The following is a 56357-nucleotide window of genomic DNA, read 5'->3' as shown; positions in this document are numbered from 1 at the left end:
GCCTCGACGTGCTTCCGCCCGAGATCACGGCCGAGCTCGAAGGGCTGCAAGACGAGGTTCCACCCGTACCATTCGCGGCCATCCGCGCTCTAGCCGAGGCCGAGCTCGGCGTTTCGCTGCCCCGCGCATTCGCCTTCGTCGACGAGACACCTGTCGCCGCGGCATCCCTCGGCCAGGCGCATCGTGCTCGGCTCGGCCCGCTCGACGCGGCCGACACCGGTCTCGACGGCGTGGTACTGAAGGTACAACGACCCGGTATCGACGAGATCATCGACGTCGACCTGGCCGCACTTCGCCGGGTGGGTGGATGGCTCAGCCATGTTCGCCTCGTCTCCGACCGTGTCGACATGCCCGCGCTCGTCGAAGAATTCGCCCTGACCAGCCTTGAAGAGATCGACTACCTGCACGAGGCGGCCAGCTCCGAGCGCTTTGCGGCCGATTTCGCCGGTGACGCTCGCGTTGGCGTGCCCGCTGTGGTGTGGGAACGCACCACTCGACGCGTGCTCACCCTGCAAGACGTCACCGCCATCAAGATCTCCGACACCGATGCACTCATCGCGGCGGGCATCGACCCAGCCGAGGTTGCGCCGGTGTTCGCGTCGGTCATGTTCGACCAGCTCTTCACGCACGGCTTCTTTCACGCCGATCCGCATCCCGGCAACATCTTCGTCACACCACTCAGCGTCGAGTCGGGCGGCGCCGACATCGCTGAGAGCGGTACAGAGAGCGGTACCAGCCCCGGCAACACCAAGCGCCCCTGGAAGCTCACGTTCATCGACTTTGGAATGATGGGCGAGGTTCCCGCCAACACGCGCAGCGGCCTCAGAAAACTTCTCATCGCCGCCGCCTCCCGCGACGGTAAAGGGTTGGTCAACGCCATCCGCGACGTGGGTGTGCTGCTGCCCAGCGCCGAGACGAGCGAGCTCGAGCGTGCGATGACACAGCTCTTCGCCCGGTTCGGCGGCATGGGCTTCGCCGAGTTGCGCGAGGTCGACCCGCGCGAGTTCCGCGATTTCGCCGCGCAGTTCGGTGACGTCGTTCGGTCGCTGCCGTTTCAGCTGCCCGAGAACTTTCTGCTGATCATCCGGGCCATGTCGCTCACCTCGGGCGTGTGCAGCGCTCTCGACCCAGCCTTCAACCTGTGGGATTCTGTCGAACCCTACGCACAGCAGCTCATTCGTGACGAGCGCGGCAATGTGGTGCAAGACATCGCGAAGCAGGCGCTTCAGACGGCTGGCATCGTTGTGCGTCTCCCCACGCGACTGGATGCCCTGCTCACGCGCTTCGACGACGGCACGGTCGCGGTCACGAGCCCGTCGCTCGAACGGCGAGTCGCCCGGCTCGAGCGCACCGCCGGGCGGGTGATCTCGGCGATACTGTTCGGCGTGCTGCTCATCGCCGGGGCTGTACTCCACTCTGACGATGTGGTGCTCGGTACCGTACTGATGATCGCCTCGGTCATCCCGCTGCTGCACACGCTGCTGGCTGGGCGGCGGCGCTGAGACTCAGCCCTAGCGTGTCAACCGAATTCGAGCCATTCGATCGCACTCGCGAGTTCTTTTGCTTCTGGCGAGACAGCCGATGCGGCGGCCACAGCCCGGGCAGCTGACGGCACGATGGTCTGATAGTCGAGCTCATAGTCGAATTCGCTCGACGAAATGTGGCGACGAATGAGGCTGTAAGCCATACTCTTGGCGCGCAATGCCGCGTCGATATCGCCGTCCACGGCCGCGAGAATGGCACCCTTCATCAGCACGCGCCATGACAGAGCGAACCCGACAGGGTCTCTCAGTTGCAGCTCGATCGCAAAGGCACCGATCATTTCACGAACGTGGTCGATGTAGTCGAGGCTCTCGGTACTGAGCGTGCCCTGCCTCGCCATCTCGATGGCCAACGTGATGATGACGCACGTCTGGTAGTCGTCACGATGAAACCAGTCGTTGAGCACGTCATAGATCGACAGCAACCGCTCTTCGGCGGTACTCGCTGCGGGCCAACTGCTGGCTGGCACGAGACCGTACGACCACTCGAGTTCGCGCTGGCGAAGCAGGGTGATTGCTTCGTTGTCGGTGAAGGCGTCGCCGTTGTTTCGTCGGGCGAACTTGGGGTAATCCGCAACGACTTTGCGCATGCTCATCACTGTGCCGTCGAAGTCGCGCAGAAGATTCATGCAGTCAACCTACGCTGAAAAAGTTGCAAAATCATGAATTCATAAATTTGTCATATCAAGAAATCCGAAGCTGTGAGTTGGCCGCTCTATGAAAACATCAGCAATCGTCATGCCTCTCGGGCCACCTGGCCATCCTGCGACGAAACAACGTCGTCATCGCCGCCCGCAAAGGCAGCAAGGTCACCTACGTCTTGGCATACCCCGAGGTAGCCAATCTGCTGGCTACCGCACGCCGGCTGCTGGTCTAGATTCTGCAGCGCAACCAGCCAGACAGCGTCGCCGCCGCCGCTCAGGGTGCTTCGCTCTTCAGCTGGCTTCGCTGAGATGCACCATGGCGTCGTACAGCTGCTCCTCTGTCATCGGCGGCTCAGGAATCGGATGCGCCCGCTCGGCTCGGTAGGCATCGAGCATCAGGTAGAGGTGACGCCGCCACGCGTTCGGCGCTGTGGTGTTCGTGGCATCGATCATCCGACCGTTCGACCAGATGAGATTGACGATGTCGGCCAAGGTGATGTCGGGCCGTGCTGCGCCGGCATCCTGAGCCCGGGTGAGCACATCGTCGATCTGCTGGCACATCAGGTCGTGGATGCGCTCGGTCTCAGCATTGCCGGGAAAGCGTCGGGAGAGAAAGTCGTTGAAACCCCGGTCTCCCGCCTGAACGCGAAACAGGTTCTCGAGGTAGTAGACGAAGCCGTTCCACGGATCGTCGATCTCCATCGCGCTCGTGGCGCCTTCGAGAAACTGCCCGAGTTGAGGCCGAAGCGCGGCCATCAGCAGGTCGAGGCGGGTCGGGAAGTGGCGATACAGGGTGCCGATGGAGACCTCGGCGTCGCGTGCGATTCTCTCCAATGAGGCATTCACGCCTCGGGCGGTGAACTCACGTTGCGCCGCCGAAATGAGCCTGTCGTGGCTCTCCCTGGCGTCGCGGCGCCGAGGCACCCGAGACGGCTCACGGTCACTGATACTCATTCCGTCAATGTACCTCGAAAACCGAGGGGTCCCTCCGGAATAAACTGAGGTACCCCTCCGGTTGAGGGAACAGACTGCACGATCACCTCGACAATGCACCAGGAAAGAACACTCGTCATGACCACCATCAGCATCATCGGCTCAGGCAACATGGCCACCGCCATCGGCAACCGCGCTGTACAGCACGGCCACACCGTCGAGCTTCTGAGCCGCAATACCGCGACAGCCAAAGCCCTCGCCGATCAGCTCGGCAATGGAACCACCGTCGGCACTTTCGGGGCACGGCCGGCGGGCGACATCGTCATCGTCGCCGTTCTCTACGCCGGCGCAGTCGACGCTGTCACCCAGTTCGGCGACGCTCTCGATGGCAAGACGCTCGTCGACATCACCAACCCGTTCAACGCCGACGCCAGCGGCGTCGTGACCACCCCGGGCAACTCGATCTCCCAGCAGATCGCCGCCGCAGCCCCCGGGAGCGCACACGTCATAAAGGCGTTCAACTCGATCTTCGGTGGCGTGATCGCCGAAAACAAGCCCGTCGACCTGTTGTTCGCCGGCGACAACGCCGAGGCGAAAGCACGTTTCGCGGAGTTCGTCGAAAGCCTCAACATGCGGGCCCTCGACGCCGGCGGAATCGGAATGGCCCACGCCCTCGAATGGGCCGGCATTCTGCTGGTGGGCCTGGCCCAGAACGGCGCCGGATTCGACGTCGCCCTGGGCGCCAAGACCACGGCGATCTGACCAGTGAGCCGGCCGATGACGTCGGCCGGCTCAGGCCGAGCGCAGCATCGCCTGCAGGTGGTCTACCACCATCTCAGGGCGGGACAGAAACGGGTGATGCCCCGTGGGCAGTTCAGCCGAGCGGGTGGCCCGTGCCGCGTGCAGGCGCTGAAGAGACACCGACGTGCTGCGATCGTCGCCGCACACGAGGTACGTCGAATCGACGTTCTGCCACCCGGCCCGGCTCGTCGGCGTCATGAAGGCCTCGACAGCCTGCGTCGTCACCCGCTGCCACGCCTCGTGCCTCACCTGCGCGTCTGCATCGTGCAGAAACCGGGCCGCGAACGACGCCTCGTCGTACCCCGCAACCCCGAGCGTGCCGTCGTCGTTCATGCCGATCGACACCGGGTCTGCCTCGTCGCTCATGATCATGCCCTGCGACTGGCCAACCTCCGGCAGGTACGACGACACGTAGAGCAGATGTTTCACAGCAGGATGCTGGCCCGCCTCCGCGATCACTGTTCCGCCGTATGAGTGACCGACGACGATGGCGCCCTCGTCCGCATCGACGCTGTCGAGTTCGGCTCGCAGCGCCGCCGCGTCAGCAGCCAGGCCGCCCGCCGTCTGCTCTGGCGTGATCTCGCCGCACGAGGGCAGCAGCAGAGCCCGGCTCCGGATGCCCGTGCGGTTCTCCAGCACGTCGGCACTCCGCTGCCACCACCACTGCCCGTCGCGCACCAGAGCGCCGTGTACAAATATGAGTTCCACACCGTCATTATCGCCGCTGTAGCGCAGGTCGCGAATGAACAGGGCCCACGTCGGCAGAGCGGCAGAGGGCGCGTCGACGAACCCGCCCGGGCGGAGCCTATGTTGCGGTTGCGCGAGCCGTATTGTTCGTCAGAGGGCAGCTCCCACCGGGGCGGCCTGGGGATCGTCGGCCTCGGGGGCAGCCGGTTCAGCCGGTTCAGCCGGCGAGTCGAGGGCTGCCCGAGCAGCCCGGTCGGCGAGCATCCGGTGCACCTTCTCGCCTTCGATGTCGACGTTGGGCAGAATGCGGTCGAGCCAGCGCGGCAGGTACCAGGCTTTGTCGCCGAGCAGCATCAATACCGCCGGCACGAGGGTCATGCGCACGAGGAAGGCGTCGAAGAAGACACCCACCGCGAGCGCGAGGGCGATGGGCTGCAGCGCCGGGCCCTGGCCGGGAACGAATGAGGCAAAGACACAGAACATAATCAGCGCTGCAGCCGTGACCACGCGGGCGGCACCCACGAACCCAGTTTGCACAGACGCGCGCGCGTCACCCGTATTGGTGAACTCTTCGCGAATGCGCGAAACCAGAAAGACCTGGTAGTCCATGGCGAGGCCGAACAGAACGGCCATCACGAGAATCGGCAGGAAGCTGATGACCGGCCCCACCTTCTCCACGCCCAGGATGCTCGCGAACACGCCATTCTGAAACACCAGTACGACGACGCCCAGTGATGCGGCGAGCGACAGCAGGAATCCCAGGGCTGCGGTGAGCGGAACCGCGAGCGAGCGGAACACGAGGAGCAGGAGCAGGAGGCAGAGACCCACGACGACGAGGCCGAACGGCAGCAGTGCGGCTGCCAGCTTCTGCGAGACGTCGATGTTGACGGCTGTCGTACCGGTCACCTCATAGGTGTAGCCATTCGCCGCCTGGAATGCCGCGGCGCGATCACGAACCGATGTCACGAGCGTGGTCGTGGCATCCGAATCGGGGGCACTGCTCGGAATGATGACGAGGTACGCCGTATTGCCCGCAGGGTTCACGCTCGGTGCACTGGCATATGAGATGTCGGAGATGCCGGCGAAGGCGGTTGTGAACGCCGCCGCCATGCCCGCGGGGTCGGTGCTCTTGGCACCGCTGAGATCTGCCGTCACGAGCAGGGGGCCGTTGTTTCCCGGCCCAAAGCCTGCGGTGAGCATGTCGTACGCCTGGCGACTGGTCGACGCCGCAGGGTTCGAACCGGCGTCGGGCATCGTGAACTTGAGCCCGCCCGTCAGCGCGGGCGCCGCGACGAGACCGAGGCCGACGATGACGGCGCCCACCGCGATCCACGGGCGCCGGGTGACCAGCGTGACCCACCGCGACCCGAGGGTCGGCTTGCTGCCCGCCACTGCAACGAGTGCACCCCGCAGTGCCGCGCGTGAGTTGGCCCGGGGAATGAGGGTCTTGCCGCAGAGCCCGAGAACCGCGGGCAGCAGCGTGAGCGACAGAGCCATGGCCACGATCACAGCGATCGCGGCGCCGAGACCCATCGCCGAGAGGAACGGAATGTTCACTACGTACAGGCCGAGCAGGGCGATGATCACCGTCAGGGCCGCGAAGACCACTGCGCTTCCGGCCGTAGCCGTGGCGAGAGCGATCGAGTCGATTACTTTCATGCCCGTCGCCAGCTGCGTGCGATGCCGTGAGGCGATGAAGAGTGCGTAGTCGATGCCCACGGCGAGGCCGAGCATCGAGGCGAGAACCGGAGCCGTCGACGAGAGCGGAAGCACCGAGGCGAGCAGAGTGATGAGCGAGCCCGAGATCGAGACGCCGATGACAGCGGTCAGAAGGGGCATACCGGCGGCAAGGAGTGAACCGAAGGTGATCGTCAGAATCACGAAGGCGAGCAGAAAGCCGATGCCTTCCGGGGCCGAGATGCCACCGGTGGCCGCGGGCAGCGGGTACCCCGAGTACGCCACGGTCAGATTGTGGCTCTGCAGAGTGTCAGCGATCGCAGCCACGGCGGAGGCATCGGCATCCGTCAGCGCGGTGCTCGCCTTGTCGTAGGTGAGACCGATGTAGGCGGTGCGCTGGTCTTGTGAAACCTGAACCGCGTACAAGACCTTCGAGCTGAACGGGTCAGAGACGCTCACCCCGGGTATTTTGGCGAGCTGCGCGGAGACGGCCGTGACGGCTGCTGCATCGTCTGCGATCGTCGTGCCTGCGGGAGCGACGAACACCACCTTGGTGCTCGCATCGTTCAGCGCCGGGAAACGCGCCGCCAGCATGTCATTTGCGTTCTGCGATTGCGTGCCGGGAATCGACACCGAAGCCTCAAAGTGGTCGCCGACCGCTTTGGAAGCGACAGCGCCGCCGGCGAGCAGCACGATCCAGACCACGATGACGAGGTAATGTCGGCGTGCCGAGAATCGTCCGATTGCATACAACAGAGTGGCCAATGTGTCCCCCAGCTCGCCTCCAGGAAACCTCCCGGATAGTAGGCAACCTATCGGCTTTTGGTATCGGCGCGCGCCTCATCGGGAATGACGTCGGGGGCGAGCAGCGCCCGGAGGCGCGTGAGGCCTTCGCGAATACGCCAATTGGCGGTGCTGAGTGGCACGTTGAGCGCGCGAGCGACTTCGACGCGGCTGTAGTCGTCGAAATAACACAGTTCGATCGCCCGTCGCTGCAGCACCGGAATGTCGCGCAGAGCGAGCAACACTCCCTCTACTCGCAGGCGAGTTTCAACAGAGAGCGCCACATCGTCGATGTGCTCCTGCCAGTCGCGAATGCCGATTCGGAGATCGCGGGTGCGACTCGCCTGCGAGGCACGTACGCGGTCGATTGCTCGGCGGCGTGCGATGACGCCCAGCCAGGTCGACACCTGAGCCTGCCCGGCATCGAACTTCGCACCGTTCTGCCAGGCCTCGAGCATCACCTCCTGGGCAACCTCCTCCGACTGGGCAGGGTCACGCAACACGCTCCGCACCGATTCGAAGACCCGGCCGAAGCACCGCTCATACAGGGCCGCGAATGCGTCATTGTCTCCTCCGCAGCTGCGGGCGAGGAGCACATCCGAGGTCTCGACTTCGCTTGTCATGATGTGACGGTAGGCCGGTGAGCCACGCCAGCGGCCCACGAAACCCTTACAGAATGCGAACGGTTGCGGTTGATGCCTAGGTCGACGACGACCGTACACCTACTGTGATGGAGTGAGCACACTGCAGGAGGAGACGCACAATCACGCCTTGCTCGACCGGCGCGTACTCGTCGTCGAAGACGATCCCACCGTCTCAGAGGTGGCGGCAACGTACCTGCGGGCCGCCGGTTTCATCGTTGATGCGGTGGCTGACGGTTTCACAGCACTCCAGCGGGTGATGCAGACACCGCCCGATCTCGTTGTTCTCGACAGGATGCTGCCTGGCATCGATGGCGTTGAGGTGTGCAGGCGTATTCGAGCGAACTCGGCGGTGCCGGTCATCCTGCTCACCGCGCTCGGAACAGAAGAAGACAGAATTCTCGGGCTCCAGGCCGGCGCCGACGACTACCTCACGAAGCCCTTCTCACCACGGGAGCTCGTGTTGCGCGTGCAGTCGATTCTGCGCCGTTCGATCGTCGAATTCGCTGTCGAGTCACCGGTCGTGTTCGGCGCCTTCACCCTCGACCCGTCGGCACGAACCGCTGCGCGGGCGGGCGAGGCACTCGCGTTGACCGCCCGCGAGTTCGATCTCCTCGCTTTCTTTCTCAAACGACCGAACCAGGTGTTCGGCCGCGAAGAGCTGCTGCGAGCGGTGTGGGGTTGGACGCACGGCGACCTGTCGACGGTCACCGTGCACGTGCGCAGACTTCGAGAGAAGATCGAGGTCGATCCCACCCATCCCCTCGTTCTCGCGACGGTGTGGGGTGTCGGTTACCGGCTCGAAGGCGCGGTGCGAACCAATGCTGCTGTCTGACATCGCCGATGTCGCCCTGATCGCCTTCGTCACCACGATCGTCATCGGCGGTTGTGCCTCGGTTCTCCTTCTCGCACTGCGCCGCGCATCCCTGTTCGCGCAATTGTGCGTCGTGGTTCTGGCCGTCACGCTGTCAGCTGTTGCGAGCATGATCACCGTCGCGAATGCAATGTATCTCTCCGCTCACGACTTGACCGTCGCTGTGGCTGTGGCCTCCATTGCGGGCGTGGTCTCGCTGGCTCTCGCCGCACTTCTCGGCTGGATGATCGTGCGCAACTCTCGCGCCCTGTCAGCCGCCACACGCAAGCTCGGCGCCGGCGAGCGTGTTGACGAGGTGGGCCGCCACTACTCCGCCGAACTCGCTGCACTCGGCGCCGAGCTCGTCTCGGCGAGTGCCCGTCTGGCCGACGCACACGCGCAGACAGCGCAGCTCGAGGCCTCCCGTCGTGAACTCGTGGCCTGGATCTCGCACGACCTCCGCACGCCGCTCGCGGGGCTCCGCGCGATGTCGGAGTCGCTCGAAGACGGCCTCGCAGACGACACCCAGCGCTACTACCGGCAGATGCGTTCGCAGGTCGAGCAGCTCTCCCGCATGGTCGACGATCTCTTCGAACTGTCGAAGATCGACTCGGGTACGCTTCAGCTCACCCTCGACGACGTTTCGTTGTTCGACATCGTCAGCGATGCGGTCGCTGACGTTCAGTCGTTCGCTGCCGGGCGCGAGATACGAGTCGCATCAGCGTTCCGCCGCGATGTGGTGGTGCGAGCGGATGCCCGCGAACTCTCCCGCGCCATCACAAACCTGCTCGTGAACGCGCTGCAGCACAGCCCCCACGCGTCGCCGATCACTGTGTCTGCCGATGTCTTCGACGGTCACGCGTCGCTCTCGGTGATCGACGGTGGATCGGGCATACCCGACGCAGACCTGGCCCGGGTGTTCGAGCCGGGCTGGCGCGGCGCATCCGCCAGAACCCCTGCCGTCGGTCTCTCGGCGGGAACGGCGGCCACGCCGGGTTCGGCACTCACCGAGCCACACTCAAGTGGCGCAGGGCTCGGGCTGGCCATCGTGCGGGGAATCGCCGAGGCCCACAACGGTTCGGTGAGCGTTCGGAACGTGCCCGGCGGGTGCCGTTTCGACCTCTCGCTTCCGACGGCGGCCTGACGGGGGGCTGGGGTGGGGTGGGCACACAAAAACCCCCTACATCCTTGTGACAAATGGGCGTAGGGGGTTTGATCGTGGCGGTACCGGTGGGATTTGAACCCAAATCAAGGCCGCGAAGGCGAGCCTCGCCTTCTGGCTTCCGCATATTTACGGGCTTTTTCACTCACACAATGAGGCGTTGACTCCCGTTCTTCCTGACCAAGTGTTGCCAGAATGTTGCCACGCCGCTGACCTAGGCGTCAGTAATAAGTCTCTCCGCGGCGCGCGCAGCGCGCTCGTCCTCGACAGGCTTGAAGTATTCGGGACACTCGTAGTTCATGCACTTCAGCCCGGTGAGCGAAGACGCGTACGCGTGGTTGCAAGCCTTACAGTTGTAAGGATTGTTCATGGCGATTCAACTTTCAGCAGCGCGCCGAGCTAGTTCTCGACGACGGTCTCAGCCTAACAGGCGGCTCACAGGAAACGCTCAGACAACGGCCAGCCGGCTCGTCACGAATTTTTCGAAGTCGACTCGTGTAACACGTCGCTTAGAGCGACCGCGGCCGAGTTCGATCACCCGAAGCTCCCCGCTTTTCATGACATCGTAAACGTAGTCGAGCGACGTTCCCAGCAGCTCGGCAACTTGGCGAACGGAAAGTAGTGCTGTCGGGTCATGGAACGGCGCTGCTGCTGAGGGACATTGCCCGAGTCCGTCGCGCTGGAAGTTGCGGCCGGTCACGGCAACCAATTCTTCTCGAATAATTTGTCGCAATATGTCCTCAAAAGTGCTTATCTAGCTGTCCGTCGTGTGCAGCGCGCCCACACTGTCACCCGTCGCCGATACTCTCTTCCCAGAAGCTGAACCGCAAAGACATCCGGGGGTCAAGATGGTTGAACCGCTGGACGTGGGCAATGCCAAAGAAGCCGTTGGCAGGGCCATCGACGGTGTCGGTAAAGCCGCTCGAACCGCTTCAACGCAGATCGTCGGGCACGTCGGCAACGTCAAAGGAGCCGCTAAAGGCACAGTCGAGAAGCTGACCGCGAAAAAGACGGACCCTTACGAAGGGGCCATCGCGGAGTACAACGACTCCTTCACCGCGATGAGCGATAAGGGCCTGTCGCTTCTGCGTCAGCGCGAACGCTCGACCGACCTGATCGAACTGATCGCGTTGTTAGTGAACAGCATCGCCAACACTCCCAAGACGTTCGACACCGACTTCGACGAGATCCAAGCGGCCCGGAAACGGTTCCTGCACGCGGAAGAGATCGCTCGCAAGGAACTCGCCGCGGCACGTTTATCGGCAATCAGCAGCGGTGGCGGCTTTGCTGCGGGTGCCGCGGTAGCGAGCATTGCGCCGACGGTGGCGATCTGGGTCGCCACGACATTCGGCACAGCATCCACCGGTACCGCGATCTCGACACTGTCTGGGGCAGCAGCCAGTCAGGCTGCACTGGCCTGGTTGGGAGGCGGGGCTCTGGCTGCCGGTGGCGGCGGAACCGCTGCAGGCACAGCACTGCTCGCATTGGCTGGCCCGATCGGCTGGACAATCGCCGGCGCAACACTGCTCGTCTCGATTCTTCTCTTCGCGAAAGTGAAGTTCGACAACCGAGAGACAAAGCAACACGCCCTCTCGGCGGTCAAGCGTAATACCGCCCTCGTTAGAGGCATGGATGCCAAAATCGATGATCTCCTTCAACGCACCGCCACTCTCCGCGGGCTGCTGATGAAGAGTTACGGTGACGCGTTACGTCATTTCGCTGCCGACTTCCTCGTACTATCTGCGCCCGAGAGATCTCAGCTCGCCGCGCTGGTCAACAACACGAAGGCTGCCGCGGCCCTTCTGATCAAGCACGTCGAGCAGGGTGCCGACGATGACTGATCCAGCGAGTCTCACAAAACGTAGCCAGGAGAAGGCGGTCGCTGCGTGGGTGAATTACCTCAACCAGCTCCGGCTGGACAACCTGCTTACCGCCCTCCGTCGGCAGGACCTGAACCTTCAGGATGCGCTCACCAGCGTTGACGAGGCGCTCCGGAAGATCGATCTTGAAGTGGTCGTCACCAACCGCGGCGGCGTGACGGGTATGCACGGCTTCATCGCCGAGGTCGCAGAAGTGGGCGTCGGCAACGCTCGGAGGCAAGTGCTCGGGGCGGATACCGCCTATCGGTGGGTGAACGACAACGGCCCAGTGGACCTGATGCGCGGCGGCGTGGAGATTCAGCAGAAGTTTGTTGCGGCTGGCGGCCGGTTCGGACTTGGCGCGATCGCGGAGCACCTCCAGAAGTATCCCGACTTCGTAAAGAACGGCGGGAAGTACCAGATTCCCGGCGACCACTTCGAGGTCATCCAGAGCCTGCACACTCTGTCGCGCGAGGATGCGAGCACGTTGCTGACGCGTAGCGGCGACGGCCCGTCGTTCGCGAGCTGGCAGCGGGTGCACGCCTTCTTCGAGACCGGCGATGTCGGCATCGAGTCACTTGAACCATCGACCCTGAAATACCACGAAGCGCAAAAAGGCGCCTACGGCTCGACGCTGACCGCGGAAAAGGACTCCCTTCGCTCCACCGACCAGTCTCGGCGTGACGACGCCTACCAACAGAGTCGGCCGTCGGCTAAGCAGGGTGCGAAGGTCACGCTTGGCGCCGCCGCCATCGAAGGCGCGACCAGCCTCGTGCTGGCCGTGGCCGAGAAGCGGCGGGATGGCACGAAGCTCAAGGATTTCACGGCCGATGAGTGGATCGGCATCGCGAAGGAGACCGGCTTCGGCTTCGTTAGGGGCGGCGTCCGGGGCGTGAGTATTTATTCACTCACTAACTTCACCGCAACGTCTGCAGCTGCCGCCAATTCGATCGTGACTGCTGCTTTCGGTATCGCGGGACAGGCCAACAAGCTCCGCCGCGGCGAGATCGAAGAACTGGAATTCATTCAGAACGCCGAGCTCGTCTCGTTAGAAGCTGCCGTCGGCACTCTGTCGTCCTTCGTTGGACAGGCGCTCATTCCCGTACCCATCCTGGGCGCCGTGATCGGCAACACAGTCGGCATCGTCATGTACAAAGCGGTCTCGTCCTCTCTCTCGAAGCGAGAAGCAGCACTGATCGCACGTTACCTTGGCGAGCAGCGACTGCTCGACGACCAGATCTCCGCCGAATACCAGGAACTCATCGAGAAGCTCGACGCGGGCATGTCCGACTACCTCGGCGTGCTCGAACGAGGCTTCTCACCCGATGTCGACGACGCCTTCCTCGGATCGGTCGAGCTTGCGCGGCAGCTCGGAGTGGCCTCGGATGGAGTCCTGGATAACGACGAGAAAATTCTGTCCTATTTCCTCGAGTAGCGCCTACCCGCACGAAGGCTAGCGGAAATTCTTAGCGGAATCCGTCTCGTTCGGGTGTCCGGTCGCGGCTCTCGTGATGATCACCCGGCCGGGCTTCTTCGGCTTGGCGGTGGGCTCGTCGACGACGTACCAAATGCGGGCGCCGTCAGTGACCTTGTACTGCCACTGCGGTAGCTCCACGCCGTCGACGATTACGACGGCCAAGTCCCCTTTGAGTCGGTAGCACCGGGAAGAGTCGAACAGGGCCGGATGAACTCGTAAGTAGTCGTGAGCATCCGCGAGAGCATTCTTCGCTACCGCCTTCAGATCACCCCAGCCCCGCTCAGCAGAGGCGCTGCCAAAGAAGATCTCATACTCGGTGCCTTTGAGTGGCCGGGGAACCGGGATGTCTCTCTTCCCGGCCATCTACGGACGTTCGACTCGCACCTGAACAGTTGGCAATTCGATGGGCTCAACCTGGCTCATGCCCATCGCATACGCCAACGCCGTCTCCTGCCATTCCTGTTGCGCCTGCAACAAACGATCGTACGAACCCAGCTCGCTTGACGAATAAACCAACTGCTCAATCTCAGCCGCATACAAAGCAAGCTCATCAGGTGAAAATTCGGCAGTCCACGCAAACAAGTCGGTCAGCGCCGCAACGACATTATTCTGGTTCCGGCCGATCGCCCGAATCAACCGACTCGACAGAGCCGTGCCGTTCTGGAGTACGTCGAGATCATGGCCGCGCAAAATCACCAGATCGTCACCATCACGACGCGTGATACGAACCTGGCCTTCATCGATATGGGCCAGAACCTCCCTGGGCTTGCGAAGAAGGTCAGTGAAAGTCGCGGTACTCATCGCTCAAGACTACAGCAGATAAACATCTGATTGCGTGGATCGCAATCCTTGCGAGAATGGAAAGCAGGTGCTCGACAGCAGACCGACTCCGCCCCATGGTTCTCTTCCGGGGCCCATCACGTGGCCTGCGCTAATCAGGCACTCGTGGTTAAATTGTGGGCAAATCATGCCCTGACTGAGGGGAAAAGCGCCTCTGACTAGGGGTTTTATGGCGGTACCGGTGGGATTTGAACTCTAATCTGGACCCTTGCAGCGATTGGGATCCGTGCAAGATCCGCGGAAATACAGGCTTCTCGACTCACTCCAGAGCTGTTTGAATGATCGGAGTCACACTCAGTTGTGGGCAAGATGTGGGCAAGCCAAATGGGCTTCGAGTCGAAGATGAGCGATTATCCGTTCCCACAATGATCTGTCATTGTTCCGAGTGATCGGTGACTTGCCAATCCAGCGCGGCGGCGATCTGATCTGCGGTCGGCAAGACCGCCTGCTCGTCGGCGGGTAACGACTCGTAGGTATACGTGGATACCGCCATCGGCGATCCGGTTTGCCCCAGCGCATAACGAACCGTGCGGGCGTTATGGCTACCGCAGATCAGGATACCGCCGGTCGGTCGGTGAAATCCCGGCGCATCTTGTCGTCGACAACCGCGATATAGAAACCGAGCTGGCCCGTATAGCCCGGCTCGAACTTACCCATCTTCAGCTCGATGACCACATAACGGAGCTGCTCAGTGTGAAAAAAGAGCAGGTCCACGAAAAAGTCATCGCCGCCAACATCGAAGTGCACCTGTCGTCCGACGAACGCGAAGCCAGCACCGAACTCGCGAAGAGTCTCAACGATCCGGTCCATCAACGCCTGCTCAAGGTCGCGTTCGGCGACCTCGTCTGTGAGATCGAGGAAGTCGAAGACGTAGGGATCTTTCGAAAGCTGGGTCGCGAGGTCCGAGTCCGCCGGCGCGAGTTGGCCTGCGAAGTTCGACGGCGCAGCGCCCGTGCGCTGCAGCGTCCTATTCATGATCTGGTTCATCAAAGCGTTCCGCGACCAGGCATGCTCGGCAGCCTTCGCTACGTACCAGTCGCGTTCGCTTTGAGTCTCGAGCTTGTCAAGGATCACCATGATATGGCCCCACAGCAATAGTCCAGCAGCTTGCTGGACTAATTGGTCAAGGTCCGGCCATGCCCCCGCGAACGAACGCATGTAGAACACATTTGATCTCGAGAACCCTTTCATGGCGGGGAACTCCGCGCGAAGGTCTTCAGCGAGACGCGTGACGACTTGAGAACCCCACCCCTCGTCGATCTGGCGTTGCAAGACGGTATTGCCTATTGACCAGTACAACATGATCAGTTCCGCGTTTACACGACGATGCGCCGTCAAACGGGCCGCGCGCACTCGACTCTTGAGGTCTTCAAGGACTAGCGGATAGTCCGAAGGTACCGATCCAATCTCAGAAACCATGCGCTCACGCTACCCGCGCCGAGTTAGTCCAGCAGGCCGCTGGACTAAGCGAATGATTCGGCCTGGGTTTAGTTCCGACCGGTTTGTCCGTTACTGGGTCAGTACCGGAGGTGCTTTGATGTCAGCGTAGTACGCGTTCTCGACTTCGATGGGTGTGCGCATGTCGAGTTCGCCGTGGAGGCGCTGGTTGTTCCACCACCACACGTATTCGAGGGTCGCAAGCTCGACTTGCTCGACGGTGCGCCACGGGCCACGCTGCCTGACGAGTTCGGTCTTGTACAGCCCGTTCACCGCCTCATCCAGGGCATTGGCGTATGAATCACCGACGGTTCCTGTTGATGGTTTCGCACCGAGCTCGACGATCCGGTCGGTGTAGACCATCGCCATGTAGTTCGACCCGTGATCGGAGTGGCGCGTGAGCCCGTCGAGATTACCGCCCGCCGCCCACGCCGCCATATCGAGTGCTTGCAGCGGCAGAATGTCCGCCCGTAACGTCGACGCGACGTTCCAGCCGACGATACGTCTGGAGTAAACATCCGTGACGAACGCGACATAAGCGAACCCAGACCATGTCGCGACGTAGGTCACGTCACAGACCCGGAGTCGACGCGGACCGTCAGCGGTGAAGCGTCGCTGAACGAGATCAGTGGGCCTGGCGGCGGTGGGGTCGGATTTCGTCGTGAACACTCTCTTCGACCGTCTGACACCGCGGACTCCCGCGAGTCGCATCAGCCGTTCGGTCTGGTCCCGGCCGATATCCCAGCCCTGCCGGCGCAGCAGCGCATGCATCTTCCGTCGCCCGTACACGCCCTAGTTCTCCGCGTGCAACCGTGTCACCTCGGGAATCAGCAGATCGTCTTCAATGAAACAGATCATCTCGTCGTGGGGCGGCCTGGTTCCTTGGCGAAAAACACGCTCGCCGCTTTCAAGATCTCATTCGCGCGCCGCAGCTCAGCATTCTCACGCTTGAGCTTCCGGTTCTCTTCCGTCATATCCGTCGTGACACCGGGCCGCACCCCGGCATCGATCTCGTACCGGCGGTGCCACACCCGCAATGTGTCAGGCGACACCCCAAGCAGCCCACCCACGTGCTGACAGGCCGCATGCAAACTCGGATACCCCGCTCGTGCCTCAACAAGCATCCGCAACGCACGCTGCCGAAGCTCAGGATCATATTTACTAGCCATCGTGTTCCCATCCTTATCTAAAGATCGGAACTAAACCCAGGCCGAATCAACCCATCAGTAGTGCCATTGGTCCCACCGCGTGAACTTGCCCAGCTGACCGGTAGCGTTCCACGGGTTGTGACCAAAGACCCTATTTGAGGGTCTTTGATCGGTGCGAATCTGACACCATGACATTCCCCACGGCACCCGAAACGCATGACCGAACGGGCCACCCGATCGGTGAAGAAGAACCCGACGGACGAGTATCTCGGTTCGGCGTCGACGGCACCGGCGTCACGACCGACGAATACAACACCGCCCTCGCCTTCGACGAACAGGCCAACCTCGTCCGGACCACCCGCATCGTTGTCGGACTTGACGGCTCCCCCTCGTCCCTAGCGGCACTCCGGAAAGCGGTGACCCTCGCGGCCGGGTCGAATTCGGCCGTGCAGGGGGTTGTCGCCTGGCAGATCCCCAACGGATACGGAGGCTACAACTTCACCGACTGGTCACCCGAGACCGACGCGTTACAGATCATGAACAAAATAGTGAAAGACGCGTTCGAGGGCACCGCGCCAGAGTGGTTCACCCCCGTTGTCAGGCAGGGTAACGCTGCCGCAGTGCTCGTCGAACTGAGCAAGGGCGCCGAGATGCTTGTGGTCGGTAGTCGCGGCCACGGCGGTTTCGCCGGCCTCCTGCTCGGCTCTGTCAGCACTGCGTGCGCAGAACACGCGCACTGCCCCGTCCTCGTCATGCACGACGACGACGCCTGACTCCGCCGCGTTGTTGTGAAGCTCTCCTCCGCGGTGATGTTCGTGAAAACCCTAAGCCGGTCCGTCGACTTCTACACCCAGTTGCTGCAAGCCACCGTCACTGCCCGCGACACCTCAGCAGCTCTCCTCGTCAGCCCCGGTGACTACCAGCTCTACCTCCGAGAACTGGGGTCCTGGGCCGAACACCCCCTCGGCGCGATCGGGATCCAATACCTGATCTGGAGCGCCGACACCCTCGAAGACCTCCGTCGCTGCGAAACGCTTCTCCGGGAACTCTCACCCCACGTCACCGCGCAGACGGTCGACGGCTTCGACATCGTCGAACGGCCAGGCCCTGACGGTGTACCCATCGTCATCGAGCACCCAGGGCCCGACCAGATCCCCCGCGACCAGATCATCCCCCGCATCTACGCCTGGTGACGCCCACCATCACCCCCGAAACACCCCAACCGGAATCGAGAAGGACCATGACACGCACAGACCCCGACGTTGTCGTCGACAACGAGATGGACGACATCTTCGCCTCCACCCCCATGACCACCCGGGCCCCCAAGACCCGCTTCCCGGAACATGAACAGGAACCTCGCGACGTCTACCAGCTCGTGAAAGACGAACTGATGCTCGACGGCGTCGCCCGCATGAACCTCGCCACGTTCTGCACCACCTGGGTCGAACCGGAAGTCCGCCAACTGATGGATGACTCGCTGGACAAGAACATCATCGACAAAGACGAATACCCCCAAACCGCAGAACTCGAAACGCGCTGCATCCACATGCTCGCCGACCTCTTCCACTCCCCCGAAGCCGCCACCACCATTGGCACCTCCACCACCGGGTCAAGTGAAGCCGCAATGCTCGGCGGGCTCGCCGCGAAATGGCGGTGGAAGGCCCGCCGCCAGGCAGCCGGCAAAGACACCGCCCAGCCGAACCTGGTCTGCGGTCCGGTGCAGGTGTGCTGGGAGAAATTCGCCCGCTACTTCGACATCGAACTCCGCCAGGCACCCATGAACGCCGGCAACATCATGACCCCAGCCGAAGCCCTCGCGCTCTGCGACGAGAACACCATCGCCGTCGTCGTCACGTTCGGCCAGACCTTCACCGGCAAGTTCGAAGACGTCGACGCCATCAGCGCCGCCCTGGATGACCTGCAGCTGCGAACCGGGCTGGACATCGACATCCACGTCGACGCCGCCAGCGGCGGGTTCGTCGCCCCGTTCTGCGCCCCCGACATCCAGTGGGACTTCCGGCTGCCGCGCGTGAAATCGGTGAACGTCTCCGGCCACAAAACCGGACTCGCACCCCTTGGCAGCGGCTGGGTCATCTGGCGTCAGGCCGCCGACCTCCCGGAGGAGCTGATCTTCAACGTCAACTACCTCGGCGGGTCGATGCCGACCTTCAACCTAAACTTCTCCCGCCCCGGCGGACAGGTCGTCGCCTCGTATTACAACTTCTTCCGCCTCGGCAAAGAGGGCTATCGGAAGGTACAGTCCGCGACGTACGCCGTCGCGAAGCACCTCAGCACGGGCATCCGGAACACCGGCCGGTTCGACATCGTCTTCGACGGCAACCCGCAGGAGGGCATCCCCGCCGTCACCTGGAAACTCACCGGAGAAACGTCCTCATTCAACCTCTTCGACCTCGCTGAAGAACTCCGCACGAGGGGCTGGCTCGTGCCCGCCTACACCCTCCCACCGAACCAGGAGGCTGTCACTGTGCAGCGCATCATCGTTCGGCACGGCCTCAGCATAGACATGGCCGACCTGCTCCTCGCCGACCTCGGCAACGCGATCACCAAACTCGACAACCGGCCGCCCTCGCGTCCCCTCACCGCGGCCGAAGCCCCTAGCTTCAGCCACACCGGAACCGCCGCGGTACCCAGTGAGCTGGTGCACTCATGAGCAGCCCCAAGCGAACCTCATTCGCATCGAAGAAGAAAAAGAACAACCTTGCCATGACCGTACCGACGGTCGCATTCCTCACCGCGGCCGCCGTCGTCACGAGCCTTCGCGGGCTCCCCGTGATGGCCAAAGAAGAACTCACCATGTTCGTCTACATCGGCTTCGCCACCCTCCTTTTCCTTGTCCCCGCCGCCCTGATCTCTGCGGAGCTCGGCAGCGCGTTCTCCAACCGCAAAGGCGGCGTGTACACGTGGATCGGTGAAGCGTTCGGGCAGCGCTGGGGGTTCGTCGGCATCTGGCTGCAATGGATCCAGAACGTTGTCTGGTACCCCACCGGACTCGCCTTCGCCGCAGCAGCAGCCGCCTACGCCCTGAACCAGGCAGGGCTCGCGCAGGCACACGTCTACGTCGGCGTGTTCTGCATCGTCAGCTACTGGCTCGCGACCCTCGTCGCTCTCCGCGGCAACGCACTGCTCGCGAAGATCGCTAAATACGGCTTCCTCGTCGGTACCGTCGTCCCCGGCGCCGCGCTGCTCGGCCTGTTCATCTACTGGGCAGCGACCGGGCATGCGATGGGCTGGACCACCGCCACAGACCCCGCCGTCGCGACCGTCGTGAACGGTGACAGCACTCCGCGCCTGCTACCCCTGCTCACCGGCCTCGGCTCCCTCGCGTTCCTCGGCAACATCATGCTCCTCTTCGCCGGCGTCGAAGTACAAGCCGTGCACGTCGGAGAAATGAAGAACCCCAGGCGCGGCTTCCCCGCCGCGATGCTGCTCGCCTCCGGCATCTCTGTCGCCGTGTTCCTCCTCGGCTCCATCGCCGTCGCCGGCCTCGTGCCCTACAACGACATCGTCCTCCAAACCGGAGTGTTCGACGCGATGGGCACCGTGCTCGTGGGGCTGTGGAACATGAACTGGCTCGTACAGATCCTCGCCGTCCTCGTCTGCTACGGGGCACTCAGTGGCGCACTAGCGTGGATCTCCGCTCCCAGCCGTGCGCTCCTCACGACAGCGCACGACGGGGTACTGCCGCCGATCCTGCAGAAGACGAACAAGGCCGGTGTCCAACGGAACATCCTCATCCTTCAGGCCATCATCGTCACCGCGGTGTCATCGATCTACCTGTTCACCGCCGACGTCAGCGGAGCATTCTTCCTCATCTCCACCGTCACCATCAGCCTCTACATCGTGATGTACATGTTCATGTACGCCGCCGCCATTCGGCTGCGCTACACCCAACCCCACCTCCCCCGCGCCTTCAAGATCCCCGGCGGCAAGCCCGGCATGTGGATCGTCGCCGGCATCGGATTCCTCGCCGTCGCGTTCGCTCTACTCGTCTCGTTCTTCCCGCCAACTCAGCTCCCGATCGGTGACCCCACCACCTACGTCGCCCTCGTCGCTGGCGGGCTCGTAGTCTTCGTCAGCGCCGCACTTCTGATCTACCACTTCAAGAAGCCGTCCTGGCGAAACGGCTCCCCCGACCAGAAACCACACGAAGCCAGCTTCAACCCGGTGGCACCCTCACCAGCACTGCCGGACACTCCGGCGCCCCGCGAACCCCAGAAGGCAGGAGCCCCCTCATGAAACATCCCTCCTCGACCGATGTGTCCGGAACCGACCGCATCGAAACCGCCGAAGACATCCTCGAAGAAGACATCGTCAATGCCTCCCTCGCAGAACAGGGGCTCCTGCCCATCCCCGACGCCGCCCCCTCCGACGGGCCCGCGCCCGCCGCCTGACCGAACCCTTCACCCAACCCGCCGCACCACCGAACCCGCCGCTCCACTCAACAGAAAGCGAGTACGTCAGGACTGCGCAACCTCTCACACGCCCCACCACCTCCGGCCAGGAACACCACCTCCATGCCGACGCGGCCACCCCGGCCGCGTCCTCAACGACGGGACGACGCGTCCTCGCGGCACTCCGACTCGCTACGGGCTTCATCTTCTTCTGGGCCTTCATCGGCAAACGCTTCGGACTCGGCTACTCCACACCCGCCGCAAAAGCGTGGATCAACGGCGGAACCCCCAGCCAGGGATTCCTGAACAGCCCCTCCGTCGTCGGGCCGCTGAAGCCGTTCTACGCCCGGATCGCCAGCCCCCTCGTGGACTTACTACCGCATCATCTACGCCCTCGCCCTGATCACCGTCGCCGCCCTCTCCGCCGGTGACACGTGGGGCCTCGGTCGAGCGTGGAAGAAGCTTCCCCTCGTACAGCGATATCGCTGGCTCATCTAGCGTCACGCAACCCCCGAACGAGCAGACCCATAAAGTAAGGCAAGAGATCCCCAACTCGCCCCACGCCGCCGACGAACTACCCCACTGGGTACCAACCGCCGAATATCTCTACGTACGCATCATTCCGACCGACATCCAAGGACGCCAATTCGAACGTCAACTTCGCCTCATCATTCCCGAAAGATGAGGCGAACCGATCGGTTCACCCAGAAACACAACCCACGTCCTTCCAAGCGTCCGCCCTTTAAACCGTCAACAGCCGACCACTTACCTCGAACCGCTGACGGTGCCTCCAAAACCAAAGGTTTGTGAGGCACCCCGCTCCCCCCGGAACAGTTCGGCGAAAGTTCCGATTTGTCCGGGTGCTGTCTGTCTCGGAAACTCGTCTCGTAGTCGTTCGTGCCTCATGCCTGTTTTTAGGGCTTCCTGGGGCAGGGAGAGCATCGAGAAGCTTTAGGTATGCGCCCGATGTACCGCTGCTAGGGATTTCCGCGACGACCTGGTGATTCATTTTATATACATATAGACTTATATGTATGCAGGATAATGCAAATGGGAATGCAACGAAGACCATGAAGCTCGATGCACTCCCTCCGGAGACGTTTACCTTTACTGAAGCCCGTAACGCTGGGTTGCAGGTCAGAGACCTGCAGAAGCTGCTCGACCTTCGTGAGATCGAACGTGTCGGCCGCGGACGTTATCGTCGCACCGATGCCCCATTCGCCGACTTGAGTCTCATCGAAATCTCAACACGGGCCTCTCTCGCCACAATCTGCCTGACCAGCGCATTAGCTCGATACGACCTGATGGACGCGATACCCGAAAGGATCGACATCGCGCTCCCCCGCAACACCAGTCACCCGAAGACAACCGCGTCAGTACACTGGCACTCCTTCGATACTTCGACGTTCAACATCGAACGTCGCGAGACACCGATCGAGGGCAGCAGCGTCACTATCGGCATGTACAGCCCAGAGCGCTCGATCATCGACGCGTTCCGACTTCGCGGCTACGTCGGCTACGAAATCGCCACGGAGGCGCTGCGCAACTGGCTCCGGCTTCGCGGATCCCGTCCCGCGAAGCTCATCGAAATCGCCCGTCAGATCCCCCGGTCCGAAGGGCCGCTCCGCACCGCACTGGAGTACCTCACGTGACAAGCGCAGCCACCACCAGCGCCAAACTAACCACCCTAGCCCGCGAACAAGGACTCAACTCACACGAGACACACGTGCTCTATGTGCTCGAACGGTTTCTCGACCGTCTCGGCCGAACAAAGTACTCGGAGGACTTTGTCGCTGGAACCCTGAAACACAAACCTGGACTGAATGATTTCGCCCTTGGCCAAGAGCGTTTCAGACACGCGCTTTCCGAGCCGACGACGACGCGCATACCTGCAGCACATGGGCGAATTGTGGGCAAATCGCACACCAAGTAAGAGAAAAAGCGCTTCTGATCAGGGGTTTTATGGCGGTACCGGTGGGATTTGAACCCACGGTGCTCTTTCAAGCACACATGTTTTCGAGACATGTACCTTCGGCCGCTCGGACACGGTACCGGGGAATACCTTACGGCACCCGGCAGCGCCGCGCCAATCGGCGAGCAGCGAGCGGAGAGCGGCGACTGCGACCCGCGTCGGTGCCGATGGTGTTGAAGCGGGCACAGGTCGGCCCCTTTCTCCAAGCGATGGAGCGGGTGACATGACAAGATCGATCTGTGACCTATTCAGCAGCGGAGAACCGCTATGACCTCCTTCCCTACCGACGCACCGGGCGCAGTGGCCTGAAACTGCCTGCCGTGTCGCTCGGCCTCTGGCAGAACTTCGGCGACACGACGTCTACCGAGACGCAGCGCGCCATTCTCCGCCGCGCGTTCGACAGCGGCGTCACCCACATCGACCTGGCGAACAACTACGGGCCGCCCTACGGCAGCGCAGAGACGAACTTCGGGCGCATCTTCGCCGAAGACTTCGCCCCGTACCGCGACGAGATGGTCATTTCGAGCAAGGCGGGCTACGACATGTGGCCGGGGCCGTACGGAGACCTCGGTTCACGCAAGTATCTGCTCGCGTCGCTCGACCAGAGCCTCTCCCGCATGGGGCTCGACTACGTCGACATCTTCTACTCCCACCGAGCCGACCCCGACACCCCGCTTGAAGAGACGATGGGTGCCCTGCACACGGCGGTCACCTCGGGTCGCGCCCTGTACGCAGGCATCTCGAGCTATTCGCCCGAGCGCACCGTCGCGGCGGCACGCATCCTGGCCGACCTCGGTACTCCCCTGCTCATTCACCAGCCGTCGTACTCCATGTTCAACCGGTGGATCGAGAGCGGCCTTCTCGACACCCTCGGCGACCTCGGCGTCGGCTGCATCGCGTTCTCGCCACTCGCGCAGGGTCTGCTGACCGACCGCTACCTCGGCGGAATTCCTTCCGATTCGCGGGCAGCCCTGAACGGCTCGATGCAGCAGAGCTTCGTCAACGACGACACTCTGACGCACCTGCGCGCGCTGAACGACATCGCGTCGGGCCGCGGACAGACACTGGCGCAACTCGCCCTGTCGTGGGCGCTGCGTGACGAGCGGGTGACGTCAGTACTCATCGGTGCGTCGAGCGTCAAGCAGCTCGATGACAACCTTGCGGCCACCCAGAACCTGTCATTCGAGCAGAGCGAGCTCGATGCCATCGACGAGCACGCCGTTGAGGCGGGCATCAACCTCTGGGCGACGTCGAGCGCGGTGCAGTAGAACAGCCGGGCACTGGTTCAGATCTCGACCGTAGGGTTCACAGATGGTATTCCCCGAGCTGACAGAGGGCGGCGGCGGTTCTTCCGAACCGACCGTGCTGCTGCTGCACGCGCACCCCGATGACGAGACCATCGCCACGGGTGGCCTGATGGCCCATCTCGTGAGCGGTGGTGTGCGGGTGGTGCTGCTCACGGGTACTCGGGGCGAGCGCGGCGAGGTGGTCGCCGGCCCGCTCGAGCACCTCGAGGGCACGGCCGAGCTGGCCGCGGTGCGCGTGCACGAGCTCTCCCAAGCGCTCGCTGAGCTGGGTGTCACTGAGCATCGATTCCTCGGCACCTCACGGTTATATTCCGATTCAGGAATGCGGTGGGGCGACGATGGCTTTGCCAAGGCGGCGTCTGATGCTCCCGCCGATGCGCTGAGCCTGGCTCCGTTCGAGCAGGTCGTCGCCGAGATCGGTGCGGTCATTGCTGAGGTCACACCCTCGCTGGTGGTGACGTACGACGAGCGGGGTGGGTACGGGCATCCGGATCACGTGCGAATCCACGAGGCCGGCATCGACGCGGCGTCTGCAGCCGGTGTCCCCGTGTACGTCATCGTCGCAGAAGCCGCCGAAGCCGAAGCCGAAGCCGGTGACATCGCCGTGCCGCTCGGGCCTTTTCGGGCGGCCAAGATGCGGGCGCTCGGCGCGCATCGCACGCAACTCAGTGTCGACGGCGACGACATCGTGCACTCGGGCGGGCAGCGGCAGAACATTCCTGAAGTCGAGGTCTTTCGGCGATGGAAGAGCTCCTGAGTTCGCTAGTACCCAAGTGTTAAGCTCGCCTTACTAGGTCATGTAAAAACGCGCTTGATCTCTTACTGGAAGGCACATTTACCCAAATGAGCTACATCACATCCCCCGCCTTCGAAAAGAAGGGCTACGTCGTACTCGACGCGTACGACCAAGCCGCCGACCCGCAAGAGTGGCTCAACCTCCAATACGTCGACTGGAAGTCGTCGGGCGACACCCGCTGGGCCCCGCTCGCGAGCGCCTTCGGCGAGATGGAGTGCAACGGGTTCTGGAACCACACCCCTCCGCGCACCGACAAAGACGGGGTCTGGGTGCAGGCAAACGTCGACAAGGCCCCCATTCTGAAGGCCCGCGCCGAAGAGCCCGGCGCGAACGTCGGGCGTTGCCGCGTCATCGAACTGCAGCCGAACGACTATGCAGGCGCCATCTACAACCTGCACCAAGACGACAACAACCGCCTCAACCCCGACGGCACCGGGTGGATCGTGCGCAGCTTCTTCAACCTCAGCGACGATCCCGACTCGGTGCTCATTCTGCGCGAAGACCGGTTCGACCCCGAGACCGAGGTGCGCATCCCACTCCCGGCTGGCTCGCAGGTCGTCGTCGACACCCAGCGGTTCTGGCACGCGGTGTGGCACACCGGCCCTCTGCCCCGGTACTCTCTCATTTCATCGTGGACCTCGGGCCCCGAACTCGACGCCTACATTCAGAAGTATCACGGCGCTTCCCAGCCGAACAACCCGCCGCTCGACCAGGCGATCATCGACGACGCCCAGTTTCAGATGAAGCGCCGCCTCGCCGAGCGTGCTGCCACGCTCGCCGCGCAGGGCAAAAAAGACCACGCGCCGAAAGACCCCGAGGCGTAGCAGGCCGCTCCACTCGCTCACACGGCTCCGGATGCCCGAGCTCTCCACAGTGGGGGGCGCGGGTTCCGGCACTGTCGGTGGGCCCGCCTATCGTTGAGTCATGCCAACCAAGCCCCTCAGCAACTTCAAGTGCACCGAATGCGGCTGGACCACCCTGCGGTGGGCCGGCCGCTGTGGTGAGTGCCAGTCGTGGGGCACGGTCGTCTCTGCGGCCGAGACCACTGGGCTGCACGGCCAGGTGCGCGCGGTCAACCTCGAAGAGGGCCGCATCGCCCGCCCCATCACCGAGATCGAGACCGACGCGGCCACCCACTGGGCCACCGGTATCACCGAGTTCGACCGTGTGCTGGGTGGCGGCCTGGTGCCCGGCGTCGCCATTCTGCTGTCGGGTGAGCCGGGCGTCGGCAAATCGACGCTGCTACTCGAGGTTGCGGCGCGAGCGGCCCAGGAGCACCTCCGCGTGCTCTACGTCAGCGCCGAAGAGTCGGTCGGTCAGATCAAGATGCGGGCCGAACGAACCGGTTCTCTCTCCCCCACCCTCATGCTCGCCGCCGAGACCGACCTGGCCACGATTCTCGGCCAGATCGACGCGGTCATGCCGCACCTCGTCATCGTTGATTCGGTTCAGACTGTCAGCAGCTCCACCATCGAGGGCTCGGCTGGCGGCCCCACGCAGGTGCGGGCCGTCGCGTCGGCTCTCATTCGGGTGGCGAAAGAGCGCTCGCTGCCGGTGCTGCTCGTCGGGCACGTCACCAAAGACGGGTCTATTGCCGGCCCCCGTGTGCTCGAGCACCTCGTCGACGTCGTGTGCCAGTTCGAAGGCGACCGGCAGACGTCGTTGCGTTTTGTTCGTACGCTGAAGAACAGGTTCGGTCCCACCGACGAGGTGGGCTGCTTCGAGATGACGGGCGAAGGTATTCGCGAAGTACCCGACCCGAGCGGTCTGTTTCTCAGCCGGGGCAGCGAGGCCGTGAGCGGTACCTGTGTCACGGTCGCTCTCGAAGGGCGCCGCGCGCTGCCCGTCGAGGTTCAGGCTCTCGTCGTCGGCACCACCGCGCCGAACCCGCGCCGGGTCACGAACGGGGTCGACTCCTCGCGCGTGTCGATGCTCCTCGCGGTTCTCGAGCGTCGCATGAAGGTCAGACTGAGCGACAAAGACGTGTACGTGTCGACCGTCGGCGGGGTGAAGCTCACCGAACCGGCGGCCGACCTGGCCATCGCGCTCGCCATTGCCTCCGCCGCGAGCGACCTCGCGCTGCCGCACAATTTCGTCGCGTTCGGCGAGATCAGCCTCGCGGGCGAGGTGCGGCCCGTCACCTCGAGCGCCCTCCGCGCCACCGAGGCCAAGCGGCTCGGCTTCACCAACCTGGTCGGTCCGGGCGAGACAGCCATTCGCGCGGCATTCGCCCGGGCGTTCAATGGTGCTCGCTCGGGCGGGCCGGCGGGTGTGGAGTCTGGGGGCGGCCGCGACAGGAAGTGAAGCAACAGCAGCCGCGACAACGACAACGACAGCCGACAGCGACAGCGACAGCGACAGCGACAGCTGAAGGTGTCACACGTGCGGAACGAACGCCAGCCAGGCGAGACGACGAGAACGGCGTGGGTCTGACTCGATACGGTCATCGCTGTCGATGATGAGGGTGCGGCGGCGCGCTTCGTCATAGCGGGGCCACACGAGAGCGCGGGACTGGTCGAGAGCGCGGGACTGGTGGGGAGCGCGGGACTGGTCGAGAACGCGGGACTGATCGAGAGCGCGGGTGGTACGACGCGTTCGGGGCACCGAGGCGCGAACATGCGGCAGGTTGGACGCGGGTGACAGGTCGGCTGCGAGGGTCGGCACGGGAGCGGATGCCGGTTCTCGTGCGGAGTCGGGGAGGCGGGCATCCGGAACCCCGGTGTAGGCGAACGACGACCAGTAGCGCCGCATGCGGGCGCCGGCGCGAAGGAACGGGCGGCGGCCTCCGAGAAGGGTCATCGTGTGCCCGAAGGGAGAGCCGAGACGGTCGAACACCGCGAAGAGTTCGAGGCCGTGCGTGGCGTCGAACCCGGCGAGCCGCACGAGCCGTGGGGCGAGGTCGAAGCGATAGAAGTACACGGGGGCGAAGCGCGAATGCCGTTCGGCTACCTTCACCGTGGGGTACCAGAACGCGTAGTCTCCGCCGAAATCGGCGGCAGGGCGCTTGGCCGGCAGGCCCGGGTACTCGGCCTTGATCGCCTTGCGCGCCTTCTTTTTCGTCTTCGCGAAGATGGCGCGGATGCGCTGGGGTGTCGTCGCAAGGATGTCGAGGCGCCCGGTGAAGAGAGCTCCTTCGCGATCGTTTGTGCCGATGATGAGCGGAATCGGATGCGCACGCCCGGCTTTGAACGCATCGAGGGGGCGCTCGGGCAGAAAGTCCCCGTCGATGACGGGGCAGAGGGCGATGGTTCCGGGGTCGGAGTCAGGGGCCCTCGTGGTGAGAGCATCTGTCGCCCGCACGAGGTCTCGCCAGTCGGCCGTGACCAGCATTTCGCCCGCGTCTTCGGCCGTGGTGTTCTCGACGCTGTCGTTGGCGATGCGCGAGCTCAGCAGTTCGACGAACTGTGCGCCCCACTCGCGGGTGAGGTCGGGTGGGTAGACCGCATTCGTGGGTGAGCTCTGGGCGATGGCGCGGGCGAAGAGTCCGGATGCCCGCGGCACGGTCATGAGCGTCGTCACCGCGTTCGCCCCGGCCGACTCCCCGAACAGCGTTACGCGCAGAGGGTCGCCCCCGAACTCGCGGATGTTCGCCTGGATCCACTCGAGCGCCGCTACGCAGTCCTTCAGACCGAGGTTGTTCTCGATCGGGCGCTCGGGCGTCGAGTACCCGGTGAAGTCGAGAAAGCCGAGGGCTCCGAGGCGGTAGTTGATGCTGACGTAGACCACGTTTCCGTCGCGAGCGAGGGTGTCGCCGTTGCGCGGCACCTCCGACGAGGAGCCAACGCTGTACGCCCCGCCGTGAATGAACACCATGACGGGCAGCAGCGGTGCGGCATCCGGCGCCGCGTTCGGGCGCATCGAAACCGTGTCGGCAGCTGGCCGGGCCGGGCGCACGATGTTGAGGGTCAGGCAGTCTTCGCCCATCGGCGCGTTCTTCGCGGCGCCGATGAAGTTGCCCTCCCGCGACTGGGCCGACACCGCCCCGAATCGGCTGGCATCCCGGATGCCCGTGAAAGGTTCGGGCTGCCTGGGGCCGCGAAACCGCAGGGCTCCGACGGGTGGGGCTGCGAACGGAATTCCGCGCCACGCTTCGATGCCGCGCTCACGCACCCCACGTACGACGCCTTCGCGCGTGCGAACCTCGAGACCGGGCGACGTTCGGGCGCGGGTCAGCATAAGCCGATCCTAACCCGCCAACATTACGCGCGGGCTGCCGCGTCAGGCTTCCCCGGCGTCGACTTTCCCCAGAACGTCGACAAAGGCCAGCCGAGGCGACGAAGTGGGGAAACTCGATGCCCCGAGAGGGTCAGTAGAGGAGGAACTGGGCTGAGGCCGCGGAGGCGATGCCGTCGACCGAGACGGTGAGGTGGTACGACGCGCCACCCGCGGGAACGGAGGCCGGCGCCGAGGCGCCGCATGTGCTGGGCGAGGAGCGGGCGCGGTTCCAGGCGAACGGGGTTGAGCTCACCGTTTGGCCGGGTGCGAGCATGGCGGCGGTGTCGGATGCGTCGGTCTGGCAGTCGGTCGACTTCCAGTAGACCTCGGTTCCGCTGGTGATGGTGTAGATCTGCTTCGAGGTTCCGGCGTTGATGGTGCAGGGGTCGGCGCCGGTGTTGACGATGGTGAACGACAGTTTGGGCTGCGATCCGGCGGAGTAGCTGTTCGAGTCGGTGACGGCGGTCACGGTGATGTTGCCGGCGGCGCAGGCAGCCGATCCATCGGCAGTCGACGTGGCGGCGGGAGCAGCGGGGGTCGCGGCCGGGTCTGGCGCGGCAGCGGTGGCGGGCGGGTCAGCGGGTGCAGGGGTGGCCGACGTGGATGCTGCGGGGCCCTGCTGCGGGGCATCCGACGCACCCGCAGCCGCCGTGCTGCCGGGGGCGGCCGTCGGGCTCGTCGCGCCACTGGCGACCGCGCGGATGATCAGCACCACCGCCACGATCACGATGATGACGCCCACCAGTGCAACCAGGCGGCGCCGGCGATACACCTTCGCCGAAGGGCGGCGGCGGGCGGGCGGATGCCCCGGCATAGACATTCTGCAAGGTTACCGATCGCTGCAGAGGTGCGCGGGCGGGGCTCGCCGCCGGCGCTCGGCGTGGCCCGCCACGGTGGGCAGATTCCCAGCCTGGAGCAAGCGACGCACGCAATGCAAGCAGCACGAGCAGCGCACGCAACGGCGCGTGCGGGCGCGCGGGCGGGCGAGAGGGCGCGCGGGCGGGCGAGAGGGCGCGCGGGCGGGCGAGAGGGCGCGCGGGCGCGCCTCAGCCGATCGCGTTCGCCGCCGAAAGCCCGGTCACGGCCGCGCGGGCACGCGAAGCCGAGGTGGCCGCCACCGCGACGCGGGCGAGTTCGCGCGCCTCGGCGAGGGTGTGGCGGGCGAGTTCGGCCCGAACATCCGCGATGGCCGCCGGGGTCATCGAGAGTGTTGTCACACCGAGCCCCACCAGCACGACGGCCAGCAGCGGGTCGGCCGCGGCCTCGCCGCACACCCCGACGGGCTTGCCGGCCACACGCCCGGCCTCGCCGAGCATGCCCACGAGTCGCAGAACCGCGGGGTGCCACGGGTCTTGCAGGTTCGCCACGGAGCCGAGCAGCCGGTCGGCCGCGAGCGTGTACTGGGTGAGGTCGTTCGTACCGATGCTCACAAAGTCGGCCACGTCGAAGATCTGGTCGGCCACGAGCGCCGACGAGGGAACCTCGGCCATGACTCCGGCGACCTGAATGCCGAGTTCGCGCGCGAATGACACGAAGTATTCGGCGTCGTCGGCGTCGGCCACCATGGGTGCCATGACCCACAGTTCGACCTTCTCGCCGGGCTCGAGGTCGTCGCGATGCCCATTGACGCGCGCCTCGGCCGTCGCGAGCGCGAGGAGCTGGTCGCGCAGAATGTCTTCGGCTGCGCGGAGGGCACGAATGCCGCGGAGGCCGAGGGCCGGGTTCTCCTCTTTCGCGTCATTCAGAAAGCTCAGCGGTTTGTCGGCACCGGCATCGAGCACACGAACGACAACCTTCTTGCCGACGAACGCGCGCAACATGGCTTCGTATTGGGTGACCTGCGACTCGACCGAGGGCGCCTCAGTGGAATCGAGAAACAGAAACTCGGTGCGAAAGAGCCCAACGCCTTCGGCCCCGAGCGCGAGTGCCTCAGCGGCGCCCTCGGCAGACCCGAGGTTGGCGAGGAGCGGCACGAGGGTTCCGTCGGCCAGAGCCCCGGGCCGTAGCGGCGCGGCAGCCTCGGCCGCGCGCTGGGCGATGCGCTCGGTGGCGCGCTCGACGTCGGAGTCGGCCGGCTCGGTGAGAACGGTTCCGGCACCCGCGTCGAGCACGACGAGCGTTCCGTCGGCCAGGTTCTCGGCCCCCTTCACACCCACGATGGCGGGGATCGACTTCGACCGCGCCAGAATCGCGGTGTGCGAGGTAGGCCCACCTTCGCGCGTGATCAGCCCGACGACCTTCGCGAGGTCGAGCAGCGCCGTGTCGGCCGGTGCGAGGTCGTGGGCGACGAGGATGAACGGGGTCGCCGACTCGGGCACCCCCGGCGCCGGCACGCCCCGGAGGTGTGCGATGATGCGCTGCGAAACGTCGTCGAGGTCGGCGGCCCGCTCGGCCATGTACCCACCCATCTGAACGAGCAGGTCGCGAAAACCAGCGAACGCCTCGAACACGGCGCGATCAGCGGTTTTACCGCTGCCAAGGCGCGTCTGGATGTCTTCGACAATGGTGGGGTCTTCTGCCATCAACGACTGGGCGTTCAACACGTCTTGGGCTTCTCCGCCGGCAGCAGCACCGCGTGCCAGAAGGTCGGCAGCGACGGCGGCGAGCGAGACCTCGATGCGCGCGAGCTCTGCTTCAGGTTCAGCCGTGCTCGGCTCGTCTGTGGGCTCGGCGAGAGGTTCGGGCATCCGGAGCGTTGAAGCGACCGCAAGACCGCGACCGACGCCCACACCGTGTAACAGCATTGATTTGCTCCTTAGAAGTGGCAACTCCATCAACACTAACGCGGCGCCGAGGTCAGGCCTGCGGCAGATTCGTCTCGGCCACCGTCGCGTTGTCTGCCTGAAACGAGAAGCGTGCGCGAACCGTCTCGCCGGCAAGCACCCGCGGCAGCCAGAACCTCGCATCGTGCCACATCGCCTCGAAGGGAATCTCGTCGAGGGCGAACCAACGGGGCGCAAGTTCGACACTCGCCCGGGGTTCGCCCTGCCACACCTCGGCCACGAAAACGGTCGAATTCTGACTCCACGACGGCTTGTACGGAAACTCGTACACCAGATACCCGGCCTGCCGAAGGTCTGCTGGGGCTATGCGGATGCCCGTTTCCTCTGCCACCTCGCGCACGATGGCGTCTAGGGCGCTTTCGCCCGCCTCGAGCTTGCCGCCGGGCCCCACGACCTTGCCGATGCCGAGCCCGGTGAGCTTCTCGCCGAGCAGAACCTCGCGCCGGCCATCCGCTCGCTGCCGGATGAGGTAGCAGACGCACACCTCGTAGCCGCTCATCGGCGGGCAGTGGGGCCGGTGACCCCCGTGAGACCGGCGACGCAAAAAAGTGGGGTGGGCGTGAGCAGCCCGATGCAACTCCGGCTCACAGGTGCTTCAGCATGCGCGTGTTGCCGAGGGTGTTCGGCTTCACGCGCGCGAGGTCGAGAAACTCGGCCACGCCCTCGTCGGGTGAGCGAACGAGTTCGGCATAGACATCCGGAGCCACCAACGCCAGGGGCGAGGCCACGAAGTCGTGGCGTTCGAAGAAGGCGACCTCGAAGGTGAGGCAGAACAGCCGCGACAGCCCGAGCTCGCGAGCGTCGCGTTCGATCGACTCGAGGAGGGCATGGCCGACGCCCTTGCCGAGGTACGCCGGGTCGACGGCGAGCGTGCGCACCTCACCCAGGTCTTCCCAAAAGACATGGAGCGCGCCGCAGCCGATGGGGGTGCCCTCAGAGTCGACCCCGATACGAAACTCCTGCACGGCCTCGTAGTAGACCACGGCGTCTTTGCCGAGCAGCACGCGGGTCTGCACGAGTGGTTCGGCGAGGCGTTGGATGTACGGCACATCTGACGTACGCGCGCGTCGCACCGTGATCGGCCCGAGTGCGGGGCGAACGGCGGACACGTCTGAGTTGGTCATGCTCCATCCTTGCAGCCCCCGCCCGTTTTCACGAAAACCACTGCGCGTGGCTGCTTCGGGTGACGTGGCGCCGCGGTGAACGGCGAAAGGGCCGGCAACGGTGAGGGGGCCGGCCCTTTCGGGTGAATCGGGGTGGTGCTGGTGAAGCGGGGTGGTGCAGTTGGCGCTGGCGCCTAGTCGATCGCCGGCGCAACCGCGCCCTCGGCCGTGATGGCGGCAAGCGGCTCGGGCGACGTTGTGAGGAAGGTGAACTCCCCCTCGACGAAGTCGACGTAGATGTGATCGCCAGCGTTCAGCTCACCAAGCAGGATGCGCTCAGAGAGTCGGTCTTCGACCTCGTTCTGCATTGCGCGGCGAAGCGGTCGAGCACCGAGTGACGGGTCGAACCCGACCTCGATGAGACGCTCTTTGCTCGACAGCGACAGCTCGATGGTCAGGTCGCGATCCATCAGGCGGTCGCGAAGGCGGCCGATGAACAGGTCGACGATCTGCAGCAGCTCTTCTTTCGACAGCTGCGGGAACACGATGGTGTCATCGACGCGGTTCAGGAACTCGGGCTTGAAGTGCTTCTTCAGCTCTTCGTTCACCTTGCCCTTCATGCGGTCGTACGACGTCGACACGTTCGTCTGCGACTGGAAGCCGATGGGCGAACCGGTGATGTCTTTCGTACCGAGGTTGGTGGTCATGATAATCACCGTGTTCTTGAAGTCGACAACACGACCCTGGCCATCGGTCAGCCGGCCCTCTTCAAGAATCTGAAGCAGCGAGTTGAAGATGTCGGGGTGAGCCTTCTCGATCTCGTCGAACAGCACCACGCTGAAGGGCTTGCGGCGCACCTTCTCGGTGAGCTGACCGCCCTCTTCGAAGCCGACGAATCCGGGAGGAGCACCGAACAGACGAGAAACGGTGTGCTTCTCGCCGTACTCGCTCATGTCGAGCGAGATGAGGGCGTTCTCGTCGTCGAAGAGGAACTCGGCGAGCGCCTTCGCGAGCTCGGTCTTGCCGACACCCGTGGGGCCGGCGAAGATGAACGAACCCGAGGGGCGCTTGGGGTCTTTGAGGCCCGACCGCGTGCGGCGAATCGTGCGAGACAGAGCCGCGATGGCCTCTTCTTGCCCGATGACACGCTCGTGCAGCGCCTTCTCCATGAACATGAGTCGCGACGACTCTTCTTCGGTGAGCTTGAACACCGGGATGCCCGTGGCCTGCGCCAGAACCTCGGCAATCAGCCCCTCGTCGACGATGCCCGACGCCTTCACGTCGCCCGACTTCCACTTCTTCTCGAGCCGCAGACGCTCACCGAGCAGGTTCTTCTCCTCGTCGCGGAGAGACGCGGCCTTCTCGAAGTCTTGTTCCTCGATCGCAGCCTCTTTGCGGCCACGAACGAGTGCGATGCGCTCGTCGAACTCGCGAAGCTCCGGCGGCGCCGACAGAATCGACAGGCGAAGGCGTGCGCCGGCCTCATCGATCAGGTCGATGGCCTTGTCTGGCAGGAAGCGGTCGGCCACGTACCGGTCAGCGAGGTTCGCTGCGGCGACAATGGCACCGTCGGTGATCGACACCTTGTGGAACGCCTCGTACTTGTCGCGAAGCCCCTTCAGAATGTTGATCGTGTGGGGCAGCGTGGGCTCGGCGACCTGAATGGGCTGGAAGCGGCGCTCGAGCGCAGCGTCTTTCTCGAAGTGCTTGCGGTACTCGTCGAGCGTGGTCGCGCCGATGGTCTGCAGTTCACCGCGGGCCAACAGCGGCTTCAGGATGCTCGCGGCGTCTATTGCGCCCTCAGCAGCCCCGGCACCGACGAGCGTGTGGATCTCGTCGATGAAGGTGATGATGTCGCCGCGGGTGCGGATCTCCTTCGTGACCTTCTTCAGGCGCTCTTCGAAGTCGCCCCGGTAGCGTGAACCCGCGATGAGCGACCCGAGGTCGAGCGTGTAGAGCTGCTTGTCTTTCAGCGTCTCGGGAACGTCGCCCCGAACGATGGCCTGGGCGAGGCCCTCGACGACGGCGGTCTTGCCGACACCGGGCTCACCGATGAGAACAGGATTGTTCTTCGACCGGCGCGACAAGATCTGCATTACGCGCTCGATCTCTTTCTCGCGCCCGATGACCGGGTCGAGTTTGTTGTCGCGCGCGGCCTGCGTGAGGTTGCGGCCGAACTGGTCGAGAATCTGCGAGCCCTTGTCGGGCGCCTGGTCGTTGCCACCCACGGCGACGGCCTCTTTGCCCTGGTACCCGCTCAGCAGCTGAATGACCTGCTGGCGAACACGGTTGAGGTCAGCACCGAGCTTGACCAGAACCTGGGCGGCGACGCCTTCACCCTCGCGAATGAGGCCGAGCAGGATGTGCTCGGTGCCGATGTAGTTGTGACCGAGCTGCAGGGCCTCGCGAAGCGACAGCTCGAGCACCTTCTTGGCACGCGGCGTGAACGGAATGTGACCGGTGGGCTGCTGCTGGCCCTGGCCGATGATGTCCTGCACCTGCTCGCGCACGGCGTCGAGCGAGATGCCGAGTGACTCGAGCGCCTTGGCAGCGACACCTTCGCCCTCGTGAATGAGCCCGAGCAGGATGTGCTCGGTGCCGATGTAGTTGTGGTTGAGCATCTTGGCTTCTTCTTGGGCCAAAACGACGACGCGACGGGCACGGTCGGTAAATCTCTCAAACATGCTGACTCCTTGGGTACCGGGGCAGTGACGGTAACCGGTACATAAATGCTAACCACCGAGGTTCGGCATTGCTGCTGTGTTCGCCGTGGGCAGATATATCTGCCGCCCTCCTACGATTGACTCGTGAGCAACCTCGAACGTCACCCCACCGAAGTGGTCGAGTGCTCGACCGAGCCGACCCACCTCATCAGCATCATGCAGCCGCGAGAGGTTCCGCTCGGCGGCCCCCGCGCGCTCACGGTGAGACGCACCCTGCCGAGTAAGGGCCGCACCATGATCGGTGCCTGGTGTTTTCTCGACCACTACGGGCCCGATCCGGTGGCCGCGACGGGCAGCATGCGGGTTCCGCCGCATCCGCACACCGGCCTGCAGACCGTGTCGTGGCTGTTCGAGGGCGAGATCGAGCACCGCGACAGCGTCGGCAGCCACGCCATCGTGCGGCCGGGCGAACTCAACCTGATGACCGCGGGGCGCGGCATCAGCCACTCCGAGGTATCGACGCCCGGCACCACCGTGCTGCACGGAGCACAGCTCTGGGTGGCACTGCCCGAAACAGAGCGGCACCGGATGCCCTCGTTCGAGAGCCACGTGTCGAAGAAGGTGCGCGTGGGTGACGCGGCGCTTCAGGTGTTCGTCGGAGAGCTCGCGGGCGAGCGTGCCGACGCGAGTACCTTCAGCGCGCTGGTCGCCGCTCAGGTCGACCTTTCGCCGGGAGGCAGCGCCCAACTGCCCGTGCAACCCGGGTTCGAATACGGGGTTCTGGTCGACAGCGGTGAGGTGGGCATCCGGTCGTCGCTCGACGAAAACGAGACACAGGTCGTCAGGCACGAACTCGCACACGTGGGCACCGGATGCACGACCCTCACCTTCACCGCGGGCCCCGACCCCGTGCGACTGCTGCTCATCGGCGGCGAACCTCTCGGCGAGAAGCTTCTGATGTGGTGGAACTTCGTGGGCCGCACGCACGAAGAGATCGTGGCGTACCGCGCGGCGTGGCAAGCTGAGGCGCTGGGCGTCGGCGGCCCGCCGCCCGCGGGCACCGAAGACTTCTTCACCGCAACGCTTCCCGGCACGACGCACGGGTTCGAGGGCGGGCCGTTACCGGCTCCCGAGCTGCCCACGGTTCGCCTCAAGCCCCGCGGCTGAGCATCCGGAGCCCTAGCGGAACGCTGGCCGGAGCCCTACCGGAGCCCTGCCGAAACAGCCGCAGCGCCTATTGCAGCCCCGACGTCAACCGCGCGAGGTTGTCGAGCACCGTCGAGCGCAGCGGCTGGCGCTCCCACTCGTCGAGCGTGAGCCGGCGGCTGAGGGCGCGGTAGCCGTCTTCGACCTCGCGCATCTCGCGCACGAAGCTGGCGCCGCGCACCATCATCGAGACCTCCATGTTGAGGCTGAACGAGCGCATGTCCATGTTGCTCGAGCCGATGACGGCGACGTCGTCGTCGATGGTGAAGTGCTTGGCGTGCAGAATGTAGGGCTTGCGGTACATCCAGACCTCGACGCCGGCCTTCAGCAGGGCCTCGTAGTACGAGCGCTGGGCATGGTAGACGAGCGCCTGGTCGCCGATCTCCGAGACGAACAGCTGCACCTCGACGCCGCGCTGGGTGGCGGTGGTGATGGCATAGAGCATGGCATCGTCGGGCACGAAGTAGGGCGAGGTGATGATGATCTTCTTCTGCGCGTAGTAGAGCAGCGCCAGGAACAGCCGCAGGTTGTTCTCGCCGTCGAAACCGGGCCCGCTCGGCACGACCTGGCAGTCGAGCGCGTCGGCCTCGTCGTAGATGACGTCGGGCGTGATGGCCTCGGTCTCGCGCACCAGCAACTCGTCGGTCTCGCTGTACCAGTCGGTGATGAAAATGGCGTTCAGCCCGTTCACGATGGGGCCTTGTACCCGCGTCATGAGGTCTTTCCACTTCAACCCGCGGCGCCGATTGACACGCTTGTTGTAGCTGCGGTCGATCATGTTCTGCGAACCCATGTAGCCGACCCGCCCGTCGATGACGAGTACTTTGCGATGATTGCGGAGGTCTGGGCGCTGGTACCGGCCGCGCAACGGCTGAACGGGCAGCATGAAGTGCCAGATCACGCCGATCTTCTGCAGCTGGCGAACCGTCTGGCGATGGCCAGGTGAGCGGATCGATGCGATGTGGTCGAGCAGCACTCGCACAACCACCCCACGTTTCACGGCGTTCTCAAGCGCGGCGAAGAAGTCGGCAGTGACCCCGTCATACGCCATGATGTAGAACTCGCAGTGCACGAACTTCGTGGCCGCGTTCACGTCGGCCGTCATCTCGGCGATCGACTGGGCGTAGTCGCCGATGAGGCGGGCCCTGTTGCCGCCGACCAATGGCATGGCGCCGAGCGTGCGGTTCAGTTCGACCACCGAGCGCAGCCACGGGGGCCACGGATGATCGTTGCTGACCCGATCGATGCCTTCGGTGGTCTCGATGATGAAGTCGTTGATGGCCTGCTGCTTGTCGCGGCGCTTCTTCGGCAGCTTGTAGCTCCCGATGAGCAGAAAGACGAGCACCCCGAGGTAGGGAATCAGAAAGATGGCCAGCAGCCAGGCCATGGCCGAGCTCGGTCGCCGGTTTCTCGGCACCACGATGATGGCAGTGACACGAATACCGAAGTCGACAACGAAGGCTACGACGATGGCAATCACCGTCATTTGGTCACCAGAGATCAGGTGCCCCTTTCATCGCGCAGAAACAACACCCTGCATACCGTATCGGCTACCGGGGGCGAGCGACGTTACAGGCCGCGCTTGCTGCGCTCTTCGGCCTCGATACGGGCGAGCACCTTGCGCTCGGTCTTGTCTGAGCGAACGATGGCGCGCATGATGAACCAGAAGAGCAGGCCGACGGCGATTGTCGGAAAGAGTGCGGCGAGTGCGCCCCAGAGATCGTTCATTGTGCTTCTACCCTACGCCGTGAAGCTGTCAGTTCGACTTGGTGACGAATTCGACGAAACCCACGATGAGAAAGGTCAGGCCGACGCCGGCCACCACGAGACGCGCGGCGATGAGGCGCTTGCGCTTCTCGGCCTCGCTCGGGCCCTGCGGGGCATCCGGTTTCTGCTGCTCGGGCGTCTGCCCGCTGTCGGTCACGGCCGGCTCTACTTCACCAGCGGAAACAGGATGGTCTCACGAATGCCGAGCCCGGTGAGTGCCATCAGCAGGCGGTCGACGCCCATGCCGAGGCCGCCGGAGGGGGGCATGCCGAACTCGAGCGCGCGCAGAAATTCTTCGTCGAGGCGCATGGCCTCATCGTCGCCCGCCGCACCCAGCTTGGCCTGCTCGATGAACCTCTCGCGCTGGATGACCGGGTCGACGAGCTCGGAGTACGCCGTGGCCAGCTCGAACCCGCGAATGTACAGATCCCACTTCTCGACGACACCCGCGATCGAGCGGTGCGCGCGCGTGAGTGGGCTGGTCTCGACCGGGAAGTCCATCACGAACGTGGGCGAGTCGAGCGAACCCTTCACGAAGTGCTCCCACAGCTCTTCGACGTACTTGCCGTGGTTCGGCAGGTGAACCTCGACACCTTCGCGCGCGGCGAGCGCCTTCAGCTCGTCGAGACTCGTCGCGGGTGTGATCGGGATGCCCGATGCCTCACTCAGCGATTCGTACATGCTGATGCGCTGCCACTGCCCACCGAGGTCGTACTCGGTGCCGTCGGCCCAGGTCACCACGTGCGAGCCGGCCACCGCGAGGGCGGCGTTCTGAATGAGCGTCTGGGTCAGCTCGGCCATGGTGTTGTAGTCGCCATAGGCCTCGTACGCCTCGAGCATCGCAAACTCGGGGCTGTGGGTGGAGTCCGCGCCTTCGTTGCGAAAATTGCGGTTGATTTCGAACACGCGGTCGATGCCGCCCACCACCGCGCGCTTCAGAAAGAGCTCGGGAGCGATGCGCAGGTACAGCTCGGTGTCGAAGGCGTTGCTCCAGGTGGAGAACGGTCGCGCAGCGGCGCCGCCGTGCATGGTCTGCAGCATGGGCGTCTCGACCTCGATGAACTCGCGGTCGGCGAACGTCTTGCGCATGCTGGCCACGGCGGCCGCGCGGGTGCGCACCATGACGCGGGCCTCATCGCGCACGATCAGGTCTAGGTAGCGGCTTCGCATACGGGTCTCTTCGCTGAGCTCACTGTGCAGGTTCGGCAACGGCAGCAGGGCCTTCGACGCGATCTGCCACTCGGCCACCATCACCGACAGCTCACCGCGGCGCGACGAGATGACCTCGCCGCTCACGAACAGGTGATCGCCCAGGTCGACGAAGTCTTTGAAGGCGGCCAGCGACTCGTCGCCGACGGCGGCCAGCGAGACCATGGCCTGGATGCGCGTTCCGTCGCCCGACTGCAGCGAGACGAAGCACAGCTTGCCGGTGTTGCGCAGGTGCACCACGCGCCCCGCGATACCGACGGTGTCGCCCGTTCTCTGGTCGGCCACGAGTTCGCCATACTGCGCGCGAACGACGGGGATGGTGGTGGTCACGGGAACAGAGACGGGGTACGCCTGGAGGCCCTGCTCGAGCATCCGTTCGCGCTTGGCCATGCGGATGACCTGCTGCTCGCTCGTCGCGGCAGCCTCGGCAGCGGCTTCTGCTTCTGCTTCTGCTGCGGCGTCACTCGGGTCGAACGGCTCGGCTGGTGTTTCGGTCATGCGGCGGGGCTCCTTGAAAGTCTCGCCCAGCTTACAAGCAGCGCACCGCGCGGCGTCTCAGCCGCCGAGGTAGACGAACTCGTTGTCGATGAGGCGGGTGGTGCCCACGCGGGCGGCCACCAATACCTGCGCCCGACCGTGGAAGTTGTCGTCGACCGGCAGGAAGGTGGCCGGGTTGACCACGCTCAGGTATTCGAGCGTGACGAGCGGCTGGCCCATGCTGGCCGCCTGCGCTGCCGCGATGAGCGAGTCGATTCCGCTGACGGCGGCCGACTCGGCCGCTTCGAGAACAGCCGAGAGCACGCGCGCCGCGACGCGCTCACGCTCGTCGAGGTACGTGTTGCGGCTCGAGAGCGCCAAGCCGTCGGTCTCACGAACGGTGTCGACGACCTCGACGGTGACGGGGATGTTCAGGTCGCGCACCATGCGGCTCACCACGAACACCTGCTGGCCGTCTTTCTGGCCGAACAGTACCGAGGTCGGCTGCACGATGTTCAGCAGCTTGTTGACCACGATGAGCACGCCGTCGAAGTGGCCGGCCCGGCTGCGGCCCTCGAGAAGGGTGCCCACGTGGCCGGCCGAGATCTTCGTCTGCGTGCGGCCCTCGGGGTACATCTCGGCTGCGGTGGGTGCGAAGACGATGGTGGGGCCGGTGCGATCGAGCGCGGCGAGGTCTGCGTCGAGCGTGCGGGGGTAGGTCTCAAGGTCTTCGCCCTCGCCGAACTGCAGCGGGTTGACGAAAATCGAGACGACCACGATATCGCCCACTTCACGGGCCCGGGTGACGAGGGCGAGGTGACCGTCGTGCAGTGCACCCATGGTGGGAACGAGTGCCACCGTCGGGTTCGTGACGCCGCGGAGGCGTGCATCGTCTTTCGCGAGCGCGATCTGCTCGCGCACCTCGGCGATGGTGACAGCGAGCGTCGGCACCGGTACTCCTTATATTGACGGCGCCGCCAGACAGGCCAAGCGCCGTGAAAAGGTTACTCGCTACTCGACCGGCAGAAAGACGTCATCGGGGCCGGCCGTGCGCTGCAGGGCATTCTCAACCGACGAACGGATGAGCGGGGCCAGCATCCGGCCGGGGCCCTCGACCCCAATAGAGGTGAGCATACCCGTGGCCTGCTCGACGATCGCACTCGAGAACGTGGTAGCCGTCTCGATCGCTTCGGCGTAGGCAGCCCGGTCGCTTTCGGAGATGACCACCGGCTCGCCGCCCATCTCGACCACGAGCGCCTGGCCGATGGGCAGCACGGGGCCCGGCGCAGTGACGGCGAAGTAGGTGCCAGAGAGGCGGGCAATGTCGATGCTCGACCCCGTGAAAGACATGGCGGGGTGAATCGCCAGCGGTATCGCCCCCGCCGCGAGCGCCGGCGCGAGCACCCCGAAGCCGAATTCGGCGGCGGTATGCATGACGAGCTGGCCCGGCTGCCAGGCTCCGGTTGCCGCGAGCCCGCTGACCAGCGCGGCCAGTTGGTCGGAGGGCACCGCCAGCAGTACCAGCTCGCTTCGCTCGATCAGTTGCGGAATGTCGAGAATCGGAGCCCCCGGCAGCATGACCTCGGCCCGCTCGCGGCTCGCCTCCGACACCGCGCTCACGCCCACGATCGCGTGCCCGGCCCCGGCGAGCGCGGCCCCGAGCACCGGCCCCACGCGCCCTGCGCCGATGATGCCGATGCCGAGCCGGCCCGAACGTTGTGGTGAGGTCATCGGTCGGTCTCCGGGTGTTCGGGGGTGGGCAGAAGCGGCACGAGTGGATTGTCGTCGCTCGCGTGAAGCGCGGGGGTTGCCCGCCCGGCCCACCGATGCGAATCGTCGGCGCGGGCCGCCAGAACGGCGCCCGCCGACAGCTCGGTGAACGCCGCCACCGCCGCACGCCGGTCGATCACGCCGAGCTTCGCGCGCACGGGGCCTGCAATCGTGTTGAAGTCGAGCGCCGCGAGATCGAGCACCCGGCGAACCGGCCCCTGGGTCACGTGAAGGCTCTGCAACCGCGCCAACGGAACGACGCTCAGCCGCCGCCAGACGAACCCCGTGCGCAGCAGCACGGCATCCGGAGTCACCGCGAACCCCGTGCGCCGCCACGACAGCGGCCTCAGCCAGAAGCCGCGCGCCGGTGTCGAGCTGAAGCCCGCCCCGTGCCTGGCGGTCAGCCCGGCGAGCACGAGCCGCTGCAGCTGCTGCTGGTCGCTGGCATCGGTCGGCGAGGCCACCGCGAGGCCGGGCAGCAGCAGTCCGAGCACGCGTTCCACGTCGGCAACGCGCCCGACGGGCAGCAGCAGGGTGTGCGGCTGGCCAGCTCCACCGTGCGACGAGGCGTGGCCGGCACGGTTGATTCTGATCATCCACCAGCCCGCCGGGCGCCACAGAATCGGCTGCGTGACCTCGATGGCGTGAATGCGCCCGGGCGGCAGCGTGTCGTTGTTGATCGTGAACAGGCCGAAGCCCACCCGCACCCCGTCGGGCGTACCCGCGATGGAGTATCGCAGCGACTTCGTGAAACGCCTGCTGTAGTAGCCGAGCGAGCCGATGACGCTCGGCAGCAGCAGAAACAGAATGAACGTGTGGTGCGCGAACACCGTCGACACAACGAGAGCCGCAATGACGAGCAGCAGCACCACGGTGAATTCGCTCAGCACGAGCGAGCCGATCAGCCGCAGTGGGGTGATCTTCACCACCGACTCGGGCGGGGCAGCATCGGGGTCGAGTTCGGGGGCAAGAAATTCGCCGAGCCGCCGGTTCAGGATGCCCGGTCGGGGTTCGGGGGAACCGAAACCGCTGGCGTCGCCGACGGTGGCACCCACCCCAGCGTCGTCAGCCGCCTGTGCCGCGGCCCGCGCCTCTGATTCCAGCACCCCCGACGCCCGCCGCAGTATCTCGCGGCGCAGCTCATCGACCTGGCTCGAACCCAGGTAGGCCAGCTCGACCTTCGCGTCTTGACCCGCCACCGTCAGCTCGATACGGGCGGCACCGAACAGGCGAGCGAACAGCGGACGAGTGATGTGGATGCCCTGAATGCGGTCGAGCCGCGCCTGCCTGTTGTGGCGAAAGAGCACTCCGCTCTTCACTTCGACCGCGTCGCTGCCGATGCGAAAACTGTGCATGCGCCAGGCCAGCGCGAAGGCGGCGATCGCTACGAGAATGACGCCGAAGATGATGAGAATGGCGATGCCGGTCTGACCGTGGCTGTACACCAGTGAGACGATGTCGCCGTTGTCGCCGGGGTTGCCGCGGCCGCCCTGGCCGCCTCCGCCGCTTCCGCCCCCACCGCCGTCGCCCGGGCCCGGCCCGGTGGGAATGAACAGCTCGACGAGCCGCTCGCGCAGGTTCGTCAGAATGAAGGCGAGCACCGCCACCAGCACGAACCCGCCTTTGAGCAGCGGTGACGCCCAGTGCAGGCGGTGCCACTCGCCGTCGGCAAGGTGCGCCGCGACAGGCGGCAGCGACGGAGGCATGGAGGACGGCACGCCCGGCGCACCCGGCATGTCCGGCATGTCCGGCGCCGTCTCGCCGCTCGCCGTCTCGCCGTTCACCGTCACAGCCCGGTGCGGCGCGCCTCGGCCAGCCCGATCAGCTGGTCGCGCAGCGCGTCGGCTTCTGCCTCGGGCAGCCCCGGAATCGCCACCCCGCTGGTGGCCGCCGCCGTGACGAACTTGAGGTCGCTGAGCCCGAGGGCCCGCCCGAGCGGCCCGCGGTTGATGTCGATGAGCTGCATGCGCCCGTACGGCACGGCCACGATGCGAAGAAACATGATTCCGCGACGAAAGAGCAGGTCGTCGTCGCGCAACTGGTATCCGATCGCGCGGGCCCGGCGCGGCGCCACGATGAGCAGCACGATCATGATGGCAATGGATGCGCCGAGCATCCACCAGCCGAACCAGGCCCGCACCACCAGAATGAAGAACACACTCACGGCCGCCAGTACGACGCCTGCGATGATGGAGGCGGCGATCTCGACGGCCACGTACTTGGGGCTGACCCGGCGCCACTGGGTGCCGTACGACAGCCGGTGCGAATCGGGTGCGGGGTTCACGGGCGGCTAGCCCAACCGGCGGTCGGGGGCGCTGACCGGATGATCGGGGTCGCCGTCATCGGGCGGCAAGGTGCACAGCTTCTCTGCCACGAGGCCGCACGCGAGCAGTATCGCGCCCGCAATCGCCGCAGCGAAACTCAGCCACAGTGACGAGACAGCCGGAACCACGGCCCGCGACAGCAGGTACACCACGACGCCGACGCCGAGGCCGGCGATCAGGGCGCCCACGAGACTCGATGCCTTCGCGAGCACCACCGTGCGCATGGCGCGGAACGGATTGATGGGGGCCTGGTTCGTGCCGCGGATGGCCCGCGCAATGGGCACCGCCAGCGTCACGACGATGGCTCCCGCCGCGACCAGCGTGATCGACAGCGAGAGCGGCAGAGCGATGATGGGCCGGCCGGCCGAGGCGAGGCCGACTTCGATGAAGAACCCCACAAAGGCTCCACCGATGACCAGCAGAACCAGAGTGATCGGGCGTGTTCGCTTCATTTCTCCCACTTCGCGTACAGTCTCGGGATCTCGTCGGTCGTGGCCGGCAGCGCCGCCAGCAGTGCGGCGATTGGGCCGTGGCCCGGCAGCTCGGCCGCAGGTTCGATCTCGTGCCACGGCACCAGCACGAATGCACGCTCGAATGCCAGCGGATGCGGCAGGGTCAGTGTCTCGTCGTGCTGTTGCAGGCCTGCGAACGTGACGATGTCGAGGTCGAGCGTTCGGTCGCCCCAGTGTTCTTCGCGAACCCGGTCGTGCGCGAGTTCGATGGCCTGCAGGGCAACCAGCAGCTCATGGGGCGGCAGCGCCGACCGCACGAGGGCCACGGCGTTGAGGTAGCTGGGCGCGTCGAGGTCGACACCGTCGGGCTTCAGAGCGTCGGTCTCGTAGAGGCTCGAGACGGCGTCGACAATGACTCCGTCGACCGCATCGATCTCCCGCACGGCATCCCGCAGTGTCTGCTCGCGCTCCCCGAGGTTGCTGCCGAGCGCGACCACGGCGGGAAGAGTGACCCGCAGCTTCTCCTGCCTCACGCCCGCCTCCGGGTGATGGTGATCGAGACATCGGTGAACGGCACTTCGATGGGAGCTTCGGGCTTGTGCACGGTGACGCGCACCCGCTCAGCCACTTCGTGCGCCAGCACGACACGGGCGACCCGCTCGGCGAGCGTCTCGATGAGGTCGACGGGTTCGCCGGCTACCGCATCCGCGATCTCGTTCGACAGCACCCCGTAGTGCAGGGTCTGGTCGAGGTCGTCATCGGCGGCGGCGGCCGCGGTGTTCAGCCACGCCGTGACGTCGATGACGAACGGCTGGCCGTCACGGCGCTCGAAGTCGAACACTCCGTGGTTGGCCTGAACGGTGAGCCCGGTGATGGTGATGGCATCGGGGCCGTCGGGTACGAGGGCGAGTGCGACCGTTGGAGTCGACTGGTCGGTCATCGTTCTGCCCCCTTCTTCCAGGCTTCTGCCACGGCGAGCGCGGCTTTGGTGGTCTCGACATCGTGCACCCGCACGGCCCATGCGCCTGCCTGGGCCGCCAGGGCGGCGGTGACAGCCGAAGGAAAGTCACGGGCATCCATCGTCGCACCCGCCGGCAGCAGCTCGCCGATGAAACGCTTGCGCGACGCACCCACCACCAGCGGCAGGCCGAAGGCGGTGAACACGTCGAGGTGGGCCAGCAGCTTCCAGTTGTGGTCGGAGTTCTTCGCAAAACCAAGGCCCGGGTCGACCAGCAGCCGGGCGGGGTCGACGCCGCGCACCACGAGTTCGGCGACGCGGTACTCGAGCTCACGGCGAACGTCGTTCACCACGTTGTCGTACACCGCCGCCGAGTTCATCGAGTCACTGTGGCCGCGCCAGTGCGACACGAGAAACGCCACGTCGAGGTCGATGACGGCTGCCGCCATACCCTCGTCGCTCAGGCCACCCGACACATCGTTCACGATGATGGCGCCCGCTTCGACCGCGGCGCGCGCGGTCGAAGAATTCATCGTGTCGATGCTCATCGCGATTCCGCTGCGGGCCAGCTCCCGGATGACCGGCAGAACCCGCGCCTGCTCTTCGGCCACGGGCACTCGCCTGGCGCCGGGCCTCGTCGACTCGCCACCCACGTCAATGAGGTCTGCTCCCGCTGCAGCCAGCTCGAGCCCGTGTGCGACGGCCGCTTCGGATCTCAGCCACCGCCCGCCGTCGCTGAACGAGTCGCTCGTCACGTTGAGCACACCCATGATGAGCGTGCGCCCCTTCGGCAGCCCCGCATAGGTGGCGTGCGTCACGTCGGCCGCGGGCCTCCGTCGGCGCGACAGCCCTGCTCCGAGGTCGCTCACAGCGCGGCCTCGTGGCCCGTGGCGCCGGCGGTCGGCTGCCCGATGAGACCCATGAGTTCGCTACGGGCAGCTGGCTCGCTGAGAGAGCCGCGACTCGCGACCGTCACGGTGGTGCTGCCGACCTGGCGGGGGCCGCGAAGAGTTACGCAGCCGTGCGATGCCTCGAGAACGACGAGAACGCCGGTGGCATCGAGGCCGTCGGCGATGGTGTCGGCAAGCTGCTCGCCGAGGCGCTCCTGCAGCTGCGGGCGCGACGCGAGCGCGTCGACCACGGCGGGCAGGCGGCCGAGGCCGATGAGCCTGTCGGTCGGCACGTACGCGATGTGCGCCAGGCCCTCGAACGGCAGCAGGTGGTGTTCACAGACCGACCGGAACGTGATGCCCCGCATGAGCACAGGCTCCCGCGGGGCGGCCTCGTCGAACGCGAACGTCTCGCCCAGGAGGGCGCGAGCATCGACCCCGACCCCGGAGAAGAACTCGGAGTATGCCTCGGCGACACGCCGAGGGGTACTGCCGAGCCCTTCCCTGTTCGGGTCTTCGCCGATCGCCTCGAGAATCTCGAGTACGGCGGCTTCGATTCGTGCTCTGTCTACCACTGTTCGATGGAGTTCACTGGAGCCGACAGGCTCAAGCGGTGGCGGGGCGGGGCGGGGCCTGGGGCGCGCGCTTCGGCTTCAACTCGGGCTCTGGCTCGCTCGTGATGCCGCCGTCGGTGGCACCCAGGTCGATCGGAGCCTTGGCGGCCCGGTAGTCGATGGGCGGAATCGAGGAGACCGGGCGCTTCTGGCTCGACAGCCACTGGGGGCGAGGAGGCAGGTGGCGCACGTCTTTGAAGATCTCGGCCAGCTGGTGCTGGTCGAGCGTCTCGTGTTCGAGCAGCTCCGTGGCCAGGTGATCGAGGATGTCGCGGTTGTCGTTCAACACCGACCATGCCTCGTCGTGCGCCGCCTCGATGAGCTGGCGCACCTCGTTGTCGACCTGCTGGGCGAGGTTGTCGCTGTAGTCGCGTTCGTGGCCCATGTTGCGGCCGAGGAACATCTCACCCGACGCACTGCCGAGCTTGACGGCACCGACGTTCGACGACATGCCGTAGTCGGTGACCATCTTGCGGGCCGTGTCGGTGGCCTTCTCGATGTCGTTCGACGCACCCGTGGTGGGGTCGTGGAAGACGACCTCTTCGGCAACCCGGCCACCCATGGCGTAGGCCAGCTGGTCGAGCAGTTCGTTGCGCGAGATGGAGTAGCGGTCTTCGAGCGGCAGCACCATCGTGTAGCCGAGCGCACGACCGCGCGGAAGAATGGTGATCTTCGTGACGGGGTCGGTGTGGTTCATCGCGGTGGCGACCAGCGCGTGCCCACCCTCGTGGTATGCGGTCACGAGCTTCTCGTGGTCGCGCATGATGCGGGTGCGGCGCTGCGGGCCGGCCATGACACGGTCGACGGCCTCATCGAGAGCACGGTTGTCGATCAGCTGCGCATTCGAGCGGGCGGTGAGAAGCGCTGCCTCGTTCAGAACGTTGGCCAGGTCGGCACCGGTGAACCCGGGGGTCTTGCGGGCGAGAACCTCGAGGTCGACACCGGCAGCCAGGGGCTTGCCTCGGCCGTGAACCTCGAGAATCTGCTTGCGACCCTGCAGGTCGGGAGCATCGACGCCGATCTGGCGGTCGAAGCGGCCCGGGCGAAGAAGCGCGGGGTCGAGAATGTCGGGGCGGTTCGTCGCCGCGATGAGAATGACGTTCGTCTTCACGTCGAAGCCGTCCATCTCGACCAGCAGCTGGTTGAGGGTCTGCTCACGCTCGTCGTGGCCGCCGCCCATACCGGCACCGCGGTGACGGCCCACGGCATCGATCTCGTCGATGAAGATGATGGCGGGCGAGTTCTGCTTGGCCTGTTCGAACAGGTCACGCACGCGGCTCGCGCCGACACCGACGAACATCTCGACGAAGTCAGAACCCGAGATGGAGTAGAACGGAACGCCGGCTTCACCTGCGACCGCACGGGCCAGCAGGGTCTTGCCCGTACCGGGAGCGCCGTAGAGCAGAACGCCCTTCGGGATGCGCGCACCGACCGCCAGGAACTTCGACGGGTCTTTCAGGAAGTCTTTGATCTCTTCGAGCTCTTCGATGGCCTCGTCGTTGCCCGCGACATCGGCGAAGGTGACCTTCGGGGTGTCTTTCGAGACGAGTTTCGCCTTCGACTTGCCGAACTGCATGACCTTGTTGCCGCCGCCCTGCATGCCAGAGAGCATCAGCCAGAAGAACGCACCGATCAGAATGACGGGCAAAAGAATGCCGAGCAGCGACAGGAACCAGTTCGTCTGCGGAACCTGGTCGTTGAAGCCGTCAGTGGGTGCTGCAGACGTGACGGCGTCGATCACCTCGGTGCCGCGCGGTGCGACGTAGTAGAACTGCACCTTCGACCCGTATTTGGCGTCGGCCGACGCGAGGGTCAGGTCGACGCGCTGTTCGCCGTCGATGATGAGGGCCTGTGAGACCTTGCCATCTTTCAAGAACTGCAGACCCTGCTGGGTCGACACCTGCTGGAACCCCGAACCGGTGATCAGGCCGAAGCCGATCCACAGTGCGATGGCACCAAGAATGATGTAGGGAATCGGAGACCGGAAAATGCGTCTCAGGCTCATGTCTCTTTTTGGTTCTTGCGGCAAAACCGGCACCCTTCTGGTCACCCAACTACTGGTTCAGAGTACCCGTCGCACACTGGGCGTGCCCTGCGTGTTCCCCGTGGGCTTAACTTGCGCGCGCTCTGAGGCCGACAGCCGGCATGATCACTCCGTCTATCAGCGAAATCAAGAACTCGCGGTCGACCGGCTTCTTCAGAATGAGCGTGCGGTACGACGCCATCGACGGGCTGATCAGGGCGAGGGCCTCAATGTCGCTCTCTGGCGAGATCTCGCCGCGATCGATCGCTCTCTGCATCAGAACTCGGTTGACGGATGCCCGGGGCTCGATGATCGCGGCGTTGGCCGCATCGGCGAGGTCGGGTTGTCTCGACAGCATCGAGATCAACCCTGCCATCACCTTCATCTTCTTCTCTGCATCGACGATGGAGTGCGGCTTGATCAGCGCGACCAGATCGCCCCGGAGTGTTCCCGTGTCAGGCAGATCTTCGAGGCTGTACGCGCCCTTCTTCATGCACGCGACCGCGTCGATGACCAGTTCGGCCTTCGAGGGCCAGCGCCGGTAGAGCGTCGCTTTGCCGGCCTTCGCTCGGGCGGCGACCATGTCGATGGTCATGCCGTCGTAACCGGTTTCGGCGAGAACCTCGAGCGCAGCATCCAGAATGTCGGCATCGCGGGAATGATCTCGCTTGCGCCCGAGTTTAGGAGTGGAGAGGTCGATCTGCGTCATCGCGTTTCTTCCTTTCGATTGAGTGTGTGACAGCCAAATGTTACTGTCGGATTAAATACTAGCAATTCAGAAACTGTTAAGTTCCGAAACTGCTCAGTACCGTATATAGTCGGTGACATGTCACAGACTTCTCCCGCTGCAACCGCAGCCTCTTCGCGCCGCTGGCTCACGCTCGCCATCGTCGCACTCGCCCAGCTCATGGTGGTGCTCGACGCTACCGTCGTGAACATCGCCCTTCCCGCCGCCCAGGCCGACCTCGGCTTCTCGAACGGCGACCGCCAATGGGTCGTCACCGCCTACTCACTGGCGTTCGGCTCGCTGCTGCTGCTCGGCGGCCGCGTCTCCGACCTCATCGGCCGCAAGCCCACGTTCATCATCGGTCTGATTGGCTTCGCCGCCGCATCCGCCCTCGGTGGCGCTGCCGACAGCTTCGGCACGCTCGTCGCCGCCCGCGCACTGCAGGGCCTCTTCGGCGCACTGCTCGCTCCCACGGCCCTGGCCGTTCTGACCACCACGTTCACCATTCCGAAGGAGCGCTCGCGCGCATTCGGCGTGTTCGGCGCGATCGCCGGTGCCGGTGGCGCCGTGGGGCTGCTGCTCGGCGGTTACCTCACCCAAGACTTCAGCTGGCGCTGGAACCTCTACATCAACGTGTTCTTCGCCATCATCGCGGTCATCGGTGCGATCATCTTCGTACCGACCATCAAGCGCACAACCGAGCGCCCCAAGCTCGACATCCCCGGCACGATCATGGTGTCGGCCGCTCTGTTCTCGCTCGTCTACGGCTTCTCGAACGCCGAGACGAACGGCTGGGGCGACTTCTTCACCTGGGGGCTCCTCGTAGCGAGCGGCATTCTGTTCATCGCGTTCGTTCTCTGGCAGCGCCGCGCGCAGCACCCGCTGCTTCCCCTCGCGATCATTCTGAACCGCAACCGCGGCGCAGCGTACCTGTCGGTGTTCATCGCAGGCTCGGGCATGTTCGCCGTGTTCCTGTTCCTCACGTACTTCCTGCAGACGTCGCTGAACTTCAGCCCCATCACCACGGGCCTCTCGTTCCTGCCGATGATCGCCTGCCTCGTGCTGGCCGCCCAGCTCGGCACGAACATCTTCGTTCCGCGCTTCGGGCCGAAGGTCATGGTGCCGACCGGCATGCTCATGGCATCGGCGGCGCTGCTCTGGATGACGAGGCTAGACCTGTCGAGCACGTACGCCGCGAACATCCTGCCGCCCCTCATGCTCATGGGGCTCGCGATGGGAACGATCATGCCCGCCGCGATGCAGACCGCGACGCTCGGCGTCGACCGCCAGTTCGCCGGCGTGGCCTCGGCCATGGTGAACACCTCGCAGCAGGTCGGTGGCTCGATCAGCACCGCGCTGCTGAACACCCTCGTCGCCACCGCTGTGACGAACTACATCGCATCGAACCTGCCGGCCTCCCCCGCCGTCGCAGCGCAGGCTGCCGTGAACGGCTACGCTCTGGCGTACGCCTGCGCCTCAGGCCTGTTCTTTGCCGGTGCCGTCATGGCTGCACTGCTCTTCAAGCGCAAGGCCACGGTTCAGGCCACGGCCCACGCGGCTCACGCCCAGGCTGAGAAGCACGCCGAGAACGACCGCATCGCTGAGGCGGCCGTGGTCTAACCGGCCCGGTCGGGGCCCGCGCCCCGCCGCCCGCCCGCAACGCAAACGTGGAGTCGTTTTCCGCCCCAACCGTGAGGTTCTAGGGCGGAAAACGACTCCACGTTCGTCTTTATGGGGTGGGGCGGTCAGGCGTAGACGTGGGGGGCGAGCACGCCGATGTCTTTGAGGTTGCGGTACTTCTCGGCGTAGTCGAGGCCGTAGCCCACCACGAAGTCGTTGGGAATGTCGAAGCCCACGTAGCGCACGTCGAGCTCGATGCGCACGGCGTCGGGCTTTCGCAGCAGCGCGCACACCTCGACCGACTTCGGGCCGCGCGAACGCAGGTTGCCAAGCAGCCACGAGAGCGTCAACCCCGAGTCGATGATGTCTTCGACGATGAGAACCGTGCGCCCCTCGAGCTCGGAGTCGAGGTCTTTCAGAATGCGCACCACCCCGCTCGACTGGGTGCTGGTGCCATACGAGCTGACGGCCATCCAGTCCATCGTCACTGGCAGGTGCAGTTCGCGGGCCAGGTCGGCCATGACCATGACGGCGCCCTTCAGCACGCCGACGAGCAGCACGTCTTGGCCCGCGTAGTCGGCCTCGATGCGCCTCGCCAGTTCGGCGATCTTGGTGCGGATCTCAGCCTCAGTGATCAGAATCTGTGACAGGTCGGCTGAGACATCGAGTGAATCCATGCCCGTCAGCCTAGCGAACGCGAGCGAAGACGAGGGCGGCTGAAACCCGGGTGACGCGGATGCCCGGCAGATCCACACCCGCTTGACCCCGCCACTCGGTCACGAGCCGCAGCACGGCGAGCGTGTGCGCCCGGCTGAGGCTCACCCCGAACTCCGCCAGCACGACGAACCGCACGATGCGCTGCGCGAGTGCCGCCGGGTTCAAGGCCAGGCCGTGCACGTCGAGGGCGATGCCAGCCTCAGCGTGTTCGACGATCTCGGCAGCCCACTCGGCGGCCAGGGCATCCAGCGCCTCGGCGTCTTCGCGCAGCTGCTCGGCCGTGCGTACGAGCGCCTCAGCGATGCCAGGGCCGAGCTCTGCCTCGAGCATCGGCAGCACGGTTGAGCGCACCCGCACGCGGGTGAACGCCGGGTCGAGGTTCTGCGGGTCATGCCACGCCTCGAGCCCCGACCCGGGCCCGAGGTCGGTGAGCGAGTCGTGAAGCGTCTGGCGCCGGATGCCCAGCAGCGGCCGCAGGTACACCCCGTTCACCGGGCTCATGCCCGACAGGCTCGTCGGCCCGGAGCCCCGCGCCAGCCCCAGCAGCACCGTCTCGGCCTGGTCATCGAGCGTGTGGGCGAGCATGATGCCCACGGCGTTCGTGCTCGCCTGTGCGCGTTCGAAGGCCGCGTATCGCGCTGCGCGGGCGGCGGCTTCGGGGCCGCCGGCGCCCCCAGCTGTGGTGCTCGCCGCGTCGGTCGTAGTGCCGCCGACCTCGACACGCTCGACCAGAACCGGGTCGAGGCCGAGCGTGCGGGCCTGGGCGGCTGCGCGGGCGGTGACCTCGGCCGAGCCCGCCTGCAGCCCGTGGTCGACCAGCACGGCGCCCGCGCGAAAGCCGGCGCGGGGCGCCTCGAACGCGAGGGCCGCTGCCAGAGCGAGGGAATCGGGGCCACCGCTCAGGGCGACGAGCACGAGGGGGGCATCCCGAGCCGGCAGCGACGACTGCTGCTGCGGCTGCATCGACAGCGGTGAAAGCTGAACAAGCGCCTCCCGCACGGCCCGGCGCACATCGGCCATCGCCGGGGTCAGGCGGGGGCGGCGTTCGTTCGGGTGCATCCAGTAACGTTATTGCAGTTTGAGCACACTATAAGAAGGAGCAGTTTCGTCATGGTCAGCTACGACGCCGTCATCGAGATTCCCAAAGGCAGCCGCAACAAGTACGAAGTCGACCACGAAACCGGCCGCGTGTACCTCGACCGCGTGCTCTTCACCACGTTCGTCTACCCCACCGACTACGGATTCTTCGAGAACACCCTCGGCCTCGACGGCGACCCTGTCGACGTGCTCGTGCTGCTCGAGTACCCCGTCTACCCGGGCGTGGGCGTCAAGGTGCGCCCCGTCGGCGTGTTCAACATGAGCGACGAGGCCGGAATCGACTCGAAAGTCATCGCCGTTCCCGCGAAAGACCCGCGCTGGGCGCACATCGTCGACGTCGACGACATTCCGCAGCAGCTCCGCAACGAGATCGAGCACTTCTTCGAGCACTACAAAGACCTCGAACCCGGCAAATGGGTGAAGACCGAAGGCTGGGGTTCGGCCGCCGACGCCGAGCAGATCATCGAGAACGGCATCACCAAGCTGGCCGCCGAGGGCGCGCACTAGCTTCACGTCTGTTTCACTGGGCCGGCTCCGGATGCTCGGGGCCGGCCTTCTGCGTGCCCGAGCGGTTGGCGCGGCCTGGCGTGCTCGCGGCCTGGCCCCTCTCGGTTGATTGACCAATGGGCGGCCCTCGTTCAAACCGTCGCCCCATGTGCGGAGGTTTGAACGAGGGCCGCCCATTCCGTTGTCCCGCTGCCGCCCCGCGCCGAGCCGACCGCCTAGAAGCCGGCGCCGAACTGCGCCAGAACGGCGCGCGGGTTCTGGGCCGTGCCATTGAGGCGGGTCTCGAAATGCACGTGGCATCCGGTCGACGCGCCCGTGGTTCCCGCCTTCGCGATGAGCTGACCCTCGGCCACAGCCCAGCCCGAGCGCACGACCAGCGAGGTGTTGTGGCCGTAGACGGTGGTGCGGCCGCCGCCGTGGTTGATCGTCACGGCATTGCCGAGGCCGCCGTTCGAACCGGCGAACGTCACGGTGCCGGCCGATGCCGCGTAGACGTTGGCTCCGCAGGTTCCGCCCGGGCTCACCAGGTCGATGCCCGCATGCAGTCGCCACACGGCGTCGATCGGATGAAACCTGTTGCCGAACTCATCTGACACCCGCGCGTTCGGGAGCGGGGAGTTCCAGACCTGGGTGCCGGGGCCGCTGATGCCCGAGCCCGAGCCGCCGGCGGCGCCGCCGCTACCGTTACCGTTACCGCCGCCGTTTCCGTTACCGTTACCGCCGCCACTGGCAGCAGCAGCCCGCGCAGCCTCGGCCGCCGCCCGCGCCTCCCGCTCGGCCCGCGCCGCCGCCGCCAGCGACCGTTCCGCCGCGATACGCAGCTCGCCCAGCGCTGCCTCGGCCGACTTCGCACCCAGCAGTTCGCTCTGAACCACCCCGGCGTCGAACGCAATCTGGGCGGTCTCGTACTCCGCACCCCGCTGGTCGGCCAGCGCGCGGGCTGCCGTCGATTCGGTCTCGAGGCCCGCAATCAGGCTCCGGATGCTCGCGATCTCACCCTCTTTCGTAGCCTCATTCGACCGAGCTTCGAGCACGTCTTCCCAGCTCGGGTACTCGACCGCGTGCGCCGCCTCTGGAGCGAGCCCCTCGCCCATCACCAGCGCCAGGCTGAGTACGGCTGCTCGCAGCAGCTGGCGCGAACGGTGCGCGAGCCGGGGCCGGCGCGGCGCGTTCTCGGGGGCTCCGGCAGCATCGGGGTCGGTCGCGGGAGCGGTGTCAGTCGCGATAGCGGCGGCATTTGCTTGGTTCATCAGCAGATTTCCTGTCAGCAGCTGGCCACAGGCATCCAGATCGCCCGGTCTGTTCCGGCCAATCTAACGGCCCTTTCGCCCCGCTCCCGAGCCCACGCCGCCCGGCGCCGACTGCACAGACGCCGCACAGATTCGACGGATTCGACGCCGGGCCTCGAGGTGTGGCATACTCGTTGAGTTGTCAAAACGGCCCCATCGTTTAGCGGCCTAGGACGCTGCCCTTTCACGGCAGTAGCACGGGTTCGAATCCCGTTGGGGTCACCGTTAGCTAACGATGTGTTGGCTAACGCGATGTTAGCTAACGATGTGATTTGCTTGCGCAAATCGGGTCGGGCGGCAATGTACGGCCGAGTTGCGAAAATCACGAAGCGCAATTCAGGTATAGTAAATGCGGTTCACAATTTCATAAGTTTGGCCCTGTAGCGCAGTTGGTTAGCGCGCCGCCCTGTCACGGCGGAGGTCGCCGGTTCAAGTCCGGTCAGGGTCGCAAAGGTCGTCTCACCCTTCCTTCGGGAAGGGTTTTTCGGCCTCTGGAGGGGCTCGCCCCTTCGGCTCTGTAGCTCAGTTGGTAGAGCGTTCGACTGAAAATCGAAAGGTCACCGGATCGACGCCGGTCGGAGCCACTGCCCCACTTCCGGGCTTCTACCGGGAGTGGGGCTTTTTCGTGCGCGCGACTCGCCTATGCCCGGTGTGACCCTCCCTCTTCACCAGCCGAGGTCTCCTCAGCACTCTTCAGTGACGCGCAACATCACAATTCGCTCGGGAAACGAGCCAGGGGCTTGCAGGCCGGCCGCAGCGAGAACGCGACCTGTCAGCACCACGCCCGACCCGTCGCCGTACCAGAGGGGGTCGGTGTGCCCGTCGTCAGGCGTGCCGACGAGCACAGGAGCAACTCGGTACCGCTTGTCGGGGGCGAGCCCGGGCACGGTGAAGACGCGCCGCGGTGCCACATCTGATCTGCCCAGGTAGGCCAGGAAGATCAGCGCCTCCCTCTTGTCGGGGCTGACCGCACCG

The 56357-nt window shown here is 65.2% G+C and carries 55 protein-coding genes and 4 tRNA genes (2 of these 59 only partly in view); 22 read left to right on the top strand and 37 right to left on the bottom strand.

The annotated features are described in order from the left end of the window. Positions 1–1502: the 3' portion of an ABC1 kinase family protein gene (locus D4765_RS02590; protein WP_136640655.1), read on the top strand. 256 nt of this gene lie to the left of the window's left edge; 1502 of the gene's 1758 nt are visible here — the last part of the coding sequence; its start codon lies beyond the left edge, outside the window; the stop codon is at positions 1500–1502. Positions 1503–1519: 17 nt separating this feature from the next. On the opposite strand, the gene D4765_RS02585 is transcribed toward D4765_RS02590, so the two are convergent. Continuing rightward, the gene (locus D4765_RS02585) at positions 1520–2170 is read right to left on the bottom strand and encodes a hypothetical protein (RefSeq protein ID WP_136640654.1); all 651 of its coding nucleotides are present in this window, start codon (positions 2168–2170) and stop codon (positions 1520–1522) included. A gap of 306 nt (positions 2171–2476) precedes the next feature. After that, the gene (locus tag D4765_RS02580; RefSeq protein ID WP_136640653.1) at positions 2477–3139 is read right to left on the bottom strand and encodes a TetR/AcrR family transcriptional regulator; all 663 of its coding nucleotides are present in this window, start codon (positions 3137–3139) and stop codon (positions 2477–2479) included. Positions 3140–3256: 117 nt separating this feature from the next. Here D4765_RS02580 and D4765_RS02575 point away from each other — a divergent pair, with 117 nt between their 5' ends. Continuing rightward, positions 3257–3880: an NADPH-dependent F420 reductase gene (locus D4765_RS02575; RefSeq protein ID WP_136640652.1), complete on the top strand. Its 624-nt coding sequence runs from the start codon at positions 3257–3259 to the stop codon at positions 3878–3880. 30 nt (positions 3881–3910) lie between these two features. Here D4765_RS02575 and D4765_RS02570 read toward each other — a convergent pair whose 3' ends face one another. The 3 genes from D4765_RS02570 to D4765_RS02560 form a co-directional block, all read right to left on the bottom strand. After that, positions 3911–4627, bottom strand: a complete 717-nt coding sequence (locus D4765_RS02570) for an alpha/beta hydrolase (RefSeq protein WP_136640651.1) — start codon at positions 4625–4627, stop codon at positions 3911–3913. Positions 4628–4756: 129 nt separating this feature from the next. Beyond that, complete coding sequence (locus tag D4765_RS02565; RefSeq protein ID WP_201799205.1) at positions 4757–7036, bottom strand: MMPL family transporter; 2280 nt, start codon at positions 7034–7036, stop codon at positions 4757–4759. Positions 7037–7095: 59 nt separating this feature from the next. Next, on the bottom strand, positions 7096–7689 hold the full coding sequence (locus tag D4765_RS02560; protein WP_136640649.1) for a sigma-70 family RNA polymerase sigma factor: 594 nt from the start codon (positions 7687–7689) through the stop codon (positions 7096–7098). A 112-nt stretch (positions 7690–7801) separates the two neighbouring features. Between D4765_RS02560 and D4765_RS02555 the strand changes: the two genes are divergently transcribed. Beyond that, a complete protein-coding gene (locus D4765_RS02555) occupies positions 7802–8542 on the top strand; it encodes a response regulator transcription factor (protein ID WP_136640648.1) in 741 nt (246 codons plus the stop codon). After that, positions 8529–9704, top strand: coding sequence for a sensor histidine kinase (locus D4765_RS02550; RefSeq protein ID WP_136640647.1), 1176 nt, complete (start codon positions 8529–8531; stop codon positions 9702–9704). Before D4765_RS02555 ends, D4765_RS02550 begins: the two co-directional genes overlap by 14 nt. Positions 9705–10170: 466 nt before the next feature. Here D4765_RS02550 and D4765_RS02545 read toward each other — a convergent pair whose 3' ends face one another. Then, positions 10171–10422 carry a helix-turn-helix domain-containing protein gene (locus D4765_RS02545; RefSeq protein WP_161580324.1) on the bottom strand — a complete coding sequence of 84 codons (252 nt, stop codon included), beginning with the start codon at positions 10420–10422 and terminating at the stop codon, positions 10171–10173. A gap of 148 nt (positions 10423–10570) precedes the next feature. Here D4765_RS02545 and D4765_RS02540 point away from each other — a divergent pair, with 148 nt between their 5' ends. Then, positions 10571–11563, top strand: coding sequence for a hypothetical protein (locus tag D4765_RS02540; protein WP_136640645.1), 993 nt, complete (start codon positions 10571–10573; stop codon positions 11561–11563). Beyond that, positions 11556–13016 carry a hypothetical protein gene (locus D4765_RS02535; protein ID WP_136640644.1) on the top strand — a complete coding sequence of 487 codons (1461 nt, stop codon included), beginning with the start codon at positions 11556–11558 and terminating at the stop codon, positions 13014–13016. Before D4765_RS02540 ends, D4765_RS02535 begins: the two co-directional genes overlap by 8 nt. Before the next feature lie 18 nt (positions 13017–13034). On the opposite strand, the gene D4765_RS02530 is transcribed toward D4765_RS02535, so the two are convergent. The 5 genes from D4765_RS02530 to D4765_RS20080 all read right to left on the bottom strand — a co-directional run bounded on the left by D4765_RS02530 (position 13035) and on the right by D4765_RS20080 (position 16504). After that, entirely contained in the window at positions 13035–13421 is a 387-nt protein-coding gene (locus tag D4765_RS02530) for a hypothetical protein (protein WP_201799204.1), read from the bottom strand. Further along, complete coding sequence (locus D4765_RS02525; RefSeq protein WP_136640643.1) at positions 13422–13859, bottom strand: hypothetical protein; 438 nt, start codon at positions 13857–13859, stop codon at positions 13422–13424. It lies immediately after the preceding gene. A 591-nt stretch (positions 13860–14450) separates the two neighbouring features. After that, positions 14451–15317 (bottom strand): PDDEXK nuclease domain-containing protein, encoded by an 867-nt coding sequence (locus D4765_RS02520; protein ID WP_338054615.1) that lies wholly within the window; start codon positions 15315–15317, stop codon positions 14451–14453. Between the two features lie 90 nt (positions 15318–15407). After that, complete coding sequence (locus D4765_RS02515; protein ID WP_416351960.1) at positions 15408–16124, bottom strand: IS3 family transposase; 717 nt, start codon at positions 16122–16124, stop codon at positions 15408–15410. A 65-nt stretch (positions 16125–16189) separates the two neighbouring features. Beyond that, positions 16190–16504 carry a transposase gene (locus tag D4765_RS20080; protein ID WP_416351961.1) on the bottom strand — a complete coding sequence of 105 codons (315 nt, stop codon included), beginning with the start codon at positions 16502–16504 and terminating at the stop codon, positions 16190–16192. A gap of 167 nt (positions 16505–16671) precedes the next feature. Here D4765_RS20080 and D4765_RS02510 point away from each other — a divergent pair, with 167 nt between their 5' ends. The 6 genes from D4765_RS02510 (at position 16672) to D4765_RS02485 (ending at position 22547) form a co-directional block, all read left to right on the top strand. Further along, positions 16672–17256 carry a universal stress protein gene (locus D4765_RS02510; protein ID WP_136640642.1) on the top strand — a complete coding sequence of 195 codons (585 nt, stop codon included), beginning with the start codon at positions 16672–16674 and terminating at the stop codon, positions 17254–17256. A 36-nt stretch (positions 17257–17292) separates the two neighbouring features. Further along, the gene (locus D4765_RS02505; protein WP_237280218.1) at positions 17293–17676 is read left to right on the top strand and encodes a VOC family protein; all 384 of its coding nucleotides are present in this window, start codon (positions 17293–17295) and stop codon (positions 17674–17676) included. 47 nt (positions 17677–17723) lie between these two features. Beyond that, positions 17724–19154, top strand: a complete 1431-nt coding sequence (gene gad, locus D4765_RS02500) for a glutamate decarboxylase (RefSeq protein ID WP_136640640.1) — start codon at positions 17724–17726, stop codon at positions 19152–19154. Beyond that, positions 19151–20740, top strand: coding sequence for an amino acid permease (locus D4765_RS02495; RefSeq protein WP_136640639.1), 1590 nt, complete (start codon positions 19151–19153; stop codon positions 20738–20740). Before gad ends, D4765_RS02495 begins: the two co-directional genes overlap by 4 nt. Beyond that, positions 20737–20895 (top strand): hypothetical protein, encoded by a 159-nt coding sequence (locus D4765_RS19080; RefSeq protein ID WP_161580323.1) that lies wholly within the window; start codon positions 20737–20739, stop codon positions 20893–20895. The genes D4765_RS02495 and D4765_RS19080 overlap by 4 nt, the downstream gene beginning before the upstream one ends. 1034 nt (positions 20896–21929) lie before the next feature. Continuing rightward, positions 21930–22547 (top strand): type IV toxin-antitoxin system AbiEi family antitoxin domain-containing protein, encoded by a 618-nt coding sequence (locus D4765_RS02485; RefSeq protein WP_237280217.1) that lies wholly within the window; start codon positions 21930–21932, stop codon positions 22545–22547. A 311-nt stretch (positions 22548–22858) separates the two neighbouring features. Here D4765_RS02485 and D4765_RS02480 read toward each other — a convergent pair. Then, a tRNA-Ser gene (locus D4765_RS02480) sits at positions 22859–22948 on the bottom strand. Between the two features lie 158 nt (positions 22949–23106). Here D4765_RS02480 and mgrA point away from each other — a divergent pair. The 4 genes from mgrA to radA all read left to right on the top strand — a co-directional run bounded on the left by mgrA (position 23107) and on the right by radA (position 27274). Further along, positions 23107–24135 carry an L-glyceraldehyde 3-phosphate reductase gene (gene mgrA, locus D4765_RS02475; RefSeq protein ID WP_136640638.1) on the top strand — a complete coding sequence of 343 codons (1029 nt, stop codon included), beginning with the start codon at positions 23107–23109 and terminating at the stop codon, positions 24133–24135. Positions 24136–24178: 43 nt separating this feature from the next. After that, positions 24179–24931 carry a PIG-L deacetylase family protein gene (locus tag D4765_RS02470; RefSeq protein ID WP_136640637.1) on the top strand — a complete coding sequence of 251 codons (753 nt, stop codon included), beginning with the start codon at positions 24179–24181 and terminating at the stop codon, positions 24929–24931. Positions 24932–25017: 86 nt separating this feature from the next. Continuing rightward, positions 25018–25794, top strand: coding sequence for a hypothetical protein (locus D4765_RS02465; protein ID WP_136640636.1), 777 nt, complete (start codon positions 25018–25020; stop codon positions 25792–25794). A gap of 100 nt (positions 25795–25894) precedes the next feature. Continuing rightward, a complete protein-coding gene (gene radA, locus D4765_RS02460; protein WP_136640635.1) occupies positions 25895–27274 on the top strand; it encodes a DNA repair protein RadA in 1380 nt (459 codons plus the stop codon). Between the two features lie 72 nt (positions 27275–27346). On the opposite strand, the gene D4765_RS02455 is transcribed toward radA, so the two are convergent. The 6 genes from D4765_RS02455 to D4765_RS02430 all read right to left on the bottom strand — a co-directional run bounded on the left by D4765_RS02455 (position 27347) and on the right by D4765_RS02430 (position 35755). Then, positions 27347–29146: a carboxylesterase/lipase family protein gene (locus D4765_RS02455; protein ID WP_136640634.1), complete on the bottom strand. Its 1800-nt coding sequence runs from the start codon at positions 29144–29146 to the stop codon at positions 27347–27349. Between the two features lie 130 nt (positions 29147–29276). Further along, positions 29277–30005, bottom strand: coding sequence for a hypothetical protein (locus D4765_RS02450; protein ID WP_237280216.1), 729 nt, complete (start codon positions 30003–30005; stop codon positions 29277–29279). 226 nt (positions 30006–30231) lie between these two features. Then, the gene (gene ptsP / locus D4765_RS02445) at positions 30232–31929 is read right to left on the bottom strand and encodes a phosphoenolpyruvate--protein phosphotransferase (RefSeq protein ID WP_136640633.1); all 1698 of its coding nucleotides are present in this window, start codon (positions 31927–31929) and stop codon (positions 30232–30234) included. Positions 31930–31981: 52 nt separating this feature from the next. Further along, a complete protein-coding gene (locus D4765_RS02440) occupies positions 31982–32467 on the bottom strand; it encodes an 8-oxo-dGTP diphosphatase (protein WP_136640632.1) in 486 nt (161 codons plus the stop codon). Between the two features lie 85 nt (positions 32468–32552). Further along, a complete protein-coding gene (locus D4765_RS02435; RefSeq protein WP_136640631.1) occupies positions 32553–33092 on the bottom strand; it encodes an amino-acid N-acetyltransferase in 540 nt (179 codons plus the stop codon). 173 nt (positions 33093–33265) lie between these two features. Continuing rightward, a complete protein-coding gene (locus tag D4765_RS02430; RefSeq protein WP_136640630.1) occupies positions 33266–35755 on the bottom strand; it encodes an ATP-dependent Clp protease ATP-binding subunit in 2490 nt (829 codons plus the stop codon). A 123-nt stretch (positions 35756–35878) separates the two neighbouring features. Here D4765_RS02430 and D4765_RS02425 point away from each other — a divergent pair, with 123 nt between their 5' ends. Then, positions 35879–36901 carry a pirin family protein gene (locus tag D4765_RS02425; RefSeq protein WP_136640629.1) on the top strand — a complete coding sequence of 341 codons (1023 nt, stop codon included), beginning with the start codon at positions 35879–35881 and terminating at the stop codon, positions 36899–36901. Between the two features lie 67 nt (positions 36902–36968). Here the strand turns inward: D4765_RS02425 and cls are convergent, their stop codons facing one another. The 15 genes from cls to D4765_RS02360 form a co-directional block, all read right to left on the bottom strand. Further along, positions 36969–38426: a cardiolipin synthase gene (cls, locus tag D4765_RS02420; protein ID WP_136640628.1), complete on the bottom strand. Its 1458-nt coding sequence runs from the start codon at positions 38424–38426 to the stop codon at positions 36969–36971. Positions 38427–38509: 83 nt separating this feature from the next. Beyond that, complete coding sequence (locus D4765_RS19355; RefSeq protein WP_162849196.1) at positions 38510–38668, bottom strand: hypothetical protein; 159 nt, start codon at positions 38666–38668, stop codon at positions 38510–38512. A gap of 28 nt (positions 38669–38696) precedes the next feature. Further along, the gene (locus D4765_RS19075; RefSeq protein WP_161580322.1) at positions 38697–38864 is read right to left on the bottom strand and encodes a hypothetical protein; all 168 of its coding nucleotides are present in this window, start codon (positions 38862–38864) and stop codon (positions 38697–38699) included. An 8-nt stretch (positions 38865–38872) separates the two neighbouring features. Continuing rightward, complete coding sequence (gene lysS, locus D4765_RS02415; RefSeq protein WP_136640627.1) at positions 38873–40414, bottom strand: lysine--tRNA ligase; 1542 nt, start codon at positions 40412–40414, stop codon at positions 38873–38875. A 57-nt stretch (positions 40415–40471) separates the two neighbouring features. After that, positions 40472–41344, bottom strand: coding sequence for a pantoate--beta-alanine ligase (gene panC, locus D4765_RS02410; RefSeq protein WP_237280215.1), 873 nt, complete (start codon positions 41342–41344; stop codon positions 40472–40474). Positions 41345–41404: 60 nt separating this feature from the next. Next, positions 41405–42124, bottom strand: coding sequence for a Rossmann-like and DUF2520 domain-containing protein (locus D4765_RS02405; protein WP_136640626.1), 720 nt, complete (start codon positions 42122–42124; stop codon positions 41405–41407). Further along, positions 42121–43908: a PH domain-containing protein gene (locus D4765_RS02400; RefSeq protein ID WP_136640625.1), complete on the bottom strand. Its 1788-nt coding sequence runs from the start codon at positions 43906–43908 to the stop codon at positions 42121–42123. Before D4765_RS02400 ends, D4765_RS02405 begins: the two co-directional genes overlap by 4 nt. 41 nt (positions 43909–43949) lie before the next feature. Next, positions 43950–44447 carry a PH domain-containing protein gene (locus D4765_RS02395; RefSeq protein WP_237280214.1) on the bottom strand — a complete coding sequence of 166 codons (498 nt, stop codon included), beginning with the start codon at positions 44445–44447 and terminating at the stop codon, positions 43950–43952. Between the two features lie 6 nt (positions 44448–44453). Next, a complete protein-coding gene (locus tag D4765_RS02390; RefSeq protein WP_136640624.1) occupies positions 44454–44939 on the bottom strand; it encodes a DUF3180 domain-containing protein in 486 nt (161 codons plus the stop codon). Beyond that, the gene (gene folK, locus D4765_RS02385; RefSeq protein ID WP_136640623.1) at positions 44936–45472 is read right to left on the bottom strand and encodes a 2-amino-4-hydroxy-6-hydroxymethyldihydropteridine diphosphokinase; all 537 of its coding nucleotides are present in this window, start codon (positions 45470–45472) and stop codon (positions 44936–44938) included. Before folK ends, D4765_RS02390 begins: the two co-directional genes overlap by 4 nt. Continuing rightward, positions 45469–45879: a dihydroneopterin aldolase gene (folB, locus tag D4765_RS02380; RefSeq protein ID WP_136640622.1), complete on the bottom strand. Its 411-nt coding sequence runs from the start codon at positions 45877–45879 to the stop codon at positions 45469–45471. The genes folK and folB overlap by 4 nt, the downstream gene beginning before the upstream one ends. Beyond that, positions 45876–46766: a dihydropteroate synthase gene (gene folP / locus D4765_RS02375; protein ID WP_338054614.1), complete on the bottom strand. Its 891-nt coding sequence runs from the start codon at positions 46764–46766 to the stop codon at positions 45876–45878. Before folP ends, folB begins: the two co-directional genes overlap by 4 nt. Continuing rightward, positions 46763–47362: a GTP cyclohydrolase I gene (gene folE, locus D4765_RS02370; RefSeq protein WP_136640621.1), complete on the bottom strand. Its 600-nt coding sequence runs from the start codon at positions 47360–47362 to the stop codon at positions 46763–46765. The genes folP and folE overlap by 4 nt, the downstream gene beginning before the upstream one ends. 31 nt (positions 47363–47393) lie before the next feature. Then, on the bottom strand, positions 47394–49406 hold the full coding sequence (gene ftsH, locus D4765_RS02365) for an ATP-dependent zinc metalloprotease FtsH (protein ID WP_136640620.1): 2013 nt from the start codon (positions 49404–49406) through the stop codon (positions 47394–47396). A gap of 106 nt (positions 49407–49512) precedes the next feature. Next, positions 49513–50133, bottom strand: a complete 621-nt coding sequence (locus D4765_RS02360) for a TetR/AcrR family transcriptional regulator (protein ID WP_136640619.1) — start codon at positions 50131–50133, stop codon at positions 49513–49515. 117 nt (positions 50134–50250) lie between these two features. On the opposite strand from D4765_RS02360, the gene D4765_RS02355 reads away from it, so the two are divergent. Continuing rightward, entirely contained in the window at positions 50251–51771 is a 1521-nt protein-coding gene (locus D4765_RS02355) for an MFS transporter (RefSeq protein ID WP_136640618.1), read from the top strand. A 125-nt stretch (positions 51772–51896) separates the two neighbouring features. Here D4765_RS02355 and hpt read toward each other — a convergent pair whose 3' ends face one another. Next, entirely contained in the window at positions 51897–52448 is a 552-nt protein-coding gene (hpt, locus tag D4765_RS02350) for a hypoxanthine phosphoribosyltransferase (RefSeq protein ID WP_136640617.1), read from the bottom strand. A gap of 10 nt (positions 52449–52458) precedes the next feature. Further along, positions 52459–53547, bottom strand: a complete 1089-nt coding sequence (gene tilS / locus D4765_RS02345; protein WP_136640616.1) for a tRNA lysidine(34) synthetase TilS — start codon at positions 53545–53547, stop codon at positions 52459–52461. 51 nt (positions 53548–53598) lie between these two features. Here tilS and D4765_RS02340 point away from each other — a divergent pair, with 51 nt between their 5' ends. Next, complete coding sequence (locus tag D4765_RS02340) at positions 53599–54093, top strand: inorganic diphosphatase (protein ID WP_136640615.1); 495 nt, start codon at positions 53599–53601, stop codon at positions 54091–54093. Positions 54094–54308: 215 nt separating this feature from the next. Here the strand turns inward: D4765_RS02340 and D4765_RS02335 are convergent, their stop codons facing one another. Next, positions 54309–55343 (bottom strand): M23 family metallopeptidase, encoded by a 1035-nt coding sequence (locus D4765_RS02335; protein ID WP_136640614.1) that lies wholly within the window; start codon positions 55341–55343, stop codon positions 54309–54311. A gap of 188 nt (positions 55344–55531) precedes the next feature. Between D4765_RS02335 and D4765_RS02330 the strand changes: the two genes are divergently transcribed. From D4765_RS02330 to D4765_RS02320, 3 genes are all read left to right on the top strand, one after another. Then, positions 55532–55604, top strand: a tRNA-Glu gene (locus tag D4765_RS02330). A gap of 152 nt (positions 55605–55756) precedes the next feature. Beyond that, positions 55757–55830: transfer RNA gene (locus D4765_RS02325), tRNA-Asp, on the top strand. Between the two features lie 63 nt (positions 55831–55893). Continuing rightward, a tRNA-Phe gene (locus D4765_RS02320) sits at positions 55894–55966 on the top strand. Between the two features lie 99 nt (positions 55967–56065). Here the strand turns inward: D4765_RS02320 and D4765_RS02315 are convergent. Then, a protein-coding gene (locus tag D4765_RS02315; protein WP_136640613.1) for an alpha-galactosidase crosses the window boundary here: on the bottom strand, positions 56066–56357 show its final stretch. Its footprint extends 1895 nt past the window's final position; only the last 292 of its 2187 coding nucleotides appear in the window; the start codon falls outside the window, past its right edge — the gene reads right to left on this strand; its stop codon occupies positions 56066–56068.

It is taken from the genome of Subtercola vilae, assembly GCF_004923255.1.
Lineage (GTDB): Bacteria > Actinomycetota > Actinomycetes > Actinomycetales > Microbacteriaceae > Subtercola > Subtercola vilae.
Note: the sequence above shows the minus strand (reverse complement) of the source record. Positions and strands in the feature narration are given on the sequence as shown.

What these genes read in the sequence shown, in the direction of transcription:
- D4765_RS02585 (WP_136640654.1), bottom strand. Translation starts at nt 2,170, where the DNA reads ATGAATCTTCTGCGCGACTTCGACGGCACAGTGATGAGCATGCGCAAA.
- D4765_RS02580 (WP_136640653.1), bottom strand. Translation starts at nt 3,139, where the DNA reads ATGAGTATCAGTGACCGTGAGCCGTCTCGGGTGCCTCGGCGCCGCGAC.
- D4765_RS02575 (WP_136640652.1), top strand. Translation starts at nt 3,257, where the DNA reads ATGACCACCATCAGCATCATCGGCTCAGGCAACATGGCCACCGCCATC.
- D4765_RS02560 (WP_136640649.1), bottom strand. Translation starts at nt 7,689, where the DNA reads ATGACAAGCGAAGTCGAGACCTCGGATGTGCTCCTCGCCCGCAGCTGC.
- D4765_RS02550 (WP_136640647.1), top strand. Translation starts at nt 8,529, where the DNA reads ATGCTGCTGTCTGACATCGCCGATGTCGCCCTGATCGCCTTCGTCACC.
- D4765_RS02540 (WP_136640645.1), top strand. Translation starts at nt 10,571, where the DNA reads ATGGTTGAACCGCTGGACGTGGGCAATGCCAAAGAAGCCGTTGGCAGG.
- D4765_RS02535 (WP_136640644.1), top strand. Translation starts at nt 11,556, where the DNA reads ATGACTGATCCAGCGAGTCTCACAAAACGTAGCCAGGAGAAGGCGGTC.
- D4765_RS02530 (WP_201799204.1), bottom strand. Translation starts at nt 13,421, where the DNA reads ATGGCCGGGAAGAGAGACATCCCGGTTCCCCGGCCACTCAAAGGCACC.
- D4765_RS02525 (WP_136640643.1), bottom strand. Translation starts at nt 13,859, where the DNA reads ATGAGTACCGCGACTTTCACTGACCTTCTTCGCAAGCCCAGGGAGGTT.
- D4765_RS02520 (WP_338054615.1), bottom strand. Translation starts at nt 15,317, where the DNA reads ATGGTTTCTGAGATTGGATCGGTACCTTCGGACTATCCGCTAGTCCTT.
- D4765_RS20080 (WP_416351961.1), bottom strand. Translation starts at nt 16,504, where the DNA reads ATGGCTAGTAAATATGATCCTGAGCTTCGGCAGCGTGCGTTGCGGATG.
- D4765_RS02510 (WP_136640642.1), top strand. Translation starts at nt 16,672, where the DNA reads ATGACATTCCCCACGGCACCCGAAACGCATGACCGAACGGGCCACCCG.
- D4765_RS02505 (WP_237280218.1), top strand. Translation starts at nt 17,293, where the DNA reads ATGTTCGTGAAAACCCTAAGCCGGTCCGTCGACTTCTACACCCAGTTG.
- gad (WP_136640640.1), top strand. Translation starts at nt 17,724, where the DNA reads ATGACACGCACAGACCCCGACGTTGTCGTCGACAACGAGATGGACGAC.
- D4765_RS02495 (WP_136640639.1), top strand. Translation starts at nt 19,151, where the DNA reads ATGAGCAGCCCCAAGCGAACCTCATTCGCATCGAAGAAGAAAAAGAAC.
- D4765_RS19080 (WP_161580323.1), top strand. Translation starts at nt 20,737, where the DNA reads ATGAAACATCCCTCCTCGACCGATGTGTCCGGAACCGACCGCATCGAA.
- D4765_RS02485 (WP_237280217.1), top strand. Translation starts at nt 21,930, where the DNA reads ATGCAGGATAATGCAAATGGGAATGCAACGAAGACCATGAAGCTCGAT.
- D4765_RS02470 (WP_136640637.1), top strand. Translation starts at nt 24,179, where the DNA reads ATGGTATTCCCCGAGCTGACAGAGGGCGGCGGCGGTTCTTCCGAACCG.
- D4765_RS02465 (WP_136640636.1), top strand. Translation starts at nt 25,018, where the DNA reads ATGAGCTACATCACATCCCCCGCCTTCGAAAAGAAGGGCTACGTCGTA.
- radA (WP_136640635.1), top strand. Translation starts at nt 25,895, where the DNA reads ATGCCAACCAAGCCCCTCAGCAACTTCAAGTGCACCGAATGCGGCTGG.
- D4765_RS02455 (WP_136640634.1), bottom strand. Translation starts at nt 29,146, where the DNA reads ATGCTGACCCGCGCCCGAACGTCGCCCGGTCTCGAGGTTCGCACGCGC.
- D4765_RS02450 (WP_237280216.1), bottom strand. Translation starts at nt 30,005, where the DNA reads ATGTCTATGCCGGGGCATCCGCCCGCCCGCCGCCGCCCTTCGGCGAAG.
- ptsP (WP_136640633.1), bottom strand. Translation starts at nt 31,929, where the DNA reads ATGCTGTTACACGGTGTGGGCGTCGGTCGCGGTCTTGCGGTCGCTTCA.
- D4765_RS02440 (WP_136640632.1), bottom strand. Translation starts at nt 32,467, where the DNA reads ATGAGCGGCTACGAGGTGTGCGTCTGCTACCTCATCCGGCAGCGAGCG.
- D4765_RS02435 (WP_136640631.1), bottom strand. Translation starts at nt 33,092, where the DNA reads ATGACCAACTCAGACGTGTCCGCCGTTCGCCCCGCACTCGGGCCGATC.
- D4765_RS02430 (WP_136640630.1), bottom strand. Translation starts at nt 35,755, where the DNA reads ATGTTTGAGAGATTTACCGACCGTGCCCGTCGCGTCGTCGTTTTGGCC.
- cls (WP_136640628.1), bottom strand. Translation starts at nt 38,426, where the DNA reads ATGACGGTGATTGCCATCGTCGTAGCCTTCGTTGTCGACTTCGGTATT.
- D4765_RS19355 (WP_162849196.1), bottom strand. Translation starts at nt 38,668, where the DNA reads ATGAACGATCTCTGGGGCGCACTCGCCGCACTCTTTCCGACAATCGCC.
- lysS (WP_136640627.1), bottom strand. Translation starts at nt 40,414, where the DNA reads ATGACCGAAACACCAGCCGAGCCGTTCGACCCGAGTGACGCCGCAGCA.
- D4765_RS02405 (WP_136640626.1), bottom strand. Translation starts at nt 42,124, where the DNA reads ATGACCTCACCACAACGTTCGGGCCGGCTCGGCATCGGCATCATCGGC.
- D4765_RS02400 (WP_136640625.1), bottom strand. Translation starts at nt 43,908, where the DNA reads ATGCCGGACATGCCGGGTGCGCCGGGCGTGCCGTCCTCCATGCCTCCG.
- D4765_RS02390 (WP_136640624.1), bottom strand. Translation starts at nt 44,939, where the DNA reads ATGAAGCGAACACGCCCGATCACTCTGGTTCTGCTGGTCATCGGTGGA.
- folB (WP_136640622.1), bottom strand. Translation starts at nt 45,879, where the DNA reads ATGACCGACCAGTCGACTCCAACGGTCGCACTCGCCCTCGTACCCGAC.
- ftsH (WP_136640620.1), bottom strand. Translation starts at nt 49,406, where the DNA reads ATGAGCCTGAGACGCATTTTCCGGTCTCCGATTCCCTACATCATTCTT.
- D4765_RS02360 (WP_136640619.1), bottom strand. Translation starts at nt 50,133, where the DNA reads ATGACGCAGATCGACCTCTCCACTCCTAAACTCGGGCGCAAGCGAGAT.
- D4765_RS02355 (WP_136640618.1), top strand. Translation starts at nt 50,251, where the DNA reads ATGTCACAGACTTCTCCCGCTGCAACCGCAGCCTCTTCGCGCCGCTGG.
- hpt (WP_136640617.1), bottom strand. Translation starts at nt 52,448, where the DNA reads ATGGATTCACTCGATGTCTCAGCCGACCTGTCACAGATTCTGATCACT.
- tilS (WP_136640616.1), bottom strand. Translation starts at nt 53,547, where the DNA reads ATGCACCCGAACGAACGCCGCCCCCGCCTGACCCCGGCGATGGCCGAT.
- D4765_RS02340 (WP_136640615.1), top strand. Translation starts at nt 53,599, where the DNA reads ATGGTCAGCTACGACGCCGTCATCGAGATTCCCAAAGGCAGCCGCAAC.
- D4765_RS02335 (WP_136640614.1), bottom strand. Translation starts at nt 55,343, where the DNA reads ATGAACCAAGCAAATGCCGCCGCTATCGCGACTGACACCGCTCCCGCG.